This window comes from Mesorhizobium sp. M0045 (genome assembly GCF_040323385.1).
Lineage (GTDB): Bacteria > Pseudomonadota > Alphaproteobacteria > Rhizobiales > Rhizobiaceae > Mesorhizobium.
Map to the genome: position 1 here is coordinate 55,537 of NZ_JAMYUY010000012.1, position 56,211 is coordinate 111,747.

The following is a 56,211-nucleotide window of genomic DNA, read 5'->3' on the forward strand; positions in this document are numbered from 1 at the left end:
CCACATCGTCGGTGCCGCCGGTACTTGTGCCGCCGACACTGGCGATGATGCCCGCCGGCAGCATGCCGTTTTCGCGGTCGGTGACGATCGCGGCTTCCAGAGCCGCCGTCTGCATGGCGCGGAAGCGCCCGGCGACCGGAATGCGCACGAGGTTCGCCTCGCCGATGCCCGACACCCAGATCGCCCGGTCGATAGAAGTATGGACTTGGCCGGAAGAATAGACCCGCACGACCGGCTGGCCTTGCAAGCCGTTCTTGTTGCCTTGCCAGTCGAGCGCGCGCTCGCGCATGGTCAGCACGGCGGCAAGCGTCGCTGACGAAGCCGAATCCTGCATGACGCCGGAAAATCCCTCCGGCAGACCAAGCGCCTGTCGCATCCAGTCGACGACACGCGTCTCGAGTTCGGTTGCCGCCGGCGAGGTCTGCCAAAGCATGCATTGCGCGGCCATGGCGGAAACCAGATACTCGGCCACGACCGAGGCCGGTGCCGCATTGGCCGGGAAATAGGCGAAGAAACGCGGATGCTGCCAGTGCGTCATGCCCGGCAGAATCTTTTGCTCGAAATCGGCGAAGATTGCCTGCATCGTTTCGCCGTTTTCCGGCGGCGCGACATCGATGCTTTTGAAGATTTCGCCCGGCTCGACAAACGGCCGCACCGGTCTTTCGCGAAGGCTGTCTCTGTAGTCGGCGCCCCATTCGGCCGCTCGCAGCGACCATTCGCGGAATTCGTTGCTATTCATCTTCGCCTCCGTAGCGCCTCGTCGAGCCGCCATCAAAGAGCACGAAAAACGAAGGTTTTCATTCGGGAAAATCAGGCAAGCTGGCAAAGGCAGTCTTCAGCGCGTTCGACCAGCTATCCGAGATCGTGCGATAGTATTGATCATCCTGGGTTATTCGCTTTTTGAGGCCGACCTTGAAGGTGTCCTTTTCATAGAACAGCAGGTCGAGCGGCAGGCCGACCGACAGGTTCGACTTCAGCGTCGAGTCGAACGACACAAGCAGCAACTTCACCGTCTCGGCGAAACTCATCGTCCTTTCATAAGCGCGGATGATGATCGGCTTGCCGTATTTGGTCTCACCGATCTGGAAGAACGGCGTATCGTCGGTGGATTCGATGAAATTGCCTTCCGGATAGATCATGAACAGGCGCGGCGCGCTGCCCTTGATCTGACCGCCGAGGATGAAGGAGGCGTTGAAATAGGAATCCGCCTTTTCGCCCGCCGGCGACGAACTGGCGATGACCTCCTTGACAGTGTCTCCGACCAGCCGCACCGTCTGGTACATGGAAGGCGTTTCGAGCAGCGTGGCACGGCGCTCCGCCACTGCCTTGGTGCGTTCGTCGAGCAGGCTGACCACGGCCTGGGTCGTCGCCAGATTGCCGGCCGACATCAAAACGATGACGCGCTCGCCCGGCTCTTCCCAGACATGCATCTTCCTGAAGGTCGAGATCGAATCCATGCCGGCGTTGGTGCGCGTGTCCGACATGAACACGAGCCCGCGATCGATCTTCAGGCCGACGCAATAGGTCATCGAATCTCTTTGGCAACAATCTTGGCGGAGATTACTGCTCCACGGTGACGGTGACGGCAAGCTGTTCTTCCGCCTGTCCCAGCCGAATTCCCGATACCGGTGTGGCGTCGCGATAATCGCGGCCAGTCGCCACCTTTACATAACGCTCGTCGGGAGAAATGCCGTTGGCGACGTCGAAGGCGACCCAGCCGAGGCCCGAGACATGCGCCTCGGCCCAGGCGTGGCTTGCCGCCTGCTCGATCGCTGCATCCATCATCAGATAGCCACTGACATAGCGCGCCGGAAAATCCATGGCGCGCGCCGCCGCAACGAAGATGTGGCTGTGGTCCTGGCAAACGCCGGTCTTGAGCGCCAGGGCCTCTTCGGCCGGCGTCGTCGCGTTGGTGGTGCCCGACGTATAAGCGACGCGCTCGCCGATCATCGCCATCAACCGGTGCAGCCTTTCGATGTCGGTGCCCTTGCCGACCGAGGCAGCAAGCTCGCGAATGCCGCTGCCGATCGTCGTCAGCGGCGTTTCGTGGCCGAACAGCCAGAGCGGCACGAAACCCTGGTGCGGCCCGCAGACGCCGGCGGTGTCGCGCGTCACCACTTCGCCGGCTGCTTCTACGGTGATGACGTCGCGCTCGCCCTCGACGCTCAACAGCCGGGTATCATTGCCGAAATGGTCGGTGAAGCGCACTTCCTCGCGTGCGCCTTCGATCTTCAGCGCCCAGGACAGTACCGTCTGGGTGCGCCCGTTCACCGGGAGCAGCCGCAAACGCTGCAACAAATAATGCACCGGCGCATCGTAGCGGTATTCGGTCCGGTGGGTGATCTTCAGCCGCATCGCACTCGTCCCTGGAGCATGAGCTTTTCCGAAAACCGGTCTCCGCTTTTTGGGGTCATGCTCAATAGAACCTGTAATCCTGCGCGATCTCGTCGCCGAGTCTGGTGTTGTTGCGGATGAAATTGGCCAGGAATTCATGCAGGCCGGCGTCGAAAATATCCTTGATCGAGCCGGCCGCCAGCATGGCCTGGGTCTTGGCAGCCGTCGCATGGCAGGCGTGGCGCTCACCATAGTCGTCACCCAGGAATTTGAGATGCTCTGTCAGGAAGCGGTAGCAAAAGGTCAGCGAGCGCGGCATGCGGACGTTGAGGATCAGATAGTCGGCGATGTTGCTCGGCTTGTAGTCGGCGTCATAAACCCAGCGGTAGGAGCGGTGCGCCGACACCGAGCGCAGGATCGATTCCCACTGGTAGTTGTCGAGCGTCGAGCCGACCCAGGAAATCGACGGTAACAGCACGTAGTATTTCACATCCAGGATGCGCGCAGTGTTGTCGGCGCGTTCGACATAAGTGCCGAGCTGCGAAAAATCGAAAATCTCGTTGCGCAGCATCGTGCCGTAGAACGAGCCGCGGATCAGCGCCGTCTCGCGTTTGATTGCATCGAGCGCGTTGGGCAGGTCGCGCTCGTCGATCGGCTTGGCCAGCATCCGCTTCAGCGACATCCAGGCTTCGTTGATGCTTTCCCAGGTTTCACGCGTCAACGCGGTACGCACCATGCGGGCATTGTTACGGGCCGTTTCGATAGACGACATCGTGCTCGACGGGTTCGATGTGTCGCGCAGCAGATAGTCGGCGACATTGGCGGCGGTGTAGTCGGAATATTTCTGCGTGAAGCTGGCGTCCGAACCGGCGCTAAGCAGCACCGAATTCCACTCCTCCGAAGCGTTCTGAGTACGGGTTAGCGCCATGCGCAAGCCAGCATCCACCAGCCGCGCCATGTTTTCCGCCCGCTCGATATAGCGGTTCATCCAATAGAGCCCGTTGGCGGTGCGACCGAGAAGCATGTCAGGCGGCCCTGAGGCGAATGGTGGACGGTGGACGGTGAATGGTGACTATCCAGAACCTAAGCCACGATGCCGCGTGCTTCATTTCAGGGCATTTCACCAACATTACGACCCATATCCTTATCTATTCACTATTCACTACTTCCACTCTAATCATCCAACACCCAGGTATCCTTCCTAATCATCCAACACCCAGGTATCCTTCGTGCCCCCGCCTTGCGAGGAATTGACGACCAGCGAGCCTTCCTTGAGCGCTACTCGGGTCAGCCCGCCGGGCACGATCTGGATACGGTCGGAAACCAGCACATAGGGGCGCAGATCGACATGACGCGGCGCCAGCCCCTTGTCCGTCAGGATCGGACAGGTCGACAGCGCCAGCGTCGGCTGAGCAATGTAGTTCGATGGTTTTGCCGCGAGCTTTTTGGAAAAATCCTCGCATTCCTTCTTGGTCGCCGCCGGACCGACCAGCATGCCGTAACCGCCGGACCCGTGGACCTCCTTGATGACCAGTTCATCAATGTGCTCGAGCACGTATTTCAGGCTGTCCGGCTCCGAGCAGCGCCAGGTCGGGATGTTGCCGAGCATCGCCTTGCGGCCGGTGTAGAATTCGACGATCTCGGGCATGTACGAATAGATTGCCTTGTCGTCAGCGATGCCGGTTCCCGGCGCATTGGCGATCGTGATGTTGCCGGCGCGGTAGACGTCCATAATGCCCGGCACGCCAAGTGCCGAGTCGGGGCGGAAGGTCAGCGGATCGAGGAACGAGTCGTCGACACGCCGGTATAGCACGTCGATCTGCTTGTACCCCTCGGTCGTGCGCATCGCGACATGGCCATCGACGACGCGCAGATCCTGCCCTTCGACGAGCTGCACGCCCATCTGGTCGGCAAGGAAGGCATGTTCGAAATAGGCTGAGTTGAAGCTGCCCGGCGTCAGCACGGCAATCGTCGGCGTGCCCTTGGTGCTTTGCGGCCGTACCGCCGCCAGCGACTGGCGCAGGAGCTGCGGGTAATTCTCCACCGGCCGCACCTTGATCTGCTGGAACAACTCGGGAAACAGCTGCATCATCGTCTCGCGGTTCTCCAGCATGTAGGAGACGCCGGACGGCGTGCGCGCATTGTCCTCCAGTACGTAGAACTCGTTCTCGCTAATGCGTACGATGTCGACGCCGATGATGTGGGTATAGACGCCGGCCGGCGGCCGCACCCCGATCATCTCGGGCAGGAACGCCTCGTTCCTGGCGATCAACTCCTTTGGCACCCGGCCGGCGCGCAAGATCTCCTGGCGATGGTAGATGTCGTCGAGAAAGGCGTTCAGCGCCTGGACGCGCTGCTCGATGCCTTGCGTCAGCCGCCGCCATTCATTGCCCGAAATGATGCGCGGAACGATATCGAAGGGTATCAGGCGCTCCGATGCTTCCTGCTCGCCGTAGACGGCGAACGTGATGCCTGTCTTGCGAAAGACGCGTTCGGCGTCCTGCATCTTCTCGGTAAGTCTGGCCGGGTCCTGTTCCTTCAGCCAGCGATCGTAAGCCGAATACGGTTTTCTCAGCCCGGAAACTTCCGGAAGCATTTCGTCGAACGCTGCCAATCGCATACTCCCCTGTGACGCCATTTCACTGGCCTCGCTGGAGAAAATCAAGCGCAATCGGCGATTTGGCGGGCGCCGGCGATCAGTATATCGCGGTTGCCTAAAATTAAGGCAGCACCAATAGGGCCTTGATCAGGCTTTGCCTGGTGTCCGGGCAAATGTCGGATGGAGATCAAAACGCGCGAAAGGTGACGACCGTAAACGTATCCTTGATGCCCGGGAGAATCTGCACTTTCTCGTTGACGAAGTGGCCGATGTCTTCCTCGTCGTCGACATAGAATTTGGCGAGCAGGTCGTAGTTGCCGGCTGTCGAGTAGATTTCCGAAGCAATCTCGGCATCGGCCAGGGCGCTGGCAACGTCGTAGGCCTTGCCCAGATCGCACTTTATCTGCACGAAAAATGCCTTCATTGCCTGGTCCTGTCCAACATCGCACGCTCTAATCGAGCGGCCCTTGTGGCAGACTGCCGCCCGGCTTTCAAGCATCGGCAATCGCTTAGGCTGTCTCGCCTCGACAATGCTTTTTCGGCTCGGACACGGACTGCCACGCCGAATGTTTACGCTCGGCTGAAACCCTGAAGCATGGCAAAGCGTATGGTATCATGTACCTTCAGGCAGCGATTTCTCGGGGACAACGGAGACAGGCCATGCGCCGCGCGTTTTTCGCATTCGCAGTCGTTCCATTCATTTTCGCATCCCAGGCCTTTGCTGGCGACGCCGAAGTCAAAGCGGCACAGACGGTCATCGATGGTCAGTTGAGGGCCTTCATCGCCAATGACGGAATGACGGCCTACAGCTTTGCCGCACCGAATGTGAAGCGCATCTTTCCGACCGTCGATACCTTCATGAACATGGTGACCAACGGCTATCCGCCGGTGCGCCAGCCGCAGACCTACTCCTTCGGCAAGGTTCGCGAGACGAGCCCGACCTCGATCATCCAGCAGGTGCTGATCGTCGGCCCGGATGGCAAGGACTACGAGGCGGTCTACACGCTCGAACTACAGCCTGACGGCAGCTTTCGGATCACCGGCTGCAGCCTGCGCGCGTCCACGTCGCTCAGCACTTGAGCCTTCGATCACCTCACTGGGAGATCGCCCCGCCTCCAGCCTTCGGAAATCTCAGCTGAGCGTGCTTCCAACCTGCCAGCTTCGATCGCTTCACGAATGTCGCGCATCAGCTGCTGGTAATAGGACAGATTGTTCCAGGTCAGGAGCATCGCCCCAAGCGCCTCTTGCGAGCGCACCAGATGGTGCAGATAGGCGCGCGAATAGTCGCGTGCGGCCGGGCAGTCGCTTTCCTCATCGAGCGGACGCGGATCGTCGGCATGGCGGGCGTTGCGCAGATTGACCTTGCCGCGCCGCGTGTAGGCAAGACCGTGGCGCCCTGCCCGCGTCGGCATCACGCAATCGAACATGTCGATGCCGCGCGCTACCGACTTCAAGATGTCGTCCGGGGTGCCGACGCCCATCAGGTAGCGCGGCCGCTCAACCGGCAGCTCCGGGCAAGTGATGTCGAGCATCTCCAGCATCACCGCTTGCGGCTCGCCGACAGCCAGCCCGCCGATCGCGTAGCCCTTCAGCTCCATTGCCTTCAGCGCCTGCGCCGAGCGCAGCCGCAGATCCGGCACGTCGCCGCCTTGCACAATGCCGAACATCGCCTTGCCGGGCTGCTCGCCGAATGCCGTCTTGCAACGCTCGGCCCAGCGCAACGACAACTCCATGGCACGCTCGATCTCGTTCTGCTTGGCCGGCAGAGCCGTGCATTCGTCGAGCTGCATCTGGATGTCGGAATCGAGCAGCCCCTGGATCTCAATCGAACGCTCCGGCGACATCTCGAAGGCGCCGCCGTCGATATGCGAACGGAAGGTCACGCCGTTCTCGGTCAGTTTCCTCAGCTTCGATAGCGACATCACCTGGAAGCCGCCGCTGTCGGTCAGGATCGGATGCGGCCAGCGGGCGAACTCATGCAGGCCGCCGAGCCGCGCCACGCGCTCGGCGCCAGGTCTCAGCATCAGGTGGTAGGTATTACCAAGGATGATGTCCGAGCCGACGCCGCGCACCTGATCCATATACATGGCCTTCACCGTGCCGCCGGTACCGACCGGCATGAAGGCAGGCGTGCGGATTTCCCCGCGCGGCATGGTGATTGCACCACGCCGCGCCCTGCCGTCGGTCGCCAGCACCTTGAAGGTGAATGCGTCAGTCATTGAATTCCCTAGCCATCGAACTCCTTGTCGAATACCAGCGCGTCCGGAGCTTGCTTATCGAGCGATTGACGGTAGCGGATGCAGCCGCGCATGAATTTCGGCCACGGCGGCACGGCAATCGCCGGCTCGGTCTTTTCGGGCAAAAGCGACCACAGGTCGGGATGATGCCAGCACAGATCATGGCCGGTGGCGTCGCGGTGTTGGCGGATGCCGGCGCGTAATTTCCTGACCTCGCCGATCAATGCTTCGCGGTCGAAGGTTTCCAGGTCATCGTCCATTACTATCCTCCCTGAACAGAAGACTTGCGTCTCCATAGGAATAAAACCTGTAGCGATTCTCGATGGCATGCGCATAGGCCGCCCGCATCGTCTGCAAACCGCAGAAGGCCGAGACCAGCATGAACAGCGTCGAACGCGGCAGATGGAAATTGGTCATCAGCATGTCGGCGGTCTTGAAGCGATAGCCGGGGGTGATGAAGATGTCGGTCGGGCCTGACCATGCGGCCAGCCTGCCCTCCTCGCCAGCCGCGCTCTCCAGCAAGCGCAGCGATGTCGTGCCGACACCGATAATGCGCCCTCCTTTTGCTTTCGCCGCATTCAGCGCCTCGGCGGTTTCCGCGCTGACCGAACCGGTCTCGGCGTGCATCTTGTGGTCGGCGGTGTCGTCCGCCTTCACCGGCAGGAACGTACCGGCGCCGACATGCAGCGTGACGAAACGGCGCTCTATGCCCTTGGCATCGAGCGTCGCAAACAGCTCCGGCGTGAAATGCAGCCCTGCCGTCGGCGCGGCGACCGCGCCCTCCTCCCTGGCATAAATGGTCTGGTAATCGCTTCGGTCGCGTTCGTCGTCGTCACGCTTGGAGGCGATGTAGGGCGGCAGCGGGATGTGGCCGACAGCGTGCAGCGCTTCGTCGAGGAACGGCCCTGACAGGTCGAAGCTGAGCAGCACCTCGCCGCCTTCCCCCTTCTCGATCACGGTTGCATCGAGTTGGCCGAGAAAGCAGGAATTGGCATCATGACCGAAATGGATGCGGTCGCCGGCTGCAATGCGCTTGCCCGGACGCATGAAGGCGAGCCAGCGGTCGGGCGCCGTCCGCATATGCAGCGTGGCTTCGACCTGCGCTGCTGCTTCGCCGCGCCGCCTGATGCCCTTCAATTGTGCCGGAATGACCTTGGTGTCGTTGAAGACCAGCACATCACCGGCCTTGAGCAGGGCCGGCAGGTCGCGCACCGTCAGGTCTTCGAGCCCCTCACCCGGCCTGACCACCAGCATCCTGGCGCTGTCGCGCGGCTCGGCTGGGCGAAGCGCGATGCGTTCTTCCGGCAGATCGAAGTCGAAAAGGTCGACGCGCAAGAAAACCCCGCCTCAAGGTTCCGGGCAGGTCACCGCCCAGGCACCGACACCGTCAATGCTCAGCGTGCCGCCCATCGCGAAACTGGACTGCTCACTGGCCTTGACCAGCCGCAATTTGGCGACGATCGAGCTGAGGCCCTCATCAGTGAGATCGATCAGCATGCGCTCGTCGTCTTCGAATGCCTGTCCAACGATGACTTTCGTTGAGCCTGGCTGTCCGTCCGTGGTCCATGTCTTGCCGCCGGCATCCAGCCACACACGCGCCAGCGCAATGACGGCCGTGTGTCCCATCAAAACATCAATCGATGCCGCGCCGCCGTCGGCGCTGCAGACGATCGATTCCGTCGCCAGCGCCGGAGTGGCCGCCGCGACGAGCACAAATGCGATGGCCGCGACAGCCCGGCCGGTCATTTTACGTCGGCCGCAACCTTGAGCGATACGATCTTGTCGGGGTCCTGCACCGGTTCGCCGCGCTTGATCTTGTCGACATTGTCCATGCCTTCGATGACCTGGCCCCATACAGTGTACTGGCGGTTGAGGAAGGCGGCGTCGTCGAAGCAGATGAAGAACTGCGAATTGGCCGAGTTCGGGTTTTGCGAGCGCGCCATCGAACAGGTGCCGCGGCCATGGTTGGCGTTGGAGAACTCGGCCTTCAGATCGGGCTTGTCGGAACCGCCAGTGCCGGCGCGCGACGGCGCGAAAGACGGCTTGTTGGAATTGCCGAACTTCACGTCGCCGGTCTGCGCCATGAAGCCGTCGATGACGCGGTGGAAGACCACGCCGTCATAGGCGCCTTCGCGTGCTAGCTCCTTGATACGGCCGACATGGCCGGGCGCCAGATCTGGAAACAATTCGATGACGACCTTGCCCTTGGTCGTGTCCATGATAAGCGCGTTCTCGCGGTCCTTGATTTCGGCCATGTCAGAAATATCCTTTTGAAACTTGGGTTTACTTGCCGTCGGCGGCGATGCGCACCTTGATCATGCGATCGGGATCGGTCACCGTCCCGTTCTGCGCCTCGTCGCCTTTCTTGATGTGGTCCACCAGCTCCATGCCGCTGACGACATTGCCAACGATGGTGTACTGGCCATCGAGCGGCGGTGCCGGCGCGAACATGATGAAGAATTGCGAATTGGCGGAATTCGGATCATCGGAGCGGGCCATGCCGACCACGCCGCGCTGGTAGTGCTCGGTACTGGAGAATTCGGCCGGCAGGTCAGGAAGATCGGAGCCGCCGGTGCCGACAGCGTCGGCATTGAAGCCGCTCTTCATGTTGCCGAACTTGACGTCGCCGGTCTGCGCCATGAAGCCGTCGATGACGCGGTGAAAGGCGACGTTGTCGTAGGCGCCCTGGCGCACCAGCTTTTTGATCTGCGCGACGTGTTTCGGCGCAAGGTCGGGCCTCAGCGCGATGGTCACCTCGCCGTCTTTCAGCGTTACGATCATGGTGTTTTCCGGATCAGCGGCAAAGGCCGACACGGATGCGGTCACAAGACCGGCAAACACGGCAAGCAAGAAGGCAAGCTTTTTCAGCTGCATGGGATCTTTCTCCGAATATCTTCGTTCATGCATGTCGTTACCCAAAGCCGGGTTCCACTTTTGGGTGACATGCATTTATTTCGCGAATTTGGCGGCGAGCGCGCCGGCCACGGCCGCCGGCACGAAGGGGCGGATGTCGCCTCCCATCGAAGCTATCTGGCGCACAAGTGTGGCGGTAATGGTGCGCACCGAGGGGCTGGCGGGCAGGAACACCGTCTGCAGCTCCGGCGCCATGGTCTCGTTCATGCCGGCCATCTGCATCTCATAGTCAAGATCGGTGCCGTCGCGCAGGCCGCGGATCATGATCGAGGCGCCATGCTTCCTGGCCGCATCGATGACCAGTCCGTCGAAGGCGACCACTTTGATACGCGCACCGTCGCTGCCGAATTCCGCCTTCGCGGCCGTTTCGATCAGGCCAACCCGTTCCTCGAAGGAAAACAACGGCTTCTTGCCGGGATGGGTGCCGATCGCCGCAAAGATTGTATCCGCCACGGCCAGCGATGCCTTCAGAACGTCGAGATGGCCGTTGGTCAGCGGGTCGAAAGAGCCGGCATAAAGGGCGATGCGTTCGGTCATGGCAGGTGCTTCTAGCGAGCCTCTCCCCTAAAGGCAAATCCGATCGACAGGCCCGCCCCATGAACCTTTTGGCCGACGTGAACGACAGATGAATGTGCCGCTCACAACGGCTTCACGCAGTGTTCACTAAGTTGCAGCTGCAAAAGATGAAACCAAACACCCACCTGATCGTTGTTAGGCGCAGGAGAACACGCACATGCTGATCTACATGCTTGCCACCGCAATGACCGTCGCCATGCTGATCGCTACCGTATTCGGGTTACATCAGGAAGCACAGCGCGTCCGCGCCAAGGCCAATACCAAGCAGTTCGAAGGCTTCGGCATCCGTAGGCCTTATCGGCATTTCTAGAGTGTTTGTTGACAACACCGGACCGACCTATCGGGCTGGCGGCGTCGTGGCAACTCACTCGACGTTGTTGTTGTCAGGCTCCCCACCTTCGGTAGCAGCGCCGCTTTCAGCCTCGACACCCTCTTCGATCTCTTCGTCCGCCTGCGGCTCCGAAATCCGCTCCACCGAAACGACCTTCTCGCCCTCTGCGGTATTAAAGATCGTAACGCCTTTGGTGGCGCGGCTGGCGAAGCGAATGCCGTTGACCGGGACGCGGATGACGGTGCCGCCATCCGAAACCAGCATGATCTGATCATCATTGCCGACCGGGAAGGTCGCCACCAGACGGCCGATTTCGGCCGTTTTCGAAACGTCGGTGGCGCGGATACCCTTGCCGCCGCGACCGGTCAGGCGGAAATCGTACGACGACGAACGCTTGCCGTAGCCATATTCCGTCACCGTCAGCACGAACTGCTCGTGTGCCTTGAGGAATTCGTAGCGCTCGTCCGAAAGCTCCGCCTCTTCGCCGACCTCTTCGTTGGTAAGCTGGATTTCTTCCTCCTCACCGGCGGCGATGTCGGCGGCGAGCCGGCGTTCAGCCAGCACCCGCTTGAGATAGGCGGCACGCTCCGCCGGAGGCGCATCGACGTGCTCGATCACCGCCATCGAGATCACCCGGTCGCCATCGGCCATGGCGATGCCGCGCACGCCGACCGAATTGCGGCTCTGGAAGACGCGTACGTCGCTGACCGGGAAGCGGATGCACTGGCCGGAACTTGCCGTCAAAAGCACGTCGTCATTATCGGTGCAGGTCTCGACGCCGAGGATCTCGTCGCCTTCCTCGTCCAGCTTCATGGCGATCTTGCCGTTGCGGTTGACCTGGACGAAGTCCGACAGCTTGTTGCGACGCACGGTGCCACGCGTGGTGGCAAACATGACGTCGAGCTCGCCCCAACTCGTCTCATCCTCCGGCAGCGGCATGATCGTGGTGATGCGCTCGCCCTGTTCGAGCGGCAGCATATTGATCAGCGCCTTGCCGCGCGATTGCGGGTTGCCGATCGGCAGGCGCCAGACCTTTTCCTTGTAGACGATGCCACGCGAAGAGAAGAACAGCACCGGCGTGTGCGTGTTGGCGACGAACAGCCGGGTGACGAAATCCTCTTCCTTGGTCGACATGCCGGAGCGGCCCTTGCCGCCGCGGCGCTGCGCCCGGTAGAGCGACAGCGGCACGCGCTTGATATAGCCGGAATGGCTGACCGTGACGACCATGTCCTCGCGCTGGATCAGGTCCTCGTCTTCCATGTCCGCCCCGCCCTCGGCGAGCTCGGTGCGGCGCGGCGTGCCGAACTCGTCGCGCACGGCGATGAGCTCGTCCTTGACGATCTGCTGGACGCGGGCGCGGGACGACAGGATGTCCAGGTAGTCCTTGATCTCGTCGCCGATCGTGTTCAGCTCGTCGGCGATCTCGTCGCGGCCGAGCGCGGTCAGGCGCTGCAGGCGCAGTTCGAGGATGGCGCGCGCCTGCTCCTCGGAGAGATTGTAGGTACCGTCCTCGTTGATGCGATGGCGCGGGTCGTCGATCAGAAGAATCAGCGATTCCACGTCGCCCGAAGGCCAGCGCCGCTCCATCAACTGCTCGCGCGCCGTCTGCGGGTCCGGAGCGCTGCGGATCAGCTTGATGACTTCATCGATATTGGCAACAGCGATGGCAAGGCCGACCAGCACATGGGCGCGGTCGCGCGCCTTGCGCAGCAGGAATTTCGTGCGCCGGCTGATCACCTCCTCGCGGAAGGCGACGAACGCCTTCAGCATATCGGTCAGCGTCAGCAATTCCGGCTTGCCGCCGTTCAGCGCCACCATATTGGCACCGAAGGACGTCTGCAGCGGAGTGAAGCGGTAAAGCTGGTTGAGGATGACGTCGGCGACGGCGTCGCGCTTCAGTTCGATGACGACGCGGTAACCCTGGCGGTCGCTCTCGTCGCGAATGTCGGAAATGCCCTCGATGCGCTTGTCGCGCACCAGTTCGGCCATCTTCTCGATCATCGACGCTTTGTTCACCTGATAGGGAACCTCGGTGATGACGATCGATTCACGGTCGTTGCCGCGCGCCTCGACGTTGACGCGGCCGCGCATGACGATGGAGCCGCGGCCGGTCGAATAGGCGCTGTAGATGCCGGAACGGCCAAGCACGATGCCGCCGGTCGGGAAATCCGGTCCCGGAATGATCTCCATCAGCGCCGGAAGGTCGATCGCTGGATTGTCGATGAGGGCAATGGCGCCGTTGCAGACCTCGCCCAGATTGTGCGGCGGGATGTTGGTGGCCATGCCGACGGCGATGCCGCCGGAGCCGTTGACCAGCAGGTTCGGAAAGCGCGCCGGCAGGACTTTCGGTTCGCTGCCCGACGCATCGTAAGTGTCCTGGAAATCGACGGTGTCCTTGTCGATGTCTTCCAGCAACTCATGCGCGACCTTGGTCAGCCGCGATTCCGTGTAGCGCATCGCCGCGGGCGGATCGCCGTCGATCGAGCCGAAATTGCCCTGCCCGTCAATCAGCGGCACGCGCAGCGACCAGTCCTGCGCCATGCGCACCAAAGCGTCGTAGATAGAGGCGTCGCCGTGCGGATGGTATTTACCCATCACGTCGGCGACCGGGCGTGCCGATTTCACATATTTACGATTCCAGTGATAGCCGCTCTCATAGGCGGCGTAGAGGATGCGGCGATGCACCGGCTTGAGGCCGTCGCGCACGTCCGGCAGCGCGCGACTGACGATCACGCTCATGGCGTAATCGAGATAAGAGCGCTGCATCTCCTCGATGATGGATATCGGCTCGATGCCGGTGGGGCCGCCGTCGGCGCCGCGCGGTGTCTTTTGGTCAGTCAAATCGGATCACAATCTAATCAGGAATCACTTGGTGCTTATATAGGAAGCCGGCCCGAAACTCCAACAATCGCGGCAGTTTTCCAATCTGGTTTTTAGCGGCAAATTCAAAAGGATACACCAATTGCGACGATATGGCCGTGGCACCCGTTCACCGGCGTCGCCGGCGGGCGCGATAAGTACCCGGCGCCTCGCCCATCAGCCGCCGGAAACGGCGGTTGAAGGTTGATAGATCGTTGAATCCCGCCGCAAAGGCGATCGCCGAAATTGTGTTATCTGACGTCCGCAGCCGCACGGCTGCCCTGTGCAGCCGCGTTCTCAGCAGGAATTGGTAGGGCGTCATACCGGCAACGTGCCGGAAGGTGCGCAGGAAATGGTAAGGGCTTGTGGCGGTCTCGTCGGCGAGTTCGGCAAGCGAGATCGGCCGGTCGGCATCGACTTCAATGCGCCGCACCGCTTCGGCAACACGCTTCTGGTCACGGCGGCTCGGCGTCCGTCCCCGATCCGTTGCGCTGCAAGCCGCTGTTACCGCGGCACCGGCAATGCGCAGGGCGAGTTCCTCGAACGCGCCGGTGTCGGCCATCTCGCGCGCCGCCTCCGCTTCGGCGAGCAGCGGCACCAGCGCCGGCAAGGGCGGCAGGTGCGGCGTGCTGAAATCGAACGTCTTGGCGCCCGGCACGTCGGCGACGATCCGCTCCATGCAGGCCGGTCCGAAATGGAAGGAGAGGCAGCGGTCGCCGGCGCCATGCTCGTGCCCGCACTCGTAGCATGTGCCGGGATTGCCGAGCAGGAGCGCGCCCGGCGCCAGCATCGCCGTGCCCTGGCGGGCACGATAGCGGAAGGTGCCGCTGGTTACGGCAGCAACGCAGAAATCCCGATGCTCCTCCTCGAATGGCCTGTCAGCGGCGCTGGCGGTGCAGATGACATCCGACACCTGCCAGCCTCGGCCCGACGCCAGCCTATGCGCGCTCGTCGTCATCGCCCAAACATAGCAATTTTTCCCAAGCGCAGAACCCCTGCCGGCCTCTATGCTTGTCGGTCTCCTGACAAGATGAGAGCGAAGCCATGTCCAATTCCTTTGCCAAGGCCCTGCACAGCGATGGGCCCACACCGGCCCTTGCCGAGAAACTGAACCTTTACGGCCGCTTCGTCGGCGCCTGGACGTTCGACGCCACGCGCCATCTCGAAGACGGTCAGGTGCTGACCGGGCGCGGCGAGGTGCATTTCGGCTGGGTGCTTGAAGGCCGCGCGATCCAGGACGTATGGATCCTGCCAGCTCGTGACGCTGGTTCCTCCCCTTCGCTCGGCAAATGGACCTTCTATGGCACGACGTTGCGCGTCTATGACCCAGGCGTCGACGCCTGGCACATCTTCTGGAGCGACCCGCGCAACCAGTATTACAGCCGCCAGCTGGGCCGCGTCGAAGGCGACACGATCGTCCAATTAGGCGCAGACGGCACCGGCCCTTCGGTACGCTGGAGCTTTTCCCGGATCACCGGAGATTCCTTCCGCTGGCTGGGCGAGCGTTCGTATGACGACGGCGCCACCTGGCGTCTCGAAGTCGAGTTTCTGGCGCGCCGCACCGCCAGCCCCTGATCCGCACGGTTTCCACTGGCTTCGCTTTGCTCTACCAATCCCGCTAACCGGCGTTGCCGGCGGGGAGGGTCAGCATGCCGAGCTTCGACAGCCTGTTCAACGCCTTCGTCACCATACTGGTGACGATCGATCCGCCCGGCCTCGCGCCGCTCTTCCTTGCCGTGACCCGCGGCATGAACCGCGAGGAGCGCAACCAGGTCTCCGTGCGCGCCTCGATCATCGCTTTCCTGGTGATGGCATTGTTCGCAATCGCCGGCGCGTCGATCCTGTCGGTCTTCGGCATCACCCTGCCGGCCTTCCGCGTCGCCGGCGGCTTTCTGCTGTTCTTCATCGCCTTCGAAATGGTGTTCGAGCGCCGGCAGGACCGTAAGGAGAAGATCGGCGACGTCGCCATCACCAGGGACATGATCCACAACATCGCCGCCTTTCCGCTGGCGATCCCGCTGATTGCGGGTCCCGGCGCGATTTCGGCGACCGTCCTGCTCTCAAGCTCGTTTCAGGGTTTTGGCGCGCAGACAGCCCTTGTCGGCATCATCGCCATCTGCCTCGTCATCACCTACCTGGTGTTCGTGCTGTCAGAGCGCATCGACCGTATTCTCGGCCAAACCGGCCGTTCGATCCTGACACGGCTGCTCGGCGTCATCCTGGCGGCGCTCGCCATACAGTTCGTCGCCGACGGCATCAAGGCGCTGATGGCGACCTAGGAACTGCCCTACTTCGCTGTCGTTTCAATGACTTCGAAGTCATGGGTAATCTCGGCAGTCTTGGCCATCATTGCCGAGGCCGAGCAGTATTTCTCGATCGAAAGCCCGATCGCCCGCTTCACCTTGTCGTGTGACAGCGCCCGGCCCTTGACGACAAAATGCATGTGAATGCGGGTGAACACCCTGGGATCGGCTTCTGCACGGTCGGCATCGAGTTCGACCACGCAATCTTCGACCGCCTCGCGCCCCTTTTCGAGGATATGGACCACGTCATAGGCCGAGCAGCCTCCGGTGCCGATCAGCACCAGTTCCATTGGGCTCGGCCCCGGCGTCTTGCCCTCCGGCCCGAACGCCGTGCCTAGCACCAGCTTGTGCCCACTGGCGGACTCGCCAACAAAAGTGCGCTCCTCCACCCATTTGACCCTTGCTTTCACTTGATACGTCCTTTCACCGCTCAAACGCATAACGTCCCGAAAATCCAAGACCGATTTTCGGGACGCCATTTCGTGGCCAAGGTGCTGGCGCTTTTCGCCGCAAGGGCAGTCCGCCCCGAGAAATCAGAACGGGATTTCGTCGTCCAGCTCGCGCGATGAACCGCCGCCGCCGCCCTTGTTGGCGCCACCGCGATTGAAACTTTCGCCCGGGCCTGACTGGCCGAAATCGGAACCGCGGCTCGCACCACCACCGGCATAGTTGCCGACCTGGCCGCCGCCCTCGCCCCGTGCGTCGAGCATCTGCAGCTCGCCGCGGAATTTCTGCAACACAACCTCAGTCGTATAGCGGTCATTGCCGGTCTGGTCCTGCCATTTGCGCGTCTGCAGCTGGCCCTCGACATAGACCTTCATGCCTTTCTTCAGATACTGCTCGGCCACCTTGGCGATCTGGTCGTTGAAAATCACGACATTGTGCCACTCGGTCTTTTCCTTGCGCTCTCCAGAGGTTTTGTCGCGCCAGCTTTCCGACGTCGCGATGCGGATATTGACGACCGGGTCACCCGAATTCAGGCGGCGGATTTCAGGGTCCGCACCGAGGTTGCCCACCAGAATGACCTTGTTGACGCTACCCGCCATGATACTTCTCCGCGCTCATCCGAAACCAGATTTTCTGTCGCTGCACCTTACAGACTATGGATAATCCCTGCCTGCTGTGGCTGCCTTTTCCCACAAGGTTTTTTGTTCTCTTTTCGTTCTAGGTTAAAGGTCCTGCACTGTCAATAGATGTCAGTAACAGGTAGTGTCTTGGCGTCGAACTTCCACGAACCCGGAGATCGAGGCGAACTCAATGAAGATGGTCGAGCATGACGATCAGCCGCAAGAAGAATGGCGGACGGGAGTAAAGACCCGCATGCATGTCTCGGCCTGCAACGGCGCAACTCAACTTTGCATATTTGAACAATGGGTCGAACCTGCGGTTGGCGCCCCGACACATTGGCACCCGGTCGAGGAAGTGCTTACCGTCATCGCCGGCAGGGCCGAGATGTGGATCGATGACGAGCATCTCGTCTTGACTGCCGGACAGTCGCTTGTTGTTGCCGCGCACAGGCAACATGGCTTCCGAAACGTCGGCTCCGAACTGCTTCATATTCATGCCGTGCTCGCGTCACCAGTTTTTGAGGCAACGTTTAACGGATCTCCAGACATGGTGAGACGCTGGCTTCCGACGCGTTTGTAAAATCTCGCTCGTCGCAAAAAACACTGCCTGTCTTAAAAACGCGACTTGCCAAACCGATAAGTATCGACTTATGCTTTTGGAATGATCGAAGCAGAGATTTTTCGGGCACTGGCCGATCCAACGCGTCGCGCCGTCTATGAGCGGCTCGCCGACGGCGAGATGACGGTATCGGAACTCCGTAATGGCATGCCGGTTTCGCAGCCGGCGGTATCGCAGCATCTCGCGGTGCTGCGAGGTGCCGGCCTCGTGGTCGAACGCCGGGCCGGCCGCAATGCCTATTATCGCGCCGATCCGAACGGGCTTGCGCCGCTGCTCGGCTGGATCGAACGCTACCGCGCGTTCTGGCCAGAGCGCATCGAAAGGCTCAAGACGGTTTTGAAGGACATGGACCAATGACCAGCCGAGGCAAAGAACGCGCGGAAATGGCGGCAGACAAGATCGAGTTCGAGTGCGAGTTGGCCGAGCCGCCGGAAAAAGTGTGGCGGGCGCTGACAGTGCCGGACCTGCTCGCGGCCTGGATGATGCCAAACGACATTGAACCAAAGGTCGGCAACCGCTTTGCCTTTAAAGCGCCGGCTGCGCCGATCGAGTGCGAAATCCTCGACGCGGATCCCGGACGGCTGCTGCGCTATTCCTGGCGGGAGCGGCCGGCGCCCGGCGATACGCAGGTGCCGCCCGACAGCCCGGTGGGCAGCCCAATGAACGATAGCCCAGTGGACAGCATCGTCACCTTTACGCTCGACCGCACCGTTTCCGGCGGCACGCATCTGCGCATCGTCCATGATGGTTTTGCTCGGGCAGCAGTGCCGGAGATCGCGATCGCAGGCGCCGGTTGCCGACTTTCGTTTGAAGCGCGCACTCCCAAGTACAAGCAGAACGCCGCAAACACCCCGCGCCTCTTTATGCGCGCGGCCTGAACGACGACAGTCAAAGGAGATAACGATGAGCGGCCTTGCCAATTTGGTGCCGATGGTGATCGAGCAGTCGAGCCGCGGCGAACGTGCCTTCGACATATTTTCGCGGCTGCTGCGCGAGCGCATCGTCTTCATCAACGGGCCGATCGACGACGGCACCTCGGCGCTGGTCTGCGCCCAGCTTCTGTCGCTGGAATCCGACAATCCCGACAAGGAGGTCTCGCTCTACATCAACTCGCCGGGTGGCGTGGTGACCAGCGGTTTCGCCATCTACGATACGATGCAGTATATCAGCTGCCCGGTCTCCACCGTTTGTATGGGCTTCGCCGCCTCGATGGCCTCGTTTCTCCTGATGGCGGGCACGCCAGGGCGGCGTATCGCGCTACCCAACACCAGCATCGTGCTGCATCAGCCTCTCGGCGGTTTCCAGGGCCAAGCCTCCGATATCCAGCGCCATGCCGAGGGCATCCTTCGCACCAAGCGGCGCATGACCGATCTCTACGCCCACCATTGCGGCCGCACCTACGAAGAAGTGGAACGCACGCTCGACCGCGACTTTTTCATGACCGCCCAGGAGGCCAAGGATTGGGGACTCGTCGACCATGTTTTCGACACTCGCAAGCAGGCCGCATGAACGAGCCGGCCCGGCGGACGGAACCGAGGCGATTGATCGCCCGCGATTTCAGCGCCGTCGATCTGGTCTTGCCGCCATCACGGCACTATAGTCCGGCGATGACCGCCAGCCGTTCATCCAGCCTGTTATGCCTTGCTATCGCTACTGTGGCCGGCACGAACATGCTGGTGGACATGGCATTTGCCCAAGATAATTCGACGTCTTCGCAAAAGGGCGCCCTGCCCGGCGTGACCAGCGACTATCGCATCGCCGAGCCAGGGCCGCAGCCTGAGCCCGACGACGCGGTTCCAAGCAGCGGCAACGGCACGTTCAAGATCGGCGATACCGACGTTCGGATTTCCGGCAGCATAACCATCGATGTCGCTACCGGCGGAATCAGGCCCCCCAGCCGGTAAGTTCGCCTGGTATGCGCGACAAATGTGCGCTTCACACGAACAGCCCCGTCATTGCTTGTGCAATTGACGGGGCTTCTTGGATCTAAAATCCAAATCGCCGGGAGTGTACTGCCGGCTTTTTATTTCGGATGCTTCGCGGCGTTCAGCCGACGATCCGACTAGCAGTCTCTGATTGTTGTGGGGATCGGCAGGTCAACGTTGGCAGGTAGCGCAAAACGCTTGGCCTAGCCACTTATACCTGCCGCGGCTCCAGCGACACGTGGAGCCTCAAGGAACTGTCCGGTGGAGTCATGCCTCTGCTCTCCTTCTGTTCGTTGCGACTGTCGTCGTCGAAGCGCTCATCGCATAACCCGCGGCGTCTCGCAGGCTAGCCCCAGGCCGCGAGGCCATCGAAAGACGGCCGGCTTCGTTGACGTTTGGAGTCTGCCCCCGTGACAGGTGGACGTCAACCTTGAATGGCCGATTACCGAAAAATGTGATCACGAGACGCTTTGTGAACCCGGGGTGAACCCAGCCGCACGGGCAGCTTTTGTCAGGAGCGTGTTCGGCCTTTGTTCTTTCCGCTTGCCCGTTCGCGCGAAAGGCGGTTAAACGCTTTGGTCGAGAGTTGTGGCGTCTCTCGAAAAGGCGGCGAAATTACCTACATAGGGGATGGTCGGGAAAACCCGCCCATCCCACGAATTCCAGATTCTGAGGCGGCGACCGGCGATGGCCGACCATAAATATCTCTCCATTCGCGGGGCACGCGAACACAATCTGAAGAATGTCGATCTCGACCTGCCGCGTGACAGCCTGATCGTCATGACCGGGCTGTCGGGGTCAGGCAAGTCGTCGCTTGCCTTCGACACGATCTATGCCGAGGGCCAGCGCCGCTATGTCGAGAGCCTTTCGGCCTATGCACGACAATTCCTCGAAATGATGCAGAAGCCGGACGTCGACCAGATCGACGGCCTGTCGCCAGCCATCTCCATCGAGCAGAAGACTACCTCGAAGAACCCACGTTCGACTGTCGGCACCGTCACCGAGGTCTACGATTATATGCGGCTTTTGTTCGCCCGCGTCGGTGTACCCTATTCGCCGGCCACCGGCCTGCCGATCGAGAGCCAGACGGTCTCGCAGATGGTCGACCGGGTGCTTGCAGTCGAGGAAGGCACCCGGCTGTTCATCCTGGCGCCGATGGTGCGCGGCCGCAAAGGCGAGTACCGCAAGGAACTGCTGGAGCTGCAGAAGAAGGGTTTTCAGCGCGTCAAAGTCGATGGCGTCTTCTACGAGATCGCCGACGTGCCGGCGCTGGACAAGAAGTACAAGCACGACATCGACGTCGTCGTCGACCGCATCGTCGTGCGCGGCGATCTGGCGACACGGCTCGCCGATTCCATCGAGACCGCGCTGAAGCTTGCCGACGGACTGGCGGTAGCGGAATTTGCCGACAGGCCGCTCGACGCCAGCCAGACCGGCGAGGATTCGGTCAATAAATCGAAGAACGAGACGCATGAACGCATGCTGTTCTCGGAAAAGTTCGCCTGCCCGGTATCCGGCTTCACCATTCCCGAGATCGAGCCCAGGCTGTTCTCCTTCAACAATCCGTTCGGCGCCTGCCCGACCTGCGATGGGCTCGGCAGCCAACGCGCCATCGATGCCAGCCTGGTCGTGCCCGACGAGAATGTCTCGCTGCGCGCCGGCGCCGTCAGCCCTTGGGCGAAATCGACGTCGCCCTATTATGCGCAAACGCTGGAAGCGCTGGGCGTTGCCTACGGCTTCAAGCTTGGCGACAAGTTCAAGGATCTGAGCGAAGAGGCAAAGCAAGCCATCCTGCACGGCACCGGCGAGCGCGAAATCACCTTCCACTACGATGACGGCCTGCGCTCCTACAAGACGACCAAGACCTTCGAGGGCGTCATCCCCAACCTCGAGCGCCGCTGGAAGGAAACCGAATCCGCCTGGATGCGCGAGGAGATCGAGCGCTTCATGTCGGCCACGCCCTGCCCGGCCTGCCGCGGCTATCGGCTGAAGCCCGAGGCGCTCGCGGTCAAGATCGCCGGCAAGCACATTGGCGAGGTCACCGAGCTGTCGATCCGCAAGGCCGACCAGTGGTTCACCGATCTGCCCGCTTCGCTCAACGACAAGCAGAACGAGATCGCGGTGCGCGTGCTCAAGGAAATCCGCGAGCGGCTGCGCTTCCTCAACGATGTCGGGCTCGATTATCTGACGCTGTCGCGCAACTCCGGCACGCTGTCAGGCGGCGAGAGCCAGCGCATCCGTCTTGCCTCGCAGATCGGCTCCGGCCTGACCGGCGTGCTTTACGTGCTGGACGAGCCGTCGATCGGTCTGCACCAGCGCGACAATGCCCGCCTGCTCGATACGCTGAAGCATCTGCGCGATATCGGCAACACAGTGATCGTCGTCGAGCACGACGAGGACGCCATCCTGCACGCCGACTATGTCGTCGATATCGGCCCGGCCGCCGGCATTCATGGCGGCCATATCATCGCCCAGGGCACGCCGCAGCAGATCATGGCGACGCCCGCTTCGATCACCGGCAAATATCTGTCGGGCGAGCTCGAAGTGGCGACGCCGGCAGTGCGGCGCGAGGCCAAGAAGAACCGCCGGCTGAAGGTCGTCGGCGCGCGCGGCAACAATCTGAAGAACGTCACCGCCGAAATCCCGCTCGGCACGTTTACCGCCGTGACCGGCGTGTCCGGCGGCGGCAAGTCGACCTTCCTGATTGAGACCCTGTTCAAGGCGGCGTCGCGCCGCATCATGGGCTCGCGCGAGCATCCGGCCGAGCACGACCGCATCGAGGGCCTGGAATTCCTCGACAAGGTCATCGACATCGACCAGTCGCCGATCGGGCGCACCCCGCGCTCCAACCCCGCCACCTATACCGGCGCCTTCACGCCGATCCGCGACTGGTTCGCCGGCTTGCCGGAGGCCAAGGCGCGCGGCTACCAGCCGGGCCGCTTCTCGTTCAACGTCAAGGGCGGCCGCTGCGAGGCCTGCCAGGGCGACGGCGTCATCAAGATCGAGATGCACTTCCTGCCCGACGTCTACGTCACCTGCGACGTCTGCCACGGCAAGCGCTACAACCGCGAGACACTGGACGTCCTGTTCAAGGGCAAGTCGATCGCCGACGTTCTCGACATGACAGTCGAGGAAGGCGTCGATTTCTTCGCCGCCGTGCCCGGCGTGCGCGACAAGCTGGAGACACTCAAACGGGTCGGCCTCGGCTACATCCATGTTGGCCAGCAGGCAACGACCTTGTCGGGCGGCGAGGCGCAGCGCATCAAGCTTGCCAAGGAACTGTCGCGCAAGGCGACCGGCAAGACGCTCTACATTCTCGATGAGCCAACCACCGGCCTGCATTTCCACGACGTCGCCAAGTTGCTTGAAGTGCTGCACGAGCTGGTCGACCAGGGCAACACGGTCGTCGTCATCGAGCACAATCTGGAGGTGATCAAGACCGCTGACTGGGTTCTCGATCTTGGCCCCGAAGGTGGTGACGGCGGCGGCGAGCTGGTGGCGTCCGGCACGCCGGAGGACATCGTCCGCGAAAAACGCAGCTATACCGGGCAGTTCCTGAGGGAATTGCTGGAGCGGCGCCCCGGAGGCAAGCGCGAAGCGGCGGAGTGATGGCAAAGAACGGTCTCATCACGGTCCAAAGCCGCTTCGGCGTGACCGAAACCATCGATCGCCTGGTCGAAACTGTCGAACGTGCAGGATTGCTGGTCTTCGCCCGCATTGATCACGCCGCTGGTGCGCGCAGCGTCGAAACATCACTGCGTTCAACCCAGCTCCTGATTTTCGGCAATCCGAAAGGCGGTACGCCACTGATGCAGGACCGGCAGCTTGCCGGCATCGATCTGCCGGTCAAGGCACTGGCTTGGGAGGACGAGCAAGGCGAGATCTGGCTCTCCTACAATGACGCACGCTGGCTCGCTGAGCGCCACGGCTTGGGCGACGCCAGTCGCAATGCCGTCGCTGCGATCGCCGACGGCATGGACAAGGTGATTGCGGCCGCTGCCGGCGCGGGCCAGTTTTGATGTGAGAGCCGCTCGGGCCGATGATCTCTCCACGGTGATTTCGCTCACCACCGACGCCTACGCGCCCTACACTGCCCTGTTCGGAGCGCCGCCGATCCCCGCCACAGAGGACTATGCGCCGCGCATCCAACGCGGCGAGGTCTGGCTTTTGGAGCAGAACGGACAGCCGGCCGGCCTGATCGTTCTCGAACGACATGCGGACCATACAATGATCTTCAGCGTTGCCGTTGCGCCAGCCTTTCAGGGCAAGGGTTTCGGCATCGGGCTGCTCGACTGGGCCGAGCAACAGACGCGCTTGTGGAGCTTGCCTGAAATCCGACTCTACACCAATGCCAGAATGGAACGGAACGTTTCGTTGTATAAGGCCTACGGCTTTCGCGAAACGGGTCGCCGTCCCAATCCATATCGGCCAGGATGGACGGTCATCGACATGGCGAAAGCCGTCGAGACGACCGCCATCGCGTGATCCTTTTCTGCAAACCGGGAGGACGACCATGACTCAATCAGGAACAATCCGCGCCGGCATGGGCGGCTGGACCTTCGAGCCGTGGGACACGTCCTTCTACCCGGACAAATTGTCGAAGGCCAAGCAACTGCATTATGCCAGCCGGCAGGTGCCCACCATAGAGGTCAACGGCACCTATTATTCGAGCTTCAAGGAGCCGACCTTCGTCAAATGGGCCAACGAGGCGCCGGATGGTTTCGTCTATTCGCTGAAGGGCAACCGCTTCGTCACCAACCGCCGCGTGCTCGGCGAGGCCGGGGAATCGATCATGCGCTTCCTCGGGTCGGGCGTCGCGGCACTTGGCGACAAGCTCGGGCCGATCCTGTGGCAGTTCGCGCCGACCAAGAAATTCGACCCTGACGATTTCGAGGCCTTCCTCAAGCTGTTGCCGGAAAAGCAGGACGGCGTTGCGCTGCGCCACGCGGTCGAGGTGCGCAACGACAGCTTCGTCGTGCCGGAGTTCGCCGCCTTGGCGCGAAAGCACAAGGCCGCCATCGTCTATGCCGACCACGCCAAATATCCTGGGATTGCCGACGTTACCGGCGATTTCATCTATGCGCGGCTGCAGACCGGCAGCGACGACAATCCCGATTGCTACACGCCAAAGGCGCTCGACGAATGGGCGGCGCGCGCAAAAACCTGGGCGGAAGGCAAGGTGCCGGCCGACCTGTCGCGTGCCGATCCTTCAACCGACGCGCCGGTCAAGCCACGCGATGTGTTCGTCTACTTCATCACAGAGGGCAAGGTCCGCGCTCCATTCGGCGCCATCGCCCTGATGAAGCGGGTCGCAGGCTGACGCCGCTGTCGGTGGTCCGCCTGGCTTGGTCCTAAACTACCGGCTATGCGGCGCGTTCGTCCGGACGCCGATCAACCCTGACGATCTCATTGAAAGCATCGAGATCGACATAGAAGACCTTGGTGATCTCCGCGATGAGTTCGTCGTGGTCATACCCCTGCGATTTCAGAATGTTGATGGCTGTCAGGATGTCGACGCGCTCCGTGAGCCGTCGTTTCTGATAGTCCTCGACATAGCGCTCCATTGACTGGCCCTGGCTCCCAAGCACCCGAAATGTTGGACGACAACAGAACGCTCGAAGGGAAGGGCTTGCGCGCAAGCGTGCCGACGCAGCCGCGCCTTCCCCTGATCTGCCAAGTTGAAACTGGTACGGAAAGCGGCCGACTCACCAAGGCCAAGCAAAATCTAGCACGCAATCTGCAGCGCGCCAGAGTTGCAAAGTAATAGAATCAATAAGAATTCAGACGGTCAGGAATTTGCGGACGTCCGCCCGGTCGAGATCCTCGGCCGGGCCGGTATGAACGATCTGGCCACGGTCCATGATGTTGACCTCGTCGGCCAATTCCCGGCAGAAGTCGAGATACTGTTCGACCAAAAGCACGGCGATACCGGCCTGGTCGCGCAGATAGCGGATGGCGCGGCCAATGTCCTTGATGATCGACGGCTGAATGCCTTCGGTCGGCTCGTCGAGCACCAGCAGCTTCGGCCGCATCACCAGTGCCCTGCCGATGGCAAGCTGCTGCTGCTGGCCGCCGGAAAGATCGCCGCCGCGGCGCGCGAGCATCTGCTTCAGCACCGGAAACAATTCGAAGATGTGACCGGGAATGTTGCGGTCGGCGCGCTTCAGCGGCGCGAAGCCCGATTCGAGGTTTTCCCGCACCGTAAGCAGCGGAAATATCTCCCTGCCCTGCGGCACGAATGCGATGCCCGACCGGGCGCGATCATACGCCGCGCTCCGGTCGAGCGCCTTCCCCTCGAAGGCAACACTTCCGCTCGTCAGCCGGTGATGGCCGACGATCGATCTCATCAAACTGGTCTTGCCGACGCCGTTGCGACCGAGCACGCAGGTGATCCTGCCGGCGCCGGCTGTCAGCGAGACACCGCGCAGCGCCTGAGCGGCGCCGTAATGCAGCGTGGCATTGGAGACTTCGAGCATGGTCAGCGCTTTCTCCAACGCGTGAAGAACGAAAGGTCGAAATGATGGAACGGAACGCGCCAGACCATGATCATCTCCCCAGGTAGACTTCGACGACGCGCTCGTCGGCCGAAACGAAGTCGAGGCTGCCCTCGGAAAGCACCGAGCCTTCGTGCAGGCAGGTAACCTTGACGCCGAGCTCGCGCACGAAATGCATGTCGTGCTCGACGACGATGACCGAATGGTCGCGCGCGATATCCCTGAGCAGCCGCGCGGTTTCCTCGGTCTCGGCGTCGGTCATGCCGGCAACCGGTTCGTCGACCAGCAGCAGCAGCGGATCCTGCGCCAGAAGCATGCCGATCTCGAGCCATTGCTTTTGGCCGTGGCTCAGATTGGCGGCGAGTTCGTCCCGCTTGTCGCCAAGCCGGATGATGCCGAGGATGTCGTCGATCTGCCGCACTTCCGCGGCCGAGCGACGATGGAACAGTGCCGGGAAGATCGAGCGCGGGCCTTTCAGCGCCAGCATCAGATTGTCCTCGATCGTGTGGCTTTCAAAGACGGTCGGCTTCTGGAACTTACGGCCGATGCCCATCATGGCGATTTCGGCCTCGTCGTGTTTGGTCAGGTCGACCTCACCGTTGAAGAAAACCTCGCCCGCATCGGGCCGCGTCTTGCCGGTGACGATGTCCATCATCGTCGTCTTTCCGGCGCCGTTGGGGCCGATGATCGCCCGCATCTCGCCTTTGTCGAGCACCAGCGAAAGGTTGTTGATGGCGCGAAACCCATCAAAGGAAACCGAGACGCCGTCGAGATAGAGGATGGTGTTGCTCTTCGACATCACGCCATCACTCCGCCGGCTGCGGTTCGGCGCTGGAGGCCGACCAGTCGCCCGGCCTTCTCGCCGCCGAACGGTCGGTTTTCGGCGGCACCTGCGCATCGGGATCGATCCCGGCTTCCTCGGCAACCGAGGCCGCCCGCAACGTCTTGGCGTTGCCGCGCCAGGAATCCCACATGCCGATGATGCCCTTGGGCAGGAACAGCGTGACGGCGACAAACAGTCCGCCCAGCGCAAACAACCAGAATTCAGGCAGCACCCCGGTGAACCAGGATTTACCGGCATTGACCAAAAGCGCGCCGATGATCGGCCCGACGATGGTGCCGCGCCCGCCGACGGCCGCCCACACCACCACCTCGATCGAATTGGACGGCTCGAATTCGCCAGGGTTGATGATGCCGACCTGCGGTACGTAAAGCGCACCGGCGATGCCGGCCATCACCGCCGACACGGTGAAGGCGAACAGTTTGACGTTCTCCGCCCGCCAGCCGAGAAAGCGCGTGCGGCTTTCGGCGTCGCGCACCGCCATCAAAAGCTTGCCGTATTTGGAACCGACGATTGCCCAGGTGACGAAGACGGCAGACGCCAGCATGACGGCGCTGGCCGCGAACAGCGCCGAGCGTGTCATGTCGGCCTGCACGTTGAAGCCTAGAATATCCTTGAAGTCGGTCAGGCCGTTATTGCCGCCGAAACCCATGTCGTTTCGGAAAAAGGCAAGCAGCAGCGCATAGGTCATCGCCTGGGTGATGATCGACAGATAGACGCCGGTGACGCGACTGCGGAAGGCAAACCAGCCGAAGACGAAGGCGAGCAGGCCGGGTACTGCAAGCACCATGATTGCGGCAAACCAGAAATGGTCGAAACCGTACCAGAACCACGGCAGTTCCTTGTAGTTCAGGAACACCATGAAGTCCGGCAGCAGCGGATTGCCGTAGACGCCGCGCGAGCCGATCTGGCGCATCAGATACATGCCCATCGCATAGCCGCCGAGTGCGAAGAAGGCGCCATGGCCGAGCGAGAGGATGCCGCAATAGCCCCAGACGAGATCGAGGGCCAAGGCGAGCAGCGCATAGCAGAGATATTTGCCGGTGAGCGCGACGATATAGGACGGCACGTAAAACGCACTTGTCGGCGAGACCGCAAGATTGAGCAGCGGCACGACGATTGCAACCGCCAGCAGGATGAAGATGGTGATGGCGACGCGGCGGTCGGCGCCGGCGGCAAAGAAGCGTCCCGTGATCATGCTTCCACCGACCTGCCCTTGAGCGCGAACAGACCGCGCGGGCGTTTCTGGATGAACAGGATGATCAGCACCAGGACGACGATCTTGCCGAGCACCGCTCCGGCATAGGGTTCGAGGAATTTGTTGACAATGCCGAGCGAGAAGGCGCCGACCAGCGTGCCCCAGAGATTGCCGACGCCGCCGAAGACGACGACCATGAAGCTGTCGATGATGTAGCCGCGGCCGAGATTGGGCGAGACATTGTCGATCTGGCTGAGCGCGACACCGGCGATGCCGGCAATGCCTGACCCCAATGCAAAGGTCAGGGCATCGACCCACGGCGTCCTGATGCCCATAGAGGCGGCCATCCGGCGATTGGCGGTGACGGCACGCATCTGCAGCCCCCAGGGCGTGCGTTTCATCACGTAAAGCAACACCGCGAAGACGCCGAGCGCAAAAGCCAGGATCCAGAGCCGGTTCCAGGTGACCGAAAGCTGGCCGATCGCGAACGAACCTGACATCCAGGATGGGTTGCCAACCTCCTGGTTGGTCGGCCCGAAGATGGTGCGCACGGCCTGCTGCAGGATCAGCGAGACACCCCATGTCGCCAGCAGGGTCTCCAGCGGCCGGCCATAGAGGAAGCGGATCAGCCCGCGCTCGATGACAAGGCCGACGAGCGCCGCCACCAGGAAGGCCAGCGGCAGGGCGATGACCAGCGACCAGTCGAACAGGCCGGGAAAGGAATTGCGGATAACCTCCTGCACGACGAAGGTCGTGTAGGCGCCCAGCATGACCATCTCGCCATGCGCCATGTTGATGACGCCCATGACGCCGAAAGTGATGGCAAGGCCGATCGCCGCCAGCAGCAGCACCGACCCTAGCGATATGCCGTACCAGATGTTCTGGCCGGCATCCCACAGCGCCAGCGTCGAATTGATGTTGGATATCGCCGCAGTCGCCGCGTCCTTCACCGCACCTTCGGAACTGGCCTCCACCGACGTGAGCAGCGACACCGCATCACGGTCGCCGCGCGCACCGATGAGCGCGATCGCCGCCAGTTTGTCGGCCTCGGGCCTGTCGGAAACGAGAACCGATGCGGCACGGGCCTGTTCGAGCAGCGCCCTGACGCCTGCCGCGCTCTCATTGGCGATCGCGGTGTCGAGCGGCTCGATGTTTGCCGCGTCCGGCGTCTTGAACATGGTGTCGGCGGCGGCAATGCGCACCGCCGGATCCTTGGAGCCGAGCGTCAGCGTGCCCAGCGCGTCGCGGATGACGCGGCGCAGCGTGTTGTTGACCTTGATCTTGGTGATGTCGGCCTTGGCTGCTTCGCCAGACTTTTCGCCGGTGAGCGCATCGAGCAGTTCGATGCTGTCGCCGCTCTCCTTGCCGACAAAGACTACTGAATCGGCCTTGCGGACGTAAAGGCTGCCCTCCGCAAGCGCGGCAAGCGGCCGTTCGACGGCTGTGTCGCCGGTTGCCGCAAGCTCGCGCACGACGGCTTCGATCGCTGAAAAATTGGAGGCGGTGGCGAGTTTGGCGACGACCGCGCGCAGATCGGATTCGCTGGCGTTCGACGGCAGCAGCATTCCCAGAAGGAGGAGCAGCATCAGGCCAATCGCGCGGATCAGGATCATCGGTTTCTGGTGGCTCTTGGAGGTTGAATGTCGCCTCCGGGCAGGCTGGAGGACGAGCCCGCCCGGAGGCTTTTGCGGTCTGGGAAGACAGACCGGGAGGATCAGTTGGTTCCCTTGCCGCCGCATTTGCCTGTGGCGACATTGAAGTTGCCGCAGGACAGAGGCGCGCGCCAATCGGAGATCAGGTCCTTGGAGTCAGGCAGGTAGTCGGACCACTCGTCGCCCATTACCAGGCCCGGCGTCTGCGAGACGGTTTCGAACTGGCCGTCGGCCTGGATTTCGCCGATCAGCACCGGCTTGGTGATGTGATGGTTCGGCATCATGGTTGAATAACCGCCGGTCAGGTTCGGCACCGAGACGCCGACCATGGCGTCGATGACCTTGTCCGGATCGGTGGTGCCGGCCTTCTCGACCGCCTTCACCCACATGTTGAAGCCGATATAGTGGGCTTCCATCGGATCGTTGGTGGTGCGCTTGTCGTTCTTGATGAACTTGTGCCAGTCGGCGATGAACTTCGCGTTCTCGGGCGTATCGACGCTTTCGAAATAGTTCCAGGCGGCGAGATGGCCGACCAGCGGCGCAGTGTCCAGACCGGCAAGCTCTTCCTCGCCGACCGAGAAGGCCATGACCGGGATGTCCTCAGCCTTGATGCCCTGGTTGCCGAGCTCCTTGTAGAACGGCACGTTGGCGTCGCCATTGACGGTCGAGACGACGGCGGTCTTCTTGCCGGCCGAGCCGAACTTCTTGATCGCCGAGACTTCGGTCTGCCAGTCGGAGAAACCGAACGGCGTGTAGTTGACCAGGATGTCTTCGGCGGCAACGCCCTTCGCCTTCAGATAGGCCTCGAGTATCTTGTTGGTGGTGCGCGGGTAGACGTAGTCGGTGCCTTCGAGCACCCAGCGCTTCACCGAACCGCCATCCTCGCTCATCAGATAATCGACGGCCGGAATGGCCTGCTGGTTCGGCGCCGCACCGGTGTAGAACACGTTGCGCTCGCTTTCCTCACCCTCATACTGGACCGGGTAGAACAGGATGTTGTCGAGTTCGCTGAACACCGGCAGCACCGATTTGCGCGACACCGACGTCCAGCAGCCGAACACCGCGGCGACCTTGTCCTTCGAGATCAGCTCGCGCGCCTTTTCGGCGAACAGCGGCCAGTTGGAAGCCGGATCGACGACCACCGCCTCGAGCTTCTTGCCGAGCAGGCCGCCCTTGGCATTCTGCTCTTCGATGAGCATCAGCATGGCGTCCTTCAGCGTTGTCTCCGAGATCGCCATGGTTCCCGACAGCGAATGGAGGATGCCGACCTTGATGGTGTCGTCGGCCGCCTTGGCGGGAACGCTCATCAGCAGGCCGGCGGTGACCACGCCGGCCGAAAACATTTTTGCTATTGTCGAGAAACTGCCCCTCATACTTTTAAACTCCCAAGCTGGTTAACTGCATCGGGACAGACCATGCAACGGCTGTGCCAATCACCGGAGCAAGGTCGGAGGATTTGAGATTTTCCAGCTCTGTCAGTCGGTTAATGTATTAGCTGCAGGGGATGAACCTCGCCTGCTATCTTCGAAACGAGAAAGGATCACCCATATCAGCCTAAGTTTTGCTCACATATAGGCCAATGCCTGAATTTTGAGCAGCATCATATGAGCCCTGGCGAGGATTGCAGCGCCGCGGCGAAATGGGCAAGTTTGAACCCCTTTAACGAGCGATCAAATGGCTTTCAGAGCTTCTTGCATTTTCACCGCCATGCTTCTGCTGGCGGCGACGACCGTAGCGCGCGCCGGCTTCAGCGACGGCAAGCTGCCGGACGGCTCCTATCATTGCGAAGTCTATCTGCTTGGCATGTTCCTCAGCCTCGGCGACATCACCATCAAGGGAAACGTCTATAGCGGTCCTGTGAGCTTCGGCATCGCGCCGCAGAGCTACAATTACCAGATGGATTCAGACGGCGTGATCACCTGGCTAGGTCCGCTGGGTGGCTATACCAGTGGCGGCAACTCGATCTCGCTTACGCAGGCGACGCTGGAAAGCGGAACCACCCCGTCCTTCGACATCATCATGAAGCAGCCAGACGGCGCCTTTACCGCCTCGACCTGCACGAAGCGTTGAAAAAAGTACGGAACCTGGCGAGGTTCCGTACTCCGAAGCACAAAGCCGCCTAGCTCTCCGCCGCCAGATCGAGCGCCAGCCGGGTCATATCGGTGAAAAGCCCCTGGCGTTCGGAATAGTCGGTCTGCTCGCCGGTTGCCACGTTGTCGACGACGGTCAGGATCGACAGCGCCCGAGCGCCGAAATCGGCCGCAATGCGGTAGAGTGCGCTGGTTTCCATGTCCACGGCGAGCGCGCCCTGTGCCTGTGCTTCGGCAAAGCGTTCGCGCCCCAGCGGATGATAGAAAATATCGCTGCAAATGGTCAGCCCGGCCCGATGGTCGATGCCGAGTTCCGAAGCTCGGGCCAATGCCTGGGTCAACAATGCCGGATCGGGGCCGGCATCGGCACGATAGAGTCCAAAAACCTGGCCGCTCTCCGCATTTTCGCCACGCACCGATTGCGCGATCACCAGGCTGCGCAGCGCCATCTCGGCGGTCAGGCCACCGCAGGTACCAGTGCGGATCAGTGTTTTCGCACCATAGAAGTCCAGCAGCTCATGCACATAGACCAGGAACGAAGAGACGCCGATGCCGGTGGATTGGATGCTGACAGGTTTGCCGCGAAACAGCCCGGTAAAGCCGAGCGCGCCGCGGCGGCGGTTGACGCAGCGCGGCGCTTCCAGAAAGGTTTCCGCCATCCATTCAGCGCGCTGCGGGTCGCCCGGCAGCAGCACCGTGCTTGCGTAGTCGCCTTTGCTAGCTTCGTTGTGTGGCGTCACGGCATGCTTTCCAAAACCCGTCGCCCGTTTCGCCTGCAATCATGGCAGTCTCACGACATTGCGCAAGCGGAGCGTTGGAAGGGTCAGGATTCCAGCATGTCCTTTACGATCGTGGCCAATTGCTTGAGCGAAAACGGCTTCGGCAAGAAGCCGAAATGCGCGTCGGCCGGCAAGTTCTTGGCGAACGCGTCTTCGGCATAGCCGGACACGAAGATGAACTTGATGTCGGGCTGCCGTTTGCGCAATTCGCCGAGCAGCGTCGGGCCGTCCATTTCCGGCATCACCACGTCCGACACCACGACGTCGACCTTGCCGCCGAGCGCTTCGTAGACCTCAAGCGCCTCGACGCCGGACGACGCCTCGTGGACGGTGTAGCCGCGCGATTTCAGCGCCCGCATGCCGCCCATGCGCACGGCGTCCTCGTCCTCGACCAGCAGCACCGTGGCCGAGCCCGACAGGTCCTTGGCTGAGTCGGCGATCCTGGTAGGTGCGGCCGGCGCCTCTCCAGCCTCGCCCGCCTTCTTTGCCTCCGCAATGTGCCGCGGCAGGAAGATGCGGAACACGGATCCCTTGCCGACTTCGGAATCGCAGAAGATGAAGCCGCCTGTCTGCTTGATGATGCCATAGACCATGGACAGGCCGAGGCCAGTTCCCTTGCCAACCTCCTTTGTCGTGAAGAAGGGCTCGAAGATCTTTTTCAGCACATCAGGCGCGATGCCGCTGCCGCTGTCCTCGACCTCGACCAGCACATAGTCGGCCGGTGTAAGTTCGCGATAGGAAAAGGTCTTGCACTCCCCTGCGCTGACGTTGCGGGTACGTACGGTGAGTTCGCCGCCGGCCGGCATCGCGTCGCGTGCATTGACCGCCAGATTGACCACCACTTGCTCGAATTGCCCGATATCGACCCTGACCGGCCACAGGTCGCGGCCATGGTCGATCTTGAGCTTGACGTCGTTGCCGACCAGCCGGGCAAGCAGCATCCTTAGATCGGCGAGCACGTCGGTCAGGTTGAGCACCTCCGGCCGCAGTGTCTGCTTGCGCGAGAAGGCCAGCAACTGCCGCACCAGCGAGGCCGCCCGGTTGGCGTTCTGCTTGATGTTCATGATGTCCGGGAATGACGGATCGGACGGCCGGTGGTTGGTCAACAGCAGGTCCGAGGCCATGATGATGGCGGTCAGCACATTGTTGAAATCATGCGCGATGCCGCCGGCGAGTTGGCCGACCGCCTGCATTTTCTGGCTCTGCGCCATCTGGCCCTCGAGGGCCTTTTGCTCGGTGGTTTCCACGGCATAGACGATGGCCGATTCCTCGGCGCCCTCGCCGCCGGTGCCGTCAGCGACCGCATTGACGTAGAAGCGTATGTGGCGCTCCTCATTGCCGGGCAGCACCGTATCGATCGGCTCGATGTCAGCCTGTCGCTGGCGTGCCTTTTCAAAGGCCGCGGCGAAAGCCGGCCGGTCGCGCTCGTGGATCACCGTATCCAGCCGCACACGCCGATCGACCGCGTCGCGGTCGACGACCGAGGAAAACAGCGACAGGAACGGCGCATTGGTGCGCAGGATGCGGCCGGCATGATCGACGCCGGCTATCGCCATCGGCGTCGAGTTGAAGAACCGCGTGAAGCGTATTTCCGATGCACGGAGGTCGGCCGAAGCGTCCTCGCCTTGCGTCCGGTTGAGCACGATGGTGCGAGTCGGGCCGTTGAGCCCCTCTCGGCTGGCCGAGACACGATGCATGAAGCGCACCGGCAGCGCCTCGCCGGTCATCGTCGTCAGATCGAGGTCGATAACGGCATTGCGCGTGGTACCAGCGTCGGCCTTGACCGAACGGACCAGCGCCATGCCGTCGCCGGCGACGATCTCCGGCAGCGTGATGGCGCCGGGAGTGAAGCTGGCCAGGTCGATGCCCAGCCACTCCGCAAGGGTCGCGTTGATATAGGTGACGCGGCCTTCCTGGTCGGCCGAAAAGAAACCGGCCGGCGCGTGATCGAGGTGATCGATCGCCTTTTGCAGGTCGAGAAAGAACCGCTCCTGCTCGGCCCGTTCCTGCGAGATATCGGCAAGCTGCCAGGCAAGCATCGGCAGCCGCTGGCCTGGAACGCTGAACGCGCGGGCCCGGACGCGGTACCAGCGCGCGCCCGGTTCGGCGCCTGGCCGAATGGACTGCGCAAGCCGAAACTCGCCGTCGCCCGGCTGGCCGTCGCGCAGGCCCGACGCCAGCCGGTATATGGTCACCGAGGCCTCGGGAACGTCTGAAAGCAAACTTTCGACCGTCTTGATGTCGGCGGCCGACTCGGCACCCGTCATATCGGCATAGGTCCGGTTGGCGTAGATGATACGGCCTTTGGTGTCGGTGACCAGGAGACCTTGTGACATCGAATCGACGAAAGCTTTCGACAGTTCGTCGCTTGTCGAGCGCGGCGTGATATGCACGAAGCCGATCGCAGTGGCGAATAGAAAGCCGACGCCGATCATCGCCAGCACGCCAAGCATGCCGAGCAGGAATGGATCGCCAAGTCGCTCTCGGAAAAGGCCGAAGACGATCGCTGCCCCTGTCAGGACGACGATGAAAACGATCAGCCGGGCGACCGCGCCCGGTCGCGTGTTCTGGTCGACGATAGGTACCGGATAGAAATCGCCGCGCGCTTCCTTGGCCATGTGCCCCCTGCTCGTGAATTCCGGCGTCGGTTGAATCATATTCTCAGGGTCGGGAAAAGGCCCGGCGGCAGATGTCCGCTAAAAATGACGCCGTTCGGCTCCCGGTTTCGAGCTGTTCACGAAGCGTGAAAGGCAACTTGCGGTGGCCTGCCGCAACAGTCTAGTGTCGCCTCTCTTCGAAAGCTGATTTTGGGGGAACCAATGCTGCAATGGCTGGATGGCGTGGCGGGGCCTGGTTATGCCGCAGCAATCCTATGGACGTTTGCAGTACTTGTCCTGCTGCTCATCATTCTTCTTATCATCAGGCTGGTCCGCAGCCTGACATTCGGAACATTCGTCGCCGGGGGCAGGAACCGCAAGACGCGGCTGGCTGTCATGGATGCCACAGCGGTCGACAGTCACCGGCGGCTGGTGCTGGTGCGCCGCGACGATATCGAGCACCTGCTCTTGATCGGTGGTCCGACCGACGTCGTCGTCGAGCGCGACATCAGGCTCTCGGCGCTGCGCCGCCCGGCATTGACCGGAGACAACAGCCATCAGCCGGCAGCAAGGCCAGCTCAGACCACAGCCGCGCCGGCGAGGCAAGCGCCGCCGCAGCCGGCAAGCGCGGCCGCACCCCCTGTCCGAGCCCGCCAGACGGCGACGATGGCGGCAACAATGCCGGCGCCTACGCCGGCGCCGAAACCGGCATCGAACGTTACACCGTTGCCAAGTTATGGATCCGTCAATGCCAATGCCTCGCGGCATGCGCCGCAGCCGGCAAGACAGGACTCCCCGGCAAGATACGAGCCGCCGGCACAGCATGAGTCGATCGACGATGCGCTGATGAAGGAGCTGGAGGTTTCCCTCGACGAGCCACGCTTCAGCCAAACGGCGAGCAAGCCGGTGGCGAAGGCATCGCCCTCTCTCGACGACGAGATGACGAAGCTCCTCGGCGAGTTGTCCAATCAGAAAAGATAGGGCGATAGCGAACGGCCAATGAAAATGGCCGGAAAACCGGCCATTTTGAACGCTCTACCGATGCCGTGTTTTTCCCGCCTGCTCAGTCGTCGCGGTAGACCTTCTCGCGCCGCTCATGGCGCTCCTGTGCCTCGATCGACAAGGTGGCGATCGGGCGCGCGTCGAGCCGCTTCAGCGCGATCGGCTCGCCCGTCTCCTCGCAGTAACCGTAAGTGCCTTCGTCAAGGCGCTGGAGGGCCGAATCGATCTTGGAGATGAGTTTTCGCTGGCGATCGCGGGCGCGAAGTTCGATGGCGCGGTCGGTTTCGGAGGAGGCGCGATCGGCGAGGTCAGGGTGGTTGGCGTTTTCCTGCTGCAGGATTTCGAGAGTTTCGCGCGCTTCGCGCAAGATGTCGTTCTTCCAGGTGACGAGCTTCATGCGAAAGTAGGATTTCTGCCGCTCGTTCATAAACGGCTCGTCTTCGGAGGGTACGTAATCGGCGGTAACGATGTCGTTCATTCGACTCACCCAACAAACCCCAAATTTGGCGCCTATATATTCGCGGACCGAAAACTGCACAAGCGCAATCGACGACAGTTTCACGCATTTGTTTATGTGGGACAAACCGACATTGGCGACATCATTCGCATGAACGGCACGCCCGAATTCGCGCATGATTCATTATGCTTGAGGGGGCATCGGCATTGCGCGCGAAGCGCTTCTGATGGCTAATTCCTGCGGCCGCATTTGACCGGTCGGTACCCGACATTATCGGGGGTTCCGTGACCAGACTTTACCTGCTGAGGCATGCGAAGGCCGGCTGGGCGCTGCCTGGTGTGGCTGACTTCGACCGCCCGCTCGATCAATCCGGCTTCGCCGACGCCGAAGCGATGGGCGTACTGATGCGTTCCCGCAAATACGCACCGGCCCTCACCCTTTGCTCAAGCGCCAAGCGCGCCCGCCAGACGCTGGAAAGCTTGGCTGGCCATACCAACACGGGCCGGGTGCTGTTCTGTGACACCCTCTACAGCGACGATGCCGCCGCATACCTCACTGCCATCCGGCAGAATGGCGGGCTGGATGCCTTGCTCGCCATCGGCCACAATCCGATGATTGAGGATCTCGCCATGGCGCTGTCGGGCGACGGCAACGAGACCGCGCGGGCCATGCTGAACCACGGCTTCCCGACCTCCGCACTTGCCGTGGTCCGGTTCAACGGCGGACTTGCCGAGGCTGCGCCAGGCACCGGCTATCTCGAAGCCTTCCTGACGCCTGCGGATATCTGAGGCCATTTCAAAGCCGCGCATCAAAGCCTATATCGGAGCCTGACCGGCCCGCGAGAACAGATTTGGCATCATCGCTGACGACTTTTACCGACGAGGCCAAGATTGCCTTGGATACGTTGTCAGGCCGCGCTGCCGGGCTTTTCGCTCCGTCGCTGCGGCTTGGCGTGACCGGGCTGTCCCGCGCCGGCAAGACGGTGTTCATCTCGGCCCTTGTACACAATCTGGTCCATGGTGGACGCTTGCCGCTGTTTGAGGCACAAAAATCGGGGCGCATCGCCCGGGCTTTTCTCGAAGAGCAGCCGGACGACGCCGTACCACGCTTCCAGTACGAGGATCACATCGCGGCTCTTGTCGACGAGCGCGTCTGGCCGGATTCGACGCGTGCGATTTCCGAACTGAGGCTCACCATCGAATACGAATCGGCCTCTGGCTGGAGCCGCATGTTTTCCGCCGGCAAATTGTCGGTCGACATCGTCGATTATCCCGGCGAATGGCTGCTCGACCTGCCGCTGCTCGGCAAGTCCTACGCCGATTTTTCGCGTGAGGGCTTCGAGATGGCCGTGTTGCCGGTGCGTGTCGATCTTTCGCGGGAATGGCGGGCGCTCTCCAATCCAGTCGACCCCAACGCCGACGCCGACGAGATGACGGCGCGCCGTCTCGCCGAGAGCTTCGCGGCCTATCTCAGGGCCTGCAAGCTCGACGAGCGGGCGCTTTCGACCTTGCCGCCCGGCCGCTTTCTGATGCCCGGCGATCTTGAAGGCTCGCCCGCTCTCACTTTCGCGCCGCTGCCGAATCTGGACGGCCGGCGCGCCCGCTCGGGATCGCTGCAGGCTATGATGGAGCGGCGCTACGAGGCTTACAAAACGCATGTCGTTAAACCGTTCTTTCGCGAACACATCACGCGTCTCGACCGCCAGATCGTGCTCATCGACGCATTGCAGGCATTGAATGCGGGCCCCGGCGCGATGGCCGATCTGGAGCGCGCGGTCACCGAAATCCTGTCCTGTTTCCGGCCCGGCCGGGGCAACTTCCTGACCGATCTGTTTTCGAGGCGCATCGACCGCATATTGGTGGCCGCGACCAAGGCCGACCACCTGCACCACGAAAGCCACGACCGCCTGCAGGCCATCGTGCGGCGGCTAGCCGACCGCGCCGTGGCGCGGGCGAATTTCACCGGCGCTGACGTCGACGTCGTCGCCATGGCGGCCATGCGCGCGACCCGTGAAGGCACGGTCAAGCAGGGCCGCGAGACTTTGCCGGTCATTATCGGCACGCCATTGCGTGGCGAAAAAATCAACGGCGAAACCTTTGACGGAAAGACCGAAACAGCCATATTTCCCGGGGATTTGCCGGAGAAAGTTGATGCGTTGTTCGACGTTTCCGAATCGACCCGCCGGCAGAACAATGACGACCCCGCAATCCGCTTCGTGCGCTTTCGCCCGCCGAAGCTCGAGCGCACCGCCGAGGGCGTCACGCTGTCGCTGCCACATATCAGGCTCGACCGCGCGCTGCAGTTCCTGATCGGAGATCATCTCGCATGAGTGCGCCCCGCAGACCGGCGGCCTTTCGCATCGAGCCGGAGCCCCAGCAGAAGGAAGATTCCACGGCTCGCCATGCTGGGTCCGAGGCCGCGCCGGCGCGAAAGCCGCGTACCGTGAGGGCGGATCTGGCCGTGGTCACACCGGCGGAGATCGACGTCTTCGACGAGCCTGACATCGTCGCTGCCGAGCCGCCGCCGGCGATTGCGCCGCGAAAACGTTCGCTGCTTGGCAGCCTGTTCTTCGGCGCGCTGGGTGTTCTGGTTTCGCTCGCCGTCGGCCTCTGGACCGACCAGCTGATTCGCGACCTGTTCGAGCGCGCCGAGTGGCTGGGCTGGCTGGCCGCCGGCATGGCCGCGATCGCCATCCTGGCGCTTCTGATCATCCTCGTGCGCGAGTTCATGGCGATTGCCCGGCTTGCCGAGGTCGAAAAGTTGCAGAAGCGGGCGCTCGATGCGATTGCCCGTGACGATCCGAAGACCGCCCGAGCCGTGGTCGACGAGTTGTCGGTCTTTGTCTCGGCCAAGCCCGAAACCGCGGCCGGCAGGCGCTCGCTGGCCGAATTGCGCGGCGAGATCATTGACGGCGGCAATCTGGTGCGCCTGGCCGAGACCGAGATCCTCGGCCCGCTCGACGCCCGCGCGAAGGTGATGATCCTCGAAGCGGCAAAGCGTGTGTCCCTGGTGACCGCGGTCAGCCCGCGCGCGCTGGTCGACGTCGCCTATGTCGTATTTGAAGCCGGCCGGCTGATTCGGCGGCTGTCGGAGCTCTATGGCGGCCGCCCGGGCACGCTTGGCTTCTTTCGCCTGGCGCGCAGCGTTCTCGCCCATCTCGCGGTCACCGGGTCGATCGCCGTCGGCGACAGTTTTGTCCAGCAGATCGTCGGCCACGGCCTTGCGGCCCGGCTGTCGGCAAAGCTCGGCGAAGGCGTCGTCAACGGCATGATGACGGCGCGCATCGGCATTGCAGCGATGGAAACCGCAAGGCCCCTGCCCTTTTACGCGGTCAGGCGGCCTGGATTAGGCGATTTCCTCTCCGCGCTGACGTCCTTTGCAGCAAAGAAAGAAAAAGAAACATCCGTTTCCCGAACGTGACTATTGCCTTGGGGTGACAAAGCATTAACCAATCTTGTTCATGGTCGGAAGCGTCCAAACCAGTCTCTTTGTTGCCGGGTGTCGTCGATGAAAAGCGTTATTCTGTCCAGCGGGCTGCCCGTGGCGCTCGCGCTTGTCGCAACCGTCGGCATTGCCGGAAGGGCTACGGGGGCGGAACCGGACAAGCAGTTCTTTCGATCGGTCGAAGGCAAATGGGTCGGCCCCGGAGAAATCGTCGCCGGCAAATACAAGGGCACGAAATTCACCTGCAGCTTCACCGGCTCGACGCCTGACGGCAAAGTCGGCATGTCGCTCGACGGCGGCTGCCGGGTCGGCATGTTCACCCAGCAGATGTCGGCAACGATCGAGCACAAGGGCCGCCAGGGCTACAAGGGCAGCTTCATGGGCGGCGCCGCCGGGTCCGGCCTCGACATTATCGGTGGCAATGTCGTCGATGCGCACAAGGTGGTTTTCACCATCAATCGCAATCAGTTGCGCGGCGTAATGCAGGCGCTTGTCCCAGACGACAATTCGATGACGGTGACCGTTGCCGTGCGCGTCGACCAGCAACTGGTCCCGGTCATCGGCATGAAGTTGAAGCGGGTCGATGCGGTAGAAGTTGGCTCCATCGCTCCGAACTGAGTCTCCGGCATGAAAAAGGCGGCAGCCAAACGGCGCCGCCCTCTTTGACATGCAATGGGCGCTCAGCCTTTGATCGCCGCAGTCAGCTCGTCATAGGCCTTGCAGGCGTCAGCCGCTGTTGTGCCACCCGGATACTTGGTTGTGACCGCTTGGACCTTGGCTGTGAGATCGGCTGCCTTGGCCGGATCCTTGGTAATCGCAGCCTGAAGCGCTGCAGTCATGTCCTGAGCCTTCTTGGTCAGCATCTCGGTCGTGCACTCCGGTGCCTTGGAACAGGCGGAGCCGGCAAGTGCCGCGATACCAACAGCAACCAGCAAAAACGTCTTCATGTCAGTCAATCTCCTCAAAAAGGGCCGCGACTTGATCGTCGCTCACCCTCCACTGGCCGAAGCCGGGCGTCCTTAGCGCCGGATCGCTGGAACAAGCAACGCCCGGAGGCCCATTATCCTGTGCAGTGCGCCTGCAATATCGCTTCCACGACGCACCGGATTCGCACTGTTCGATCCGCTCCGAAGCCCCTATCTTGGCAGCTTGTTGCAAGAGAGCGGAACGGCAGGCATGGCGGCAGAGGCATCGAACAGCGATCTGATCCAGGTGGTGGCGCTGCTTGCCGCCGGCGTCGTTGCGGTGCCGATCTTCAGGCGCATGGGACTTGGCTCCATCCTCGGCTATTTGACGGCCGGCGTCGTGATCGGCCCGTTTGGGCTGCGCATCTTTTCCGAATCGGAAGCCATTCTTCATGTCGCCGAACTCGGCGTCGTCATGTTCCTGTTCATCATCGGACTGGAGATGCAGCCGTCACGGCTGTGGGGCCTGCGCCGCGAGATCTTCGGGCTTGGCGCGCTGCAGGTCGGCGTCTGCGCGGTCCTGCTGACCGGCGTCGGGCTGGCGGGAGGTTTTCCTATCGCGCAATCCTTCGTCGCCGGCGCCGGTTTCGTGCTCACCTCGACGGCCATCGTCATGCAATTGCTGGAAGAACGCGGCGAACTGGCCACGCCCAAGGGCCAGCGCATCGTTTCGGTCCTGCTTTTGGAAGACCTGGCCATCGTGCCGCTGCTGGCGCTGATCGCCTTCCTCGCGCCGGGCGGCGCCGATATGAGCCTGTCGGATCGGTTGACGGAGGTCGGTATCGGCCTTGCCGCGATCGTCGGGCTGGTGCTTGCAGGACGCTATCTGCTCAATCCGTTCTTCCGTATCCTGGCGGATGCGCGCGCCCGCGAGGTGATGACCGCAGCCGCCCTTCTGGTCGTTCTCGGATCGGCGCTCGCCATGCAGCTTTCCGGCCTGTCGATGGCGATGGGCGCCTTCCTGGCCGGCGTACTCTTGTCGGAATCGACCTTCCGCCACCAGCTGGAGGCCGACATCGAACCGTTCCGCGGCATTCTGCTCGGGCTGTTCTTCCTCGCCGTCGGCATGTCACTTGACCTGCATGTGGTCGTCGTCAACTGGCAGCTCATTGCCATCTATGTCGTCGCCTACATGATGATGAAGGCGATCGGCATCTATATCGTCGCCCGCCTTCTCAAAACCGGCCATCGGGAAGCGCTCGAGCGCGCGGTCTTTATGGCGCAAGGCGGCGAATTCGCCTTCGTCCTCTATTCCGCAGCAGCGGCAGTCGGGATCATCGATAGCCAGGCCAATGCGATGCTGACCGCTATCGTCATCATTTCCATGGTGCTGACGCCGTTGGCAATTATAGCCCTGCGGTATCTGGCGCCGCGCGACGAGCAGTCGCTTGAAGGGGTCGATGTCGCCAACGGCCTGACCGGCAGCGTGCTGATCATCGGCTTTGGCCGGTTCGGCCAGATCGCCAGCCAGCCGCTTTTATTGCGCGGGATCGACGTATCGATCATCGACAATGAGGTCGAAATGATCCAGGCGGCAGCCGATTTCGGCTTCAAGGTCTATTATGGCGACGGCACGCGGCTGGACATCCTGCGTGCCGCGGGAGCCGGGCGGGCACGCGCAGTGCTGATCTGCGTCGACAAGCCCGATGCCGCCGTGCGCATCGCCGAACTGATCAAGGCGGAGTTTCCCTTGCTGACGGTGCTGGCACGGGCTTTCGACCGCGGTACGGCGTTGCAGCTCATTCGTGCCGGCGTCGACTATCAGCTCCGCGAGACCTTCGAATCGGCGCTTGTCTTCGGCGGCTCGACACTGGAAGCCCTTGGCGTCGACCCAGAAGAGGTCGCCGAGGTCATCGAGGATGTCCGTCGCCGCGACGCTGCCCGTTTCGAACTTCAGCTGGCCGAAGGCATCCGCGCCGGGCGACGCTTTCTCAAAGGCAATATCGGCACCCCCATTCCGACGCCGCTCAGCACGCCACGGCGCGCGGGCCAGGCGCTCAACGAAGAGACCGCCGGCGTGCTGCAGAAATCCGAACCGGCCGATTAAACCTTGGAATGACGCGAATGATGAACGAACTGGACGAGCGCGCTCTCTCCGTCACCAGATTCTGGCGCGACGCCGGGGAGGAGGCTTGGTTCGAGAAGAACGACGCCTTTGATGCCGACTTCCGCACCCGGTTTTTCGATCTGCACTTCGCCGCCGCCGGCCGCGAATGCGACGGCTGGTCTGAACACGCCGAAGGGTCTCTGGCACTGATGATCCTCCTCGACCAGTTTCCGCGAAACTGCTTTCGCGGCACCGGCCACATGTACGCCACGGACCCGCTGGCGCGGCATTTCGCCGGGAAGGCAATCGCTGCCGGCCATGACCTGGCGCTCGACGAAGAGCTCCGCGTTTTTCTCTATCTGCCCTATGAGCATTCGGAGGACCTCGCCGATCAGCTCAAATCGGTGGAGCTTACCGCCGCCAAGGCTCCGTCCTACCTGAAATATGCGATCGAGCATCGCGACATCATCCAGCGCTTCGGCCGCTTTCCGCACCGAAACAGGATGCTTGGCCGCGAGACGACACCGGACGAACAAATGTTCCTCGACGGAGGTGGGTTTTCCGGCTGATTTCGGGCACCGATGGAGGCAGCGTCAGGCCTTCCACCAATCCCGGCCTGACGGCAGCCGTTCAATGCCCGATGTGTCGACGGCGGCCAGCCGCTCCGACACGCTCTTGCCGTCGACCACAAGCTCCGGCGCAATTTCTGCCAGCGGTGCCAGCACGAAGGCGCGCTCCAGCATGCGCGGATGCGGCACCTCCAGCCCCGTCTCGTGGATAACGCGGTCGCCGAACACCAGAATGTCGATATCGATCAGGCGCGGCCCCCAGCGCTCCTCCCGCACCCGCTTCAGTTTTCGCTCGGCATCAAGGCAGAGGTCCAGCAACTCTCGCGGTGCGAGCACGGTCGAGATTTCGGCCGCCGCATTGAGGAAATCCGGCTGATCGAGCTTGCCCCAGGGCGGCGTGCGGTAGAGCGACGAGACGGCAACGACGCGCGTGCTCTCGTCGGCATCCAGAATGCCCAGTGCCGCAGCCATCGACCTCGCCGGATCACCGAGATTGCCGCCGAGACTGAGATAGACGGTATTATTCTGGCCAGACAACGGTCACCTCGACATGATCGAGCACACCCGGCACCGGGGCATTCGGCTTGCGCACGGTGATCTCGGCCTTTTTGATCTGCGGAAACCGCGCCGTCAGCGCCCTCGCCACTTCGAGCGCCAGCGCTTCGATCAGAAAGCGCCGCTCGCCTGTAATGATCTTCTCGATGACCGCAAAAGCGATGCCGTAATTGACGGTGTCCTCGATGGAATCCTCGACCAGCGCCCGTCCGGGATCCACCGTGAGTGCCGCATCGACATAAAAGCGCTGGCCGAGCGTCTCTTCTTCGTCCAGCACACCGTGCCGAGCGAAGAAGGCGCAGTTTTTCATGCGGATGACATACATGGCTCAGCTTTCCCCGATCTCACGCGCCAGCATAGCATCGGCAATGGCCAACGCATCCACGTTGATTGCGACATCGTGGACACGAAAAAGATGCGCGCCTTTGAGCCTCAGGATGACGCTGGTGGCCGCGGTTCCGGCGCCCCTTGCGGCTGCGTCGCGGCCGGTGACGGTGCCGATAAAGCGCTTTCGCGATGTGCCGGCCATCAGTGGAAAACCCAGCGCACGAAGCTCGGAAAACCGTGCCATCAGGTCAAGATTTTCGGCGGCCGTTTCCTTGGCGAAGCCGAAGCCCGGGTCGAGCACGATATGGTCGTCGGCAACACCGCTCCGTCGCGCAATGTCCAGCGACTTCCTGAGGAAGAAGAGCTGATCGGCAATCACGTCGGGCAGTTTCTGTCGATCCCGTCCCGTGTGCATGATGACAAGCCCGGCGCCGGTTTCGGCCGCGACGCGGGCAATGCCCGGTTCGCGCTGCAGGCCCCAGACATCATTGACGATATGTGCGCCGGCCTGGACGGCGAGCCGGGCCGTATCCTCGCGATAGGTATCGACCGAGATCAGCGTTCCGCCAGACGTCGCGAGCGCCTCGATGACCGGCAATATGCGCGCCTGCTCTTCCTTTGCGGAGACCGCAGACGCCCCGGGACGTGTCGATTCTCCCCCGATGTCGATGACGGAGGCCCCCTCCCCGACCATGCGGCGCGCCTGGTCAACTGCTTTTTCAGGCGCATCGAACAGGCCGCCGTCGGAAAAACTGTCCGGCGTGATGTTGAGGATGCCGACGACCACGGCCTTGCCACCAATGTCGAGATGGCGTCCGTGGGCCAACTGCCATCGCCCTGTCATCATTGCCCATCAACCATGTCCGATCCCGCGGCGTGGCCGGGGATCAATTCCGTTGCGCCGGAGACGGCGGTAAAGCAAGGTGGGCAAAGAGGCAACACGATGAAACGATCCTTCCTTTGCGCCCTGATGCTCGCCCTGACCGCATTCCCGGCCAGCGCTGCAACTCTCGTCAAGACATATAGTTATTTCCCGATCGGCGGCAGGACGCTCGACGACATCGAGACCCAGCTGTCGAAACTCGGGCCTCGGGTGAAAAGCACCGGGTCGCGGCATCCAGGCGCTACCCAGATGGCGTTCACCACCCGCGTCAGCTATGCGCAAAAGCCGGGCTCGTGCTGGATTGCCGACGCTGTCGTCACCGTCAAGGTCAAGGTGATCCTTCCGCAGTGGCGCCGCCCGCGGAAAGCCGATGCAGGCGTCAGGCTGTTCTGGGATACGTTGTCCGCCGACATCAAGCGCCATGAGGAACGCCACGTCGAGATTGCCAAGAACCATGGCCGCGAACTCGAAGACGCCTTGAAGGCGAGCTATCCGGAAAAGACCTGCGAACTGGCCAAGGCCAAGGCCGCAAAAATAACGGCGGCCATGCTCGCCAAGCACGACCAGGAGCAGATGCGCTTCGATCGTGTGGAAAGCGTCAATTTCCAAAGCCGTATCCTGCGGCTTTTGCACTATCGCATCGAGCGCATTGAGAACGGCCGGCTCGCTCCCGGCTGAACTTCGCGTCGTCGGAAAAGCCAATTTGGACCAAAGCCAATTTTGCCGAAACATGGTGCCAGCTTCGAAAAACTTTCGAGCCGCTGTCGAAATCGGCCTATAGCGAACGACATATGCCAGGTTCGCAGGAGTCAGCCTCCGGCAAACGCCAATCGGCGTACTAGATGCTCCTAGCCCGTCGCGGACGCGCACGCAGGCATAATGGATGAACGGATATGGACCAGGCTATCGACAAGCAAGCGATGGTGGAAACCAGCACGCCGCTGACCGAAACCGAGAAAAACGCCATCATCGGCGGCGTGCTTTTGTCGATGCTGCTGGCAGCGCTCGACCAGACCATCGTCGCGCCGGCGATGCCGACGATGGCACGTCTGCTCGGCCATGCCGAGTATCTGCCGTGGATCGTGACCGGCTATCTTCTGACCGCGACCGCCGTGGCGCCGCTCTACGGCAAGATCTCCGACATTTATGGTCGCCGGCCGACCATCTATGCTGCAATCCTGATCTTTCTCGCCGGCTCGCTGGTCAGCGCCACCGCCCCCAACATGCTGGTCCTGGTTGTCGGCCGGGCGATCCAGGGCGCCGGCGGCGGCGGGCTGTTCGCCCTGACGCAGACCGTGATCGGCGACCTCGTGCCGCCGCGCGAGCGGGCTCGCTACGCCGCCTGGATCTCGGGCACCTGGGCCGTCGCCAGCATCGCCGGGCCGCTGCTCGGCGGCACCTTCGCCGAACATCTGCATTGGTCGCTGATCTTCTGGATCAACATTCCGCTCGGCCTGCTGGCGATGGCGATCATCAACAACCCGCTCAAGAAGCTGCCGATCTCCGCAAAACATCACCGCATCGACGGCCTCGGCGCGCTGCTTCTGGTCGCGGCCACCTCGCTGCTGCTGCTTGCCTTGAACTGGGGCGGCAGCGAGTATCCCTGGCTGTCGCCTGAAATCCTTGGACTGCTCATCTGCTCAGCGGTGTTCTGGAGCGCGTTCGCGCTGCGGCTGCTGCGTGCGGCCGAACCGCTGATCTCGCTCGAAGTGCTCGGCAATCCGATCGTTCTCGCCGGGACGCTGTCGATGTTCCTGCTGCAGGCCGCCAATGTCGGCTTGTCGGTCTATCTGCCGGTCTACCTGCAATCGGTCGTCGGCCTGTCGGTCAGCGAATCGGGCACCGCGTTGCTTGGGCTGATGCTCGGCACGGTGGCCGGTGCGACCTTCAGCGCGCGAATGATCCCGCGCTTTTTCCACTATAAACGCATTGCCATGATCGGAACGGTTTTCTCGATCCTGTGCCTCGGCGTGCTCAGCCTGGTCGCCGGGCATGCCTCACTGTTGCTCGTCGAGGTGTTGACGACCTGCGTAGGCCTGGGCACAGGCACGACCTTTCCGGTTGCCACTGTCTCGGTCCAGAACGCCGTCGATCGTATGCACCTTGGCGTGGCGACCGGCGTTCTCACCTTCCTCCGCTCGCTGGGCAGTGCGCTTGGCGTCGCCATGCTTGGTGCGGTCGCCCTTGGCTACGGCCTGCCGCTGGCCAGTGAAGGCACGCAGCCGGCCGGCCATGTTGCCTCGGCCATGCCGTTCGTGATGATCTTTCTTGCAGCGGCCGCAACCTTGCTGTTGTCGTTCATCACGCTCTGGCTGATGCCGGAAAAAGCGCTTCGAGGCCATGCCGAGGCTGTGGCCCCAGCGTTGGCGGAGTAGACCGGCCCGACAAAAATACAGCGAGGGTCAGTCGACCACGCCGAGCTTCTTCTGCAAGCTGGTCGACGAGGTCGTATACTGGAACACAATGCGCTCGCCGGGGCTGACGATGCGCTTGGCTGCTTGCGCCATCAAAGCGACCTCATGGAAGCCTGACAGGATCAGCTTCAACTTGCCGGGATACCAGTTGATGTCGCCTACGGCGAAGATGCCAGGCACCGACGTCTGGAATTTTTCGGTGTCGACCGGGATCAGGTTCTCGTGGAGATTGAGGCCCCATTCGGCGATTGGGCCGAGCTTCATCGTCAGGCCGAAGAATGGCAGCATCCGCGTACACGGTACTTCGATATCGCCCTCCGGTCCCTTGATGATGGCGGAGGCGAGCTGGCCGTCGGCGCCGGTCAGGCCAGTCACCTGTCCGACCTGGAATTCCAGTTGCTTCATCTCCTGCATGGCATACATCTTGTTGACGCCGTCGGGCGCTGCACGGAATTCGGGCCGCCGGTGCACCAGTGTCACGCTCTTGGCCACTGGCTGCAGATTCAGCGTCCAGTCGAGCGCCGAATCGCCACCGCCGACGATGACGAGGTCATGGCCGCGAAAGTCCTCCATCCGGCGCACCGAGTAGAACACGCTCTTGCCTTCATAGGGTTCGATGCCCGGAATCGGCGGCCGCTTCGGCTGGAAAGAGCCGCCGCCAGCGGCTATCACGACTATTTTGGCTTCGAACACCTCGTTTTCGTCGGTAGTGACGCGGAAGCTGCCGTCCTCCAGTCTTTCCAGGCCCGAAACCATGCGGTTATAGGTGAATTCGGGCTTGAACGGCGCGATCTGCTCAAGCAGCTTGTCAACCAGGCCTTGTGCCGAGATCGAGGGCCAGCCCGGAATGTCGTAGATCGGCTTTTCCGGGTAGAGTTCGGCGCACTGCCCGCCGGGCCGGTCGAGTATGTCGATCAGATGGCACTTCATGTCGAAGAGGCCGAGCTCGAATACCGCAAACAGGCCGACAGGCCCTGCCCCCACAATGAGTACGTCTGTCTTGATGATAGCGGTCATGAAGCATGCGCCTTTATGGGAAAACGGCGCGACACTGCATGACCATTGGTCCGCTGCCAAGCGGCAGCGGCAAAAATCGGCTTCAGCCCTGGCGGGCCGGCACGCGCACGACCAGCCCGTCGAGGGCGTCGCGCACCTTGATCTGGCATGACAGCCGCGAATTCGGCTGGACGTCGTAGGCGAAATCCAGCATGTCCTCTTCCATGGCTTCCGGCTCGCCGACCTCCGCCGTCCAGGCTTCGTCGACATAAACATGGCAGGTCGCGCAGGCGCAGGCGCCGCCGCATTCCGCTTCTATTCCCGGCACCGCATTGCGGATCGCATTTTCCATGACGGTTGAGCCGTTTTCGGCATCCACGTCAAAACGCGTGCCGTCATGGGCGATGAAGGTCAGCTTGGTCATTTGTCACCTGAAGGGAGTCTGAGCCGACATAATCACTCTGCCGGACAAGTCAACTGCGGCGCCAAAGCGCCGCTGTGTGGCGTTTCGGGAATAAGTGCTATCGGCTGATGGCGGCGACGAAGTCGCGCACTTCTTCGATCAGCGAGCCAAGCCGCTTCAGCGTGCCGGCGTCTTCGGGCCGGCATTCGATCGCACTGGCGCAATCGGCGATGGCGAAGGCGCCGACCCCGCGCGCCGAGCCTTTGAGCCCGTGTGCCAATAGCAGCCGCTGCCCGACATCCGCATCGACGATCTTGTCGCGCACCGACAGCGCCTGCTGCACGAACAGAGCCAGCACCTCCTGCTCGAGGCTCCGATCGCCCATCGTCTGGCGCGCAAGATGCCTCAGGTCGATCGGCCGCGCCCCGGCTGTCCCCGACACATCGCCGCCGGGCATCGAGAAGGCAATGCCGTTTTCGCCACGTATCACTTTGAGACTCCGTTCTTCGACCGCCGCAAAAACTAGGCGTATCCGGTGGACAACGGGTTAATGATTGGCCCGGAAAAATGTCGCGATAACGGCGCCGGAATCACGGCTGTGTTAACCTTATATTTAAAGTTTTACGTATCGGGCGGAATGCATGTTTTCTTTACCCGGCTGTGTCATTACGATACGACAGGTCCATTTTCAGCCTCCTGCGCGGGACACGCTAGGCAGAATCAATAAGCAGAACCATAAGTCCCGCCGCAGCTTGTACAGGGTAGCGAAGGCATGGCGAAGAAACCAACGACGACAAGAACGCTCGACAGCGACGTAGCCAGGGAACTCGAAAAGGCACTCGATATCGACCTGAGCGGCGATGCCGGCGGCGACTTCGACATGGCGGCATCCATGGAAGATCTGGAAGCGCAAATATCGCAAGCCGCCGACGAGCTGGCGCGCGAAGGTCGCAGCCAGAACGAACCGCCTGCGCCGGACCAGACCCAGAACGCGGCACCAGCCGCCAATCAAAGCCAGAACGCAAATTCCGCGCCAAAGGCCAAGCCAGCTGAGTTGCGTCCTGTCGCAACGCGCAATGGCTCGCAGCCGGCAGCTTTCTCGCCGGCCAACGACGATCGTCAAAAAGACTATAAAACGCTCCTGCACACCCTCAATCGGCGCGCCTCGAACACGATCTATTGGGTCGTGGCTTTCGTTTCGCTGGCCTGGATCGCCGGCGCTGGCGGCCTTGCGAACCTGTTGTTCGGACCTGGCATCTGGAACATCCGCACCTTCGATCAGTTCTTCGCCCGTCCCGAGCTGATCGGCCTGGCGGTCGCGGCAATCGTGCCCGTCATCCTGTTCTGGGCATTCGCAGTGATGATTCGCCGCGCTCAGGAGATGCGCCTTGCCGCGCAGTCGATGACCGAGGTGGCCTTCCGTCTGGCCGAGCCGGAAAATCTTGCCCAGGATCGCGTCATGATGATCGGCCAAGCGGTTCGCCGCGAGGTGGCAGCCATGGGCGAAGGCATCGAACGCACGCTTGCGCGTGCCGTCGAGCTCGAAACGCTGGTTCACAGCGAGGTGAACCAGATCGAGCGCTCCTATTCAGAGAACGAGTCCCGCATCCGCTCGCTGGTCGATGGGCTGGGCAGCGAGCGCGAAGCAGTCGTCACCCATGCCGAGCGCGTGCGCGCCTCGATCACCGGCGCCCACGAGACACTGAAAGACGAGATCAACGCCGCCAGCGATATCATTCGCGACAGCATTCTCAATGCCTCGACCAAGCTGTCGATGACGATCAACGAATCCGGCGACACGCTGATCGACAGGATCAACGGAAGCTCGATGTCGATCTTCGATTCGGTGGAGGGCCGGCTCGAATCGATCACCGATCGGCTGTCGACGTCGGGCGAGGCCTTCGCCAGCCTGCTCGACACCCGCATCGCCAAGCTGACGGACACCACCGATGGCCTGACGCGGTCGCTGACCGACCTGCTCGACGACCGCACGAGCGGCATGGTGTCGCTGCTCGGCGGCGCCGCCCGCACACTCAATTCGGAATTCGAAGCCAGCCTCAACGGCATCGAGCGGACGCTTGCCGAACGTGGCCAGGCGCTGATCAGCGAGTTCCAGACCCGCGCCGAGGCGCTCGACACCGGCACGCAGAAGCTCAACGCCGCGCTGGAGGCTCGCGCACGCCAGATCAACGAGACGCTGGTCGAGCGCGCGCGCGAAATCGCCCACACCTTCCAGGATAGCAAGGAGACGCTGTCGGCAATGATCGATCAGGGCAAGACCCAGATCGGTGCCGACATGGCCGACATCATTTCATCGACCTCGACCATGCTTGAAGCCCGCGCCGGCGATTTCGCCGGGCGCATGGAAGCGGCACGCCATGTCGTATCGCGTTCGTTCGACACGGACATCGAGCGGCTTGCCGATGCTCGCGCCGGCATAGAGGAAGCCGTCGAAAACCATAGCCGCAAGCTTTCCGAAAGCCGCGACCGGATGGCGGCGGCAATGCAGGCCGATTTGGCGAAGTTCGCCGAGGGTCGCGCCGAAATCGACGCAGCGGTGGCCAACCAGGTGCAGAAGCTTGCCGAAGGCCGCAGCCTTATCTCGCGCGCCCTTGAGGAGGATCTGCGCAAGGTCAACGAATCGCGCGCAGCGATCGACGCTTCACTGGGCAGCCATCTCGAAAGCCTTGAAGAGGGTCGCAACAGGCTGGCCCAGGCCTTGAACGAAGACTCCGGAAAACTCGTGCAAGCTCGTACGATAATTGATGAAATGGTTGCCGGGCACGTCGGCAAGCTCGCCGAAGGCCGCAGCATCCTTTCGCGCGCGCTCGAGGCCGACCTCGGCAAGTTGGCAGAGAATCGCGCCGCCATCGACAGCCTCGTCGCCGGTCAGGTCGAAAAGATCGCAGAGGGTCGCGCCATACTCGCCAGTGCGCTGGAAGCCGACATCGCCGGCATCAATGGCCTCATCGAGGCGCATTCGGCGAAATTGGCGCAAGACCGCAGCGGTCTTTCCCAGTCACTCGATAACGACCTCTCCGACATCAGGAGTCTGATCGCTGATCATTCCGGCAGGCTCGCCGATGACCGCAGCCTGCTTTCGAAGACGCTTGAGGACGATCTTGCCAAGCTGGCCGAAAGCCGGTCGAGCATCGATGGGCTGGTTGCCGGCCAGGTCGAGAAGCTGGCGGAAGGCCGCGATATCCTCAAGCGCGCGCTTGAATCGGACCTGAACGCTATCAAGGGCGTCATCGCCAGCCAGTCTGAAAAGCTGGCGGAAGACCGTGGCCAGTTGTCACGGGCGCTGGAGAGCGACCTGGAGGCTGTGCGGGGCGTTGTCTCCGATCACATGAACAAGCTTGCCGAAGACCGTTCGACGCTTTCGAAGGCGCTCGAAGACGATCTCGCCAAGTTGGCCGAAAGCCGCTCGAGCATCGATGTGATGGTTGCCGGCCAGGTCGAAAAACTGGCAGAGGGCCGCGACATCCTCAAGCGTGCGCTCGAAGCCGATCTGAGCACTGTCAAGGGCGTCATCGCCAGCCAGTCCGAAAAGCTGGCGGAAGACCGTGGTCAGCTGTCGCGGGCACTGGAGACCGATCTCGAGACCGTGCGGGGCGTCGTCTCCGAACATATGAACAAGCTTACCGAAGAGCGTTCGGCCCTCTCGAAAGCGCTCGAGGACGATCTTGCCAGGCTGGCAGAGAGCCGTTCGAGCATCGACGGGCTGGTCGCCGGCCAGGTCGAGAAGCTGGCCGAGGGTCGCGACATCCTCAAGCGCGCCTTGGAAGACGATCTTGCCAAGCTGGCCGAAAGCCGCTCGAGCATCGACGGACTGGTTTCCGGCCAGGTCGAGAAACTGGCCGAAGGCCGCGATATCCTCAAGCGCGCCTTGGAGGCCGATCTCAACACGATCAGGGGCGCCATCGCCGATCAGTCGCAGCTATTGACCGATAATCGCGCGCAGTTTTCGCGTGCGTTGGAAGCCGATCTCGGCAACGTCAACAGCCTTGTCGCAACCCACGCAGAGAAGCTCGTCCAGGACCGCTCGACCCTGTCGAAGGCGCTCGAGGACGATCTCGCCAAGCTGGCCGAAAGCCGTTCGAGCATCGATGGGCTGGTTGCCGGCCAGGTCGAGAAACTGGCGGAAGGCCGCGACATCCTCAGGCGCGCGTTGGAAGCCGACCTGGAGAGGCTTGCAATGAGCCGCAGCGAGGTCGACGAGATCGTCGCCGGTCATGTCGGCAAACTGAGCGAGGGCCGCGACATGCTGACCCGCGCATTGCAGGACGATCTCTCCAGGCTCGCCGAAACGCGCAAGGATGTCGACCGTTCGCTGTCCGGCCATATCGACCAGATCGCCGCCAGGAGCACCGACATCTCCGATGCAATCGCTGCCGACGTAGAAAAGATCGAGCAGGCGTTCAGCCGGCAGACAGGCATCATCGAGGAGCGCGCCAGCACCATGGAGCGGGCGCTGTCGACGGGTGTCGACAACGTTCGCAGTGTGCTCGAAAGAAGCGCGGTCTTCGTCGCCGGGGCGCTGCGCGAGAAGGTCCTGGAAGTCACGAGCGCGCTGCATGAGCAGGCGGGCGCGGCATTCAGCGATGCCGACCGCAAGATCGCCGAGCGCGCCGAACAGACCTCGGCTGCCCTGCTCGCCAGGGCGGAGGACATCGCCCGCACCTTTGAAGAGGCGGATCGTCGCCTTGCCGCGCGCGCCGAGGATACGTCGAGCGCACTGATTGCCCGCGTCGACGACACGTCGAACACCTTGCTCGCGCGCGCCCAGGAAACGGCCGATCAGCTGGCAGCCAGAGCAAGTGAGATTGCCGGCACCTTCGACGCGGCGGACCACAGGCTTGTCTCTCGCGCCATCGAAACGGCCCAGTCGCTGGCGGCACGTGCCGGCGACATCCTGCGCAATTTCGAAACGGCCGACGAGCGGCTGGGCGTGCGCATCGGCGAATCCGCCGAAGCGCTCGCGGCACGCGCGTCGGATTTGGGTCGCATTTTCGATGCCGCCGACCAGCAACTTATTTCGCGCATTGCCGAAGGCTCCGAAGCACTTTCGGCCCGTGCGTCCGAGATCGGCCGCATCTTCGAGGAGGCGGATCATCGCCTGGTATCCCGTATCGCCGACAGCAAAACCGCCATCGGCGAACATGCCGACACCATTGTCGGCGCCTTCACCAGCACCGAGCAGCGGGTTGCCGAGCGCGCCAGGCAGACTGGCCAGGAACTCGCCGTCCATGCCCGTGAAATCGAGCAGGTGCTTGCCGGTGCCGATGAACGCCTGGCATCGAGTGCGGCTGCCACAGCGGCCCGCGTCGAGGAGCAGGTCGCCGGCGTCGAGAACCGCCTCGCCTACTCCGCCGAGACAATGGGCCAAAAGCTCAACGAGCAGGTCGCGAACGCCGAGGCGCAGTTGGTCTCGCGTGCCAACACGATCGCCGAAACCTTCACCGCGGTCGGCCAGCATATCGGCCAGAGCACCAATGACGCTGCAAAGACCATCGGTGCCAATACTCGCGAGCTCAATACGATGCTTGCGGCACGTTCGGCTGAAATATCGAAAATCCTGGACGAGACGGCACGGCCTCTGGTCGAGCGCTTTGCCCAGGGCGGCTCCGAGCTGCAAAAGAGCATGGAAGAGGTCACAGAACGTGCAACCGAGAAGCTGCGCACTCAAAACGCCGCCCTCGTCGACGCCCTCGCCAGCCGCACGGCCGAAACCCTGTCGGCCGTCGAAGGCGCGCGCTCGACGCTTGCCGACAGCGTTGCCGACCTCATCGGCCGCATGACCACCTCCAGCTCGCAGCTCGGTCAATTGATCGAGCAGGCGGCGGGCAATCTCGGCCAGGTTGAAGAACGCCTGACCGGGAGCACGCAAAGCTTCGCAGCGACCACGGAAAAGACCGCGCAGACCTTCGCCAGTTCGGCGCGCCTGGTCGATTCGAACACGACGCGGCTCACCGAGCTGTCGTCCTCGACCTTGCGCGAGGTTGCTTCCATCGCCACCAAGTTCGACGAGCACAGCCGGTTGCTTTCCAGCGCCTCGGACCTGTTGAGCTCGGCCCAGAGCAATCTCGAGCACACGCTCGAAAGGCAATCGTCGCTGGAGGACCTCGCCGTCGGCCTTGTCAAGAAATCGGAAGATCTCGAAAGGGTCATGCGCTCGTTCGAGAATCTGGTCGGCCAAACGCTGCAGAACGCCGAAGGCAAGACGCTGGAATCCGCCGACAAGATCCGTACCGCGATTTCCGAAGTGGTCGATTCGGCCACCAAGCGCTTTGCCGATGCGACCGAGGAGATGCGGCGTACCGCCGGCTCGATCAAGAGCGAGCTCGACCTCACCCGCGCCGAGCTCAAGAAAGGCGTCATCGAGATGCCGGAAGAGGCAAAGGAATCGACCACGGCTATCCGCCGTGCCGTTTCAGAGCAGATCAACGCGCTGAAGGAACTTTCTGAAATCGTTGCGAAATCTGGCCGTAGCGCCGACAGTTCGGAACAGCGCAACCTGCGTCCGGCGCCGCAAGCGCCTGCCGCACGCGCCGCTGAGCCGCCACGTCGCCCGGCTCCGGCTCCAGAACAGCGCCGTCCCCCGCAGGCGCCTTCGGGCGAGGCGGCGCTGCGCGGCACGCTCGACCTCGAACGTCCCGCAGACCAAGCGCCACGCCACCGCGACCCCAACGGCCGCACGCCGCAAGGCGGCTGGGTGCGCGACCTCCTGACCGG

Annotated in this window: 57 protein-coding genes (2 of these 57 cut by a window edge); 24 read left to right on the plus strand and 33 right to left on the minus strand. The window is 62.3% G+C overall.

From position 1 onward, the window contains the following. The 6 genes from NKJ72_RS19450 to NKJ72_RS19475 all read right to left on the minus strand — a co-directional run. Positions 1–739: the 5' portion of a pyridoxal phosphate-dependent decarboxylase family protein gene (locus NKJ72_RS19450; RefSeq protein WP_352478958.1), read on the minus strand. It extends 674 nt beyond the left edge of the window; 739 of the gene's 1,413 nt are visible here — the first part of the coding sequence; it begins with the start codon at positions 737–739; the stop codon falls past the left edge of the window. Positions 740–797: 58 nt separating this feature from the next. Next, positions 798–1,529 carry a proteasome-type protease gene (locus NKJ72_RS19455; protein WP_254817354.1) on the minus strand — a complete coding sequence of 244 codons (732 nt, stop codon included), beginning with the start codon at positions 1,527–1,529 and terminating at the stop codon, positions 798–800. A gap of 31 nt (positions 1,530–1,560) precedes the next feature. Further along, positions 1,561–2,355: a transglutaminase family protein gene (locus NKJ72_RS19460; RefSeq protein WP_352478959.1), complete on the minus strand. Its 795-nt coding sequence runs from the start codon at positions 2,353–2,355 to the stop codon at positions 1,561–1,563. 61 nt (positions 2,356–2,416) lie between these two features. Next, on the minus strand, positions 2,417–3,358 hold the full coding sequence (locus tag NKJ72_RS19465) for an alpha-E domain-containing protein (protein WP_352478960.1): 942 nt from the start codon (positions 3,356–3,358) through the stop codon (positions 2,417–2,419). A gap of 177 nt (positions 3,359–3,535) precedes the next feature. Continuing rightward, the gene (locus tag NKJ72_RS19470) at positions 3,536–4,948 is read right to left on the minus strand and encodes a circularly permuted type 2 ATP-grasp protein (protein ID WP_352478961.1); all 1,413 of its coding nucleotides are present in this window, start codon (positions 4,946–4,948) and stop codon (positions 3,536–3,538) included. Positions 4,949–5,120: 172 nt separating this feature from the next. Then, positions 5,121–5,357: an Lrp/AsnC ligand binding domain-containing protein gene (locus tag NKJ72_RS19475; RefSeq protein ID WP_023674883.1), complete on the minus strand. Its 237-nt coding sequence runs from the start codon at positions 5,355–5,357 to the stop codon at positions 5,121–5,123. A 236-nt stretch (positions 5,358–5,593) separates the two neighbouring features. Here NKJ72_RS19475 and NKJ72_RS19480 point away from each other — a divergent pair, with 236 nt between their 5' ends. After that, the gene (locus NKJ72_RS19480) at positions 5,594–6,013 is read left to right on the plus strand and encodes a DUF4864 domain-containing protein (protein ID WP_023674882.1); all 420 of its coding nucleotides are present in this window, start codon (positions 5,594–5,596) and stop codon (positions 6,011–6,013) included. An 8-nt stretch (positions 6,014–6,021) separates the two neighbouring features. Here the strand turns inward: NKJ72_RS19480 and tgt are convergent, their stop codons facing one another. The 7 genes from tgt to coaD form a co-directional block, all read right to left on the minus strand. Further along, entirely contained in the window at positions 6,022–7,152 is a 1,131-nt protein-coding gene (gene tgt, locus NKJ72_RS19485) for a tRNA guanosine(34) transglycosylase Tgt (protein ID WP_352478962.1), read from the minus strand. An 8-nt stretch (positions 7,153–7,160) separates the two neighbouring features. Continuing rightward, positions 7,161–7,430: a hypothetical protein gene (locus NKJ72_RS19490; RefSeq protein WP_352478963.1), complete on the minus strand. Its 270-nt coding sequence runs from the start codon at positions 7,428–7,430 to the stop codon at positions 7,161–7,163. Further along, positions 7,420–8,505, minus strand: coding sequence for a tRNA preQ1(34) S-adenosylmethionine ribosyltransferase-isomerase QueA (gene queA, locus NKJ72_RS19495; protein WP_352478964.1), 1,086 nt, complete (start codon positions 8,503–8,505; stop codon positions 7,420–7,422). Before queA ends, NKJ72_RS19490 begins: the two co-directional genes overlap by 11 nt. A 12-nt stretch (positions 8,506–8,517) precedes the next feature. After that, positions 8,518–8,916 (minus strand): hypothetical protein, encoded by a 399-nt coding sequence (locus NKJ72_RS19500; protein WP_352478965.1) that lies wholly within the window; start codon positions 8,914–8,916, stop codon positions 8,518–8,520. Continuing rightward, positions 8,913–9,425, minus strand: a complete 513-nt coding sequence (locus NKJ72_RS19505) for a peptidylprolyl isomerase (protein WP_254817363.1) — start codon at positions 9,423–9,425, stop codon at positions 8,913–8,915. The genes NKJ72_RS19500 and NKJ72_RS19505 overlap by 4 nt, the downstream gene beginning before the upstream one ends. Before the next feature lie 28 nt (positions 9,426–9,453). Next, the gene (locus NKJ72_RS19510; protein WP_352478966.1) at positions 9,454–10,044 is read right to left on the minus strand and encodes a peptidylprolyl isomerase; all 591 of its coding nucleotides are present in this window, start codon (positions 10,042–10,044) and stop codon (positions 9,454–9,456) included. A 75-nt stretch (positions 10,045–10,119) separates the two neighbouring features. Then, the gene (coaD, locus tag NKJ72_RS19515; protein WP_352478967.1) at positions 10,120–10,620 is read right to left on the minus strand and encodes a pantetheine-phosphate adenylyltransferase; all 501 of its coding nucleotides are present in this window, start codon (positions 10,618–10,620) and stop codon (positions 10,120–10,122) included. A 196-nt stretch (positions 10,621–10,816) separates the two neighbouring features. Between coaD and NKJ72_RS19520 the strand changes: the two genes are divergently transcribed. After that, positions 10,817–10,969 (plus strand): hypothetical protein, encoded by a 153-nt coding sequence (locus tag NKJ72_RS19520; protein WP_352478968.1) that lies wholly within the window; start codon positions 10,817–10,819, stop codon positions 10,967–10,969. 54 nt (positions 10,970–11,023) lie between these two features. On the opposite strand, the gene gyrA is transcribed toward NKJ72_RS19520, so the two are convergent. Together gyrA and NKJ72_RS19530 are read right to left on the minus strand one after the other, a co-directional pair. Then, positions 11,024–13,831 (minus strand): DNA gyrase subunit A, encoded by a 2,808-nt coding sequence (gene gyrA, locus NKJ72_RS19525; RefSeq protein ID WP_352478969.1) that lies wholly within the window; start codon positions 13,829–13,831, stop codon positions 11,024–11,026. A gap of 148 nt (positions 13,832–13,979) precedes the next feature. Further along, positions 13,980–14,807, minus strand: coding sequence for a helix-turn-helix transcriptional regulator (locus NKJ72_RS19530; protein WP_352478970.1), 828 nt, complete (start codon positions 14,805–14,807; stop codon positions 13,980–13,982). 86 nt (positions 14,808–14,893) lie between these two features. On the opposite strand from NKJ72_RS19530, the gene NKJ72_RS19535 reads away from it, so the two are divergent. Then, positions 14,894–15,424 (plus strand): hypothetical protein, encoded by a 531-nt coding sequence (locus NKJ72_RS19535; protein WP_352478971.1) that lies wholly within the window; start codon positions 14,894–14,896, stop codon positions 15,422–15,424. Positions 15,425–15,498: 74 nt separating this feature from the next. After that, positions 15,499–16,128 (plus strand): MarC family protein, encoded by a 630-nt coding sequence (locus NKJ72_RS19540; protein WP_254817370.1) that lies wholly within the window; start codon positions 15,499–15,501, stop codon positions 16,126–16,128. Positions 16,129–16,136: 8 nt separating this feature from the next. On the opposite strand, the gene NKJ72_RS19545 is transcribed toward NKJ72_RS19540, so the two are convergent. Together NKJ72_RS19545 and NKJ72_RS19550 are read right to left on the minus strand one after the other, a co-directional pair. After that, positions 16,137–16,562, minus strand: coding sequence for an OsmC family protein (locus NKJ72_RS19545; RefSeq protein WP_352455706.1), 426 nt, complete (start codon positions 16,560–16,562; stop codon positions 16,137–16,139). Positions 16,563–16,685: 123 nt separating this feature from the next. Further along, positions 16,686–17,198 (minus strand): single-stranded DNA-binding protein, encoded by a 513-nt coding sequence (locus tag NKJ72_RS19550; RefSeq protein WP_023674867.1) that lies wholly within the window; start codon positions 17,196–17,198, stop codon positions 16,686–16,688. A 211-nt stretch (positions 17,199–17,409) separates the two neighbouring features. Here NKJ72_RS19550 and NKJ72_RS19555 point away from each other — a divergent pair, with 211 nt between their 5' ends. From NKJ72_RS19555 to NKJ72_RS19595, 9 genes are all read left to right on the plus strand, one after another. Beyond that, complete coding sequence (locus NKJ72_RS19555; protein WP_352478972.1) at positions 17,410–17,799, plus strand: cupin domain-containing protein; 390 nt, start codon at positions 17,410–17,412, stop codon at positions 17,797–17,799. Between the two features lie 81 nt (positions 17,800–17,880). Continuing rightward, complete coding sequence (locus NKJ72_RS19560; protein ID WP_352478973.1) at positions 17,881–18,195, plus strand: ArsR/SmtB family transcription factor; 315 nt, start codon at positions 17,881–17,883, stop codon at positions 18,193–18,195. Next, the gene (locus NKJ72_RS19565) at positions 18,192–18,716 is read left to right on the plus strand and encodes an SRPBCC family protein (RefSeq protein WP_352478974.1); all 525 of its coding nucleotides are present in this window, start codon (positions 18,192–18,194) and stop codon (positions 18,714–18,716) included. Before NKJ72_RS19560 ends, NKJ72_RS19565 begins: the two co-directional genes overlap by 4 nt. A 25-nt stretch (positions 18,717–18,741) precedes the next feature. After that, positions 18,742–19,347, plus strand: a complete 606-nt coding sequence (locus tag NKJ72_RS19570; protein WP_254817374.1) for an ATP-dependent Clp protease proteolytic subunit — start codon at positions 18,742–18,744, stop codon at positions 19,345–19,347. Between the two features lie 98 nt (positions 19,348–19,445). After that, positions 19,446–19,742, plus strand: coding sequence for a hypothetical protein (locus tag NKJ72_RS19575; RefSeq protein ID WP_352479042.1), 297 nt, complete (start codon positions 19,446–19,448; stop codon positions 19,740–19,742). Between the two features lie 708 nt (positions 19,743–20,450). Next, positions 20,451–23,372, plus strand: a complete 2,922-nt coding sequence (gene uvrA / locus NKJ72_RS19580; RefSeq protein ID WP_352478975.1) for an excinuclease ABC subunit UvrA — start codon at positions 20,451–20,453, stop codon at positions 23,370–23,372. After that, positions 23,372–23,782, plus strand: a complete 411-nt coding sequence (locus tag NKJ72_RS19585) for a DUF302 domain-containing protein (RefSeq protein ID WP_352478976.1) — start codon at positions 23,372–23,374, stop codon at positions 23,780–23,782. Before uvrA ends, NKJ72_RS19585 begins: the two co-directional genes overlap by 1 nt. Before the next feature lies 1 nt (position 23,783). Further along, positions 23,784–24,248, plus strand: coding sequence for a GNAT family N-acetyltransferase (locus NKJ72_RS19590; protein WP_352479043.1), 465 nt, complete (start codon positions 23,784–23,786; stop codon positions 24,246–24,248). A gap of 28 nt (positions 24,249–24,276) precedes the next feature. Next, complete coding sequence (locus NKJ72_RS19595; RefSeq protein WP_352478977.1) at positions 24,277–25,083, plus strand: DUF72 domain-containing protein; 807 nt, start codon at positions 24,277–24,279, stop codon at positions 25,081–25,083. Between the two features lie 43 nt (positions 25,084–25,126). Here the strand turns inward: NKJ72_RS19595 and NKJ72_RS19600 are convergent, their stop codons facing one another. From NKJ72_RS19600 to urtA, 6 genes are all read right to left on the minus strand, one after another. Continuing rightward, positions 25,127–25,327 carry a hypothetical protein gene (locus NKJ72_RS19600; RefSeq protein WP_023674857.1) on the minus strand — a complete coding sequence of 67 codons (201 nt, stop codon included), beginning with the start codon at positions 25,325–25,327 and terminating at the stop codon, positions 25,127–25,129. A 216-nt stretch (positions 25,328–25,543) separates the two neighbouring features. Further along, the gene (gene urtE / locus NKJ72_RS19605; protein WP_352478978.1) at positions 25,544–26,239 is read right to left on the minus strand and encodes an urea ABC transporter ATP-binding subunit UrtE; all 696 of its coding nucleotides are present in this window, start codon (positions 26,237–26,239) and stop codon (positions 25,544–25,546) included. Between the two features lie 70 nt (positions 26,240–26,309). Beyond that, positions 26,310–27,056: an urea ABC transporter ATP-binding protein UrtD gene (gene urtD, locus NKJ72_RS19610; protein ID WP_352478979.1), complete on the minus strand. Its 747-nt coding sequence runs from the start codon at positions 27,054–27,056 to the stop codon at positions 26,310–26,312. Between the two features lie 7 nt (positions 27,057–27,063). Next, positions 27,064–28,296: an urea ABC transporter permease subunit UrtC gene (urtC, locus tag NKJ72_RS19615; RefSeq protein WP_502901869.1), complete on the minus strand. Its 1,233-nt coding sequence runs from the start codon at positions 28,294–28,296 to the stop codon at positions 27,064–27,066. Then, complete coding sequence (urtB, locus tag NKJ72_RS19620) at positions 28,293–29,909, minus strand: urea ABC transporter permease subunit UrtB (protein ID WP_352478980.1); 1,617 nt, start codon at positions 29,907–29,909, stop codon at positions 28,293–28,295. The genes urtC and urtB overlap by 4 nt, the downstream gene beginning before the upstream one ends. Before the next feature lie 101 nt (positions 29,910–30,010). Then, positions 30,011–31,321 carry an urea ABC transporter substrate-binding protein gene (gene urtA / locus NKJ72_RS19625; RefSeq protein WP_502901871.1) on the minus strand — a complete coding sequence of 437 codons (1,311 nt, stop codon included), beginning with the start codon at positions 31,319–31,321 and terminating at the stop codon, positions 30,011–30,013. A gap of 301 nt (positions 31,322–31,622) precedes the next feature. Here urtA and NKJ72_RS19630 point away from each other — a divergent pair, with 301 nt between their 5' ends. After that, positions 31,623–32,018: a hypothetical protein gene (locus tag NKJ72_RS19630; RefSeq protein WP_352478981.1), complete on the plus strand. Its 396-nt coding sequence runs from the start codon at positions 31,623–31,625 to the stop codon at positions 32,016–32,018. A gap of 49 nt (positions 32,019–32,067) precedes the next feature. On the opposite strand, the gene NKJ72_RS19635 is transcribed toward NKJ72_RS19630, so the two are convergent. Together NKJ72_RS19635 and cckA are read right to left on the minus strand one after the other, a co-directional pair. Next, complete coding sequence (locus tag NKJ72_RS19635) at positions 32,068–32,778, minus strand: purine-nucleoside phosphorylase (protein ID WP_254817383.1); 711 nt, start codon at positions 32,776–32,778, stop codon at positions 32,068–32,070. Between the two features lie 83 nt (positions 32,779–32,861). Then, the gene (gene cckA, locus NKJ72_RS19640) at positions 32,862–35,435 is read right to left on the minus strand and encodes a cell cycle histidine kinase CckA (RefSeq protein ID WP_352478982.1); all 2,574 of its coding nucleotides are present in this window, start codon (positions 35,433–35,435) and stop codon (positions 32,862–32,864) included. 201 nt (positions 35,436–35,636) lie between these two features. On the opposite strand from cckA, the gene NKJ72_RS19645 reads away from it, so the two are divergent. Further along, entirely contained in the window at positions 35,637–36,395 is a 759-nt protein-coding gene (locus NKJ72_RS19645) for a hypothetical protein (protein WP_352478983.1), read from the plus strand. Positions 36,396–36,477: 82 nt separating this feature from the next. Here NKJ72_RS19645 and dksA read toward each other — a convergent pair whose 3' ends face one another. Continuing rightward, entirely contained in the window at positions 36,478–36,894 is a 417-nt protein-coding gene (dksA, locus tag NKJ72_RS19650; protein WP_023674847.1) for an RNA polymerase-binding protein DksA, read from the minus strand. Between the two features lie 263 nt (positions 36,895–37,157). Here dksA and NKJ72_RS19655 point away from each other — a divergent pair, with 263 nt between their 5' ends. The 4 genes from NKJ72_RS19655 (at position 37,158) to NKJ72_RS19670 (ending at position 40,935) form a co-directional block, all read left to right on the plus strand. Next, positions 37,158–37,661, plus strand: a complete 504-nt coding sequence (locus tag NKJ72_RS19655; protein ID WP_352478984.1) for a SixA phosphatase family protein — start codon at positions 37,158–37,160, stop codon at positions 37,659–37,661. Positions 37,662–37,723: 62 nt separating this feature from the next. Further along, the gene (locus tag NKJ72_RS19660; RefSeq protein WP_352478985.1) at positions 37,724–39,202 is read left to right on the plus strand and encodes a YcjX family GTP-binding protein; all 1,479 of its coding nucleotides are present in this window, start codon (positions 37,724–37,726) and stop codon (positions 39,200–39,202) included. After that, positions 39,199–40,293 carry a YcjF family protein gene (locus tag NKJ72_RS19665; RefSeq protein ID WP_352478986.1) on the plus strand — a complete coding sequence of 365 codons (1,095 nt, stop codon included), beginning with the start codon at positions 39,199–39,201 and terminating at the stop codon, positions 40,291–40,293. The genes NKJ72_RS19660 and NKJ72_RS19665 overlap by 4 nt, the downstream gene beginning before the upstream one ends. An 87-nt stretch (positions 40,294–40,380) precedes the next feature. After that, positions 40,381–40,935 carry a hypothetical protein gene (locus tag NKJ72_RS19670; RefSeq protein WP_352478987.1) on the plus strand — a complete coding sequence of 185 codons (555 nt, stop codon included), beginning with the start codon at positions 40,381–40,383 and terminating at the stop codon, positions 40,933–40,935. A gap of 62 nt (positions 40,936–40,997) precedes the next feature. Here the strand turns inward: NKJ72_RS19670 and NKJ72_RS19675 are convergent, their stop codons facing one another. Further along, positions 40,998–41,264, minus strand: a complete 267-nt coding sequence (locus tag NKJ72_RS19675) for a hypothetical protein (RefSeq protein ID WP_352478988.1) — start codon at positions 41,262–41,264, stop codon at positions 40,998–41,000. 229 nt (positions 41,265–41,493) lie between these two features. Here NKJ72_RS19675 and NKJ72_RS19680 point away from each other — a divergent pair, with 229 nt between their 5' ends. Next, positions 41,494–43,329: a monovalent cation:proton antiporter-2 (CPA2) family protein gene (locus tag NKJ72_RS19680; protein ID WP_352478989.1), complete on the plus strand. Its 1,836-nt coding sequence runs from the start codon at positions 41,494–41,496 to the stop codon at positions 43,327–43,329. 17 nt (positions 43,330–43,346) lie between these two features. Further along, on the plus strand, positions 43,347–43,898 hold the full coding sequence (locus NKJ72_RS19685; protein WP_502901872.1) for a DUF924 family protein: 552 nt from the start codon (positions 43,347–43,349) through the stop codon (positions 43,896–43,898). 24 nt (positions 43,899–43,922) lie between these two features. On the opposite strand, the gene folK is transcribed toward NKJ72_RS19685, so the two are convergent. Genes folK through folP form a run of 3 tightly spaced genes read right to left on the minus strand, consistent with a single transcriptional unit; the run spans position 43,923 to position 45,627 of the window. After that, positions 43,923–44,435, minus strand: a complete 513-nt coding sequence (gene folK / locus NKJ72_RS19690; protein WP_352478990.1) for a 2-amino-4-hydroxy-6-hydroxymethyldihydropteridine diphosphokinase — start codon at positions 44,433–44,435, stop codon at positions 43,923–43,925. Next, a complete protein-coding gene (gene folB / locus NKJ72_RS19695) occupies positions 44,419–44,778 on the minus strand; it encodes a dihydroneopterin aldolase (protein WP_023674838.1) in 360 nt (119 codons plus the stop codon). The genes folK and folB overlap by 17 nt, the downstream gene beginning before the upstream one ends. A 3-nt stretch (positions 44,779–44,781) precedes the next feature. After that, positions 44,782–45,627, minus strand: a complete 846-nt coding sequence (folP, locus tag NKJ72_RS19700) for a dihydropteroate synthase (protein WP_352478991.1) — start codon at positions 45,625–45,627, stop codon at positions 44,782–44,784. Between the two features lie 96 nt (positions 45,628–45,723). On the opposite strand from folP, the gene NKJ72_RS19705 reads away from it, so the two are divergent. Further along, complete coding sequence (locus NKJ72_RS19705) at positions 45,724–46,341, plus strand: DUF922 domain-containing Zn-dependent protease (RefSeq protein ID WP_352478992.1); 618 nt, start codon at positions 45,724–45,726, stop codon at positions 46,339–46,341. Between the two features lie 215 nt (positions 46,342–46,556). After that, the gene (locus tag NKJ72_RS19710) at positions 46,557–48,038 is read left to right on the plus strand and encodes an MDR family MFS transporter (RefSeq protein WP_352478993.1); all 1,482 of its coding nucleotides are present in this window, start codon (positions 46,557–46,559) and stop codon (positions 48,036–48,038) included. A gap of 27 nt (positions 48,039–48,065) precedes the next feature. Here NKJ72_RS19710 and NKJ72_RS19715 read toward each other — a convergent pair whose 3' ends face one another. The 3 genes from NKJ72_RS19715 to NKJ72_RS19725 all read right to left on the minus strand — a co-directional run bounded on the left by NKJ72_RS19715 (position 48,066) and on the right by NKJ72_RS19725 (position 49,963). Continuing rightward, positions 48,066–49,094, minus strand: a complete 1,029-nt coding sequence (locus tag NKJ72_RS19715; protein WP_352478994.1) for an NAD(P)/FAD-dependent oxidoreductase — start codon at positions 49,092–49,094, stop codon at positions 48,066–48,068. 82 nt (positions 49,095–49,176) lie between these two features. Continuing rightward, the gene (locus NKJ72_RS19720) at positions 49,177–49,497 is read right to left on the minus strand and encodes a 2Fe-2S iron-sulfur cluster-binding protein (protein ID WP_254817397.1); all 321 of its coding nucleotides are present in this window, start codon (positions 49,495–49,497) and stop codon (positions 49,177–49,179) included. Between the two features lie 97 nt (positions 49,498–49,594). Beyond that, positions 49,595–49,963 (minus strand): Hpt domain-containing protein, encoded by a 369-nt coding sequence (locus tag NKJ72_RS19725; RefSeq protein WP_352479046.1) that lies wholly within the window; start codon positions 49,961–49,963, stop codon positions 49,595–49,597. A 285-nt stretch (positions 49,964–50,248) separates the two neighbouring features. Here NKJ72_RS19725 and NKJ72_RS19730 point away from each other — a divergent pair, with 285 nt between their 5' ends. Beyond that, positions 50,249–56,211, plus strand: the 5' portion of a protein-coding gene (locus NKJ72_RS19730) for an apolipoprotein A-IV repeat region-like domain-containing protein (protein WP_352478995.1). It continues 424 nt past the right edge of the window; only the first 5,963 of its 6,387 coding nucleotides appear in the window; the start codon lies at positions 50,249–50,251; the stop codon falls past the right edge of the window.

Coding starts and splice junctions, on each gene's coding strand:
- NKJ72_RS19500 (WP_352478965.1), bottom strand. CDS start 8,916: ATGACCGGCCGGGCTGTCGCGGCCATCGCATTTGTGCTCGTCGCGGCG.
- NKJ72_RS19720 (WP_254817397.1), bottom strand. CDS start 49,497: ATGACCAAGCTGACCTTCATCGCCCATGACGGCACGCGTTTTGACGTG.
- urtE (WP_352478978.1), bottom strand. CDS start 26,239: ATGCTCGAAGTCTCCAATGCCACGCTGCATTACGGCGCCGCTCAGGCG.
- urtC (WP_502901869.1), bottom strand. CDS start 28,296: ATGATCACGGGACGCTTCTTTGCCGCCGGCGCCGACCGCCGCGTCGCC.
- NKJ72_RS19560 (WP_352478973.1), top strand. CDS start 17,881: ATGATCGAAGCAGAGATTTTTCGGGCACTGGCCGATCCAACGCGTCGC.
- NKJ72_RS19475 (WP_023674883.1), bottom strand. CDS start 5,357: ATGAAGGCATTTTTCGTGCAGATAAAGTGCGATCTGGGCAAGGCCTAC.
- NKJ72_RS19505 (WP_254817363.1), bottom strand. CDS start 9,425: ATGGCCGAAATCAAGGACCGCGAGAACGCGCTTATCATGGACACGACC.
- NKJ72_RS19630 (WP_352478981.1), top strand. CDS start 31,623: ATGGCTTTCAGAGCTTCTTGCATTTTCACCGCCATGCTTCTGCTGGCG.
- NKJ72_RS19510 (WP_352478966.1), bottom strand. CDS start 10,044: ATGCAGCTGAAAAAGCTTGCCTTCTTGCTTGCCGTGTTTGCCGGTCTT.
- NKJ72_RS19540 (WP_254817370.1), top strand. CDS start 15,499: ATGCCGAGCTTCGACAGCCTGTTCAACGCCTTCGTCACCATACTGGTG.
- urtD (WP_352478979.1), bottom strand. CDS start 27,056: ATGTCGAAGAGCAACACCATCCTCTATCTCGACGGCGTCTCGGTTTCC.
- NKJ72_RS19710 (WP_352478993.1), top strand. CDS start 46,557: ATGGACCAGGCTATCGACAAGCAAGCGATGGTGGAAACCAGCACGCCG.
- NKJ72_RS19520 (WP_352478968.1), top strand. CDS start 10,817: ATGCTGATCTACATGCTTGCCACCGCAATGACCGTCGCCATGCTGATC.
- NKJ72_RS19555 (WP_352478972.1), top strand. CDS start 17,410: ATGAAGATGGTCGAGCATGACGATCAGCCGCAAGAAGAATGGCGGACG.
- NKJ72_RS19465 (WP_352478960.1), bottom strand. CDS start 3,358: ATGCTTCTCGGTCGCACCGCCAACGGGCTCTATTGGATGAACCGCTAT.
- NKJ72_RS19715 (WP_352478994.1), bottom strand. CDS start 49,094: ATGACCGCTATCATCAAGACAGACGTACTCATTGTGGGGGCAGGGCCT.
- folB (WP_023674838.1), bottom strand. CDS start 44,778: ATGTATGTCATCCGCATGAAAAACTGCGCCTTCTTCGCTCGGCACGGT.
- NKJ72_RS19685 (WP_502901872.1), top strand. CDS start 43,347: ATGATGAACGAACTGGACGAGCGCGCTCTCTCCGTCACCAGATTCTGG.
- coaD (WP_352478967.1), bottom strand. CDS start 10,620: ATGACCGAACGCATCGCCCTTTATGCCGGCTCTTTCGACCCGCTGACC.
- NKJ72_RS19675 (WP_352478988.1), bottom strand. CDS start 41,264: ATGAAGACGTTTTTGCTGGTTGCTGTTGGTATCGCGGCACTTGCCGGC.
- NKJ72_RS19575 (WP_352479042.1), top strand. CDS start 19,446: ATGACCGCCAGCCGTTCATCCAGCCTGTTATGCCTTGCTATCGCTACT.
- folP (WP_352478991.1), bottom strand. CDS start 45,627: ATGATGACAGGGCGATGGCAGTTGGCCCACGGACGCCATCTCGACATT.
- NKJ72_RS19570 (WP_254817374.1), top strand. CDS start 18,742: ATGAGCGGCCTTGCCAATTTGGTGCCGATGGTGATCGAGCAGTCGAGC.
- NKJ72_RS19455 (WP_254817354.1), bottom strand. CDS start 1,529: ATGACCTATTGCGTCGGCCTGAAGATCGATCGCGGGCTCGTGTTCATG.
- urtB (WP_352478980.1), bottom strand. CDS start 29,909: ATGATCCTGATCCGCGCGATTGGCCTGATGCTGCTCCTCCTTCTGGGA.
- NKJ72_RS19645 (WP_352478983.1), top strand. CDS start 35,637: ATGCTGCAATGGCTGGATGGCGTGGCGGGGCCTGGTTATGCCGCAGCA.
- NKJ72_RS19535 (WP_352478971.1), top strand. CDS start 14,894: ATGTCCAATTCCTTTGCCAAGGCCCTGCACAGCGATGGGCCCACACCG.
- NKJ72_RS19595 (WP_352478977.1), top strand. CDS start 24,277: ATGACTCAATCAGGAACAATCCGCGCCGGCATGGGCGGCTGGACCTTC.
- tgt (WP_352478962.1), bottom strand. CDS start 7,152: ATGACTGACGCATTCACCTTCAAGGTGCTGGCGACCGACGGCAGGGCG.
- NKJ72_RS19460 (WP_352478959.1), bottom strand. CDS start 2,355: ATGCGGCTGAAGATCACCCACCGGACCGAATACCGCTACGATGCGCCG.
- urtA (WP_502901871.1), bottom strand. CDS start 31,321: ATGAGGGGCAGTTTCTCGACAATAGCAAAAATGTTTTCGGCCGGCGTG.
- uvrA (WP_352478975.1), top strand. CDS start 20,451: ATGGCCGACCATAAATATCTCTCCATTCGCGGGGCACGCGAACACAAT.
- NKJ72_RS19705 (WP_352478992.1), top strand. CDS start 45,724: ATGAAACGATCCTTCCTTTGCGCCCTGATGCTCGCCCTGACCGCATTC.
- NKJ72_RS19530 (WP_352478970.1), bottom strand. CDS start 14,807: ATGACGACGAGCGCGCATAGGCTGGCGTCGGGCCGAGGCTGGCAGGTG.
- NKJ72_RS19670 (WP_352478987.1), top strand. CDS start 40,381: ATGAAAAGCGTTATTCTGTCCAGCGGGCTGCCCGTGGCGCTCGCGCTT.
- NKJ72_RS19480 (WP_023674882.1), top strand. CDS start 5,594: ATGCGCCGCGCGTTTTTCGCATTCGCAGTCGTTCCATTCATTTTCGCA.
- NKJ72_RS19565 (WP_352478974.1), top strand. CDS start 18,192: ATGACCAGCCGAGGCAAAGAACGCGCGGAAATGGCGGCAGACAAGATC.
- NKJ72_RS19490 (WP_352478963.1), bottom strand. CDS start 7,430: ATGGACGATGACCTGGAAACCTTCGACCGCGAAGCATTGATCGGCGAG.
- NKJ72_RS19600 (WP_023674857.1), bottom strand. CDS start 25,327: ATGGAGCGCTATGTCGAGGACTATCAGAAACGACGGCTCACGGAGCGC.
- dksA (WP_023674847.1), bottom strand. CDS start 36,894: ATGAACGACATCGTTACCGCCGATTACGTACCCTCCGAAGACGAGCCG.
- NKJ72_RS19550 (WP_023674867.1), bottom strand. CDS start 17,198: ATGGCGGGTAGCGTCAACAAGGTCATTCTGGTGGGCAACCTCGGTGCG.
- NKJ72_RS19585 (WP_352478976.1), top strand. CDS start 23,372: ATGGCAAAGAACGGTCTCATCACGGTCCAAAGCCGCTTCGGCGTGACC.
- NKJ72_RS19680 (WP_352478989.1), top strand. CDS start 41,494: ATGGCGGCAGAGGCATCGAACAGCGATCTGATCCAGGTGGTGGCGCTG.
- NKJ72_RS19665 (WP_352478986.1), top strand. CDS start 39,199: ATGAGTGCGCCCCGCAGACCGGCGGCCTTTCGCATCGAGCCGGAGCCC.
- cckA (WP_352478982.1), bottom strand. CDS start 35,435: ATGGCCAAGGAAGCGCGCGGCGATTTCTATCCGGTACCTATCGTCGAC.